Annotated in this window: 47 protein-coding genes and 1 other RNA gene; 23 read left to right on the top strand and 25 right to left on the bottom strand. The window is 70.8% G+C overall.

Translation table 11 applies throughout. From position 1 onward, the window contains the following. Positions 1–461: 461 nt before the first annotated feature. From LHA35_RS03310 to LHA35_RS03325, 4 genes are all read right to left on the bottom strand, one after another. Positions 462–1,817, bottom strand: coding sequence for a tyrosine-type recombinase/integrase (locus LHA35_RS03310; RefSeq protein ID WP_226604420.1), 1,356 nt, complete (start codon positions 1,815–1,817; stop codon positions 462–464). 415 nt (positions 1,818–2,232) lie between these two features. Next, a complete protein-coding gene (gene arsJ / locus LHA35_RS03315; RefSeq protein WP_226604422.1) occupies positions 2,233–3,468 on the bottom strand; it encodes an organoarsenical effux MFS transporter ArsJ in 1,236 nt (411 codons plus the stop codon). Positions 3,469–3,472: 4 nt separating this feature from the next. Then, positions 3,473–4,519 (bottom strand): ArsJ-associated glyceraldehyde-3-phosphate dehydrogenase, encoded by a 1,047-nt coding sequence (locus LHA35_RS03320; RefSeq protein ID WP_226604425.1) that lies wholly within the window; start codon positions 4,517–4,519, stop codon positions 3,473–3,475. Position 4,520: 1 nt separating this feature from the next. Beyond that, a complete protein-coding gene (locus LHA35_RS03325; RefSeq protein WP_226604428.1) occupies positions 4,521–5,381 on the bottom strand; it encodes a metalloregulator ArsR/SmtB family transcription factor in 861 nt (286 codons plus the stop codon). 586 nt (positions 5,382–5,967) lie between these two features. On the opposite strand from LHA35_RS03325, the gene LHA35_RS03330 reads away from it, so the two are divergent. Next, a complete protein-coding gene (locus tag LHA35_RS03330) occupies positions 5,968–7,029 on the top strand; it encodes an acyltransferase family protein (protein ID WP_226604432.1) in 1,062 nt (353 codons plus the stop codon). A 332-nt stretch (positions 7,030–7,361) separates the two neighbouring features. Here the strand turns inward: LHA35_RS03330 and LHA35_RS03335 are convergent, their stop codons facing one another. Continuing rightward, positions 7,362–8,369: a glycosyltransferase family 2 protein gene (locus tag LHA35_RS03335; RefSeq protein WP_226604435.1), complete on the bottom strand. Its 1,008-nt coding sequence runs from the start codon at positions 8,367–8,369 to the stop codon at positions 7,362–7,364. 174 nt (positions 8,370–8,543) lie between these two features. Here LHA35_RS03335 and rfbF point away from each other — a divergent pair, with 174 nt between their 5' ends. The 4 genes from rfbF to LHA35_RS03355 are packed head-to-tail and all read left to right on the top strand — an operon-like array spanning position 8,544 to position 12,922. Next, a complete protein-coding gene (gene rfbF, locus LHA35_RS03340) occupies positions 8,544–9,392 on the top strand; it encodes a glucose-1-phosphate cytidylyltransferase (RefSeq protein ID WP_226604437.1) in 849 nt (282 codons plus the stop codon). Further along, positions 9,380–10,435, top strand: coding sequence for an NAD-dependent epimerase/dehydratase family protein (locus tag LHA35_RS03345; protein ID WP_226604440.1), 1,056 nt, complete (start codon positions 9,380–9,382; stop codon positions 10,433–10,435). Before rfbF ends, LHA35_RS03345 begins: the two co-directional genes overlap by 13 nt. Continuing rightward, the gene (locus LHA35_RS03350; protein WP_226604443.1) at positions 10,432–11,673 is read left to right on the top strand and encodes a class I SAM-dependent methyltransferase; all 1,242 of its coding nucleotides are present in this window, start codon (positions 10,432–10,434) and stop codon (positions 11,671–11,673) included. The genes LHA35_RS03345 and LHA35_RS03350 overlap by 4 nt, the downstream gene beginning before the upstream one ends. 16 nt (positions 11,674–11,689) lie before the next feature. Next, a complete protein-coding gene (locus LHA35_RS03355) occupies positions 11,690–12,922 on the top strand; it encodes a class I SAM-dependent methyltransferase (protein ID WP_226604445.1) in 1,233 nt (410 codons plus the stop codon). 71 nt (positions 12,923–12,993) lie between these two features. Here the strand turns inward: LHA35_RS03355 and LHA35_RS03360 are convergent, their stop codons facing one another. Then, positions 12,994–14,244, bottom strand: a complete 1,251-nt coding sequence (locus LHA35_RS03360) for a hypothetical protein (RefSeq protein WP_226604448.1) — start codon at positions 14,242–14,244, stop codon at positions 12,994–12,996. Between the two features lie 319 nt (positions 14,245–14,563). Then, the gene (locus tag LHA35_RS03365; RefSeq protein ID WP_226604452.1) at positions 14,564–16,306 is read right to left on the bottom strand and encodes a hypothetical protein; all 1,743 of its coding nucleotides are present in this window, start codon (positions 16,304–16,306) and stop codon (positions 14,564–14,566) included. Positions 16,307–16,491: 185 nt separating this feature from the next. Here LHA35_RS03365 and LHA35_RS03370 point away from each other — a divergent pair, with 185 nt between their 5' ends. Both LHA35_RS03370 and LHA35_RS03375 read left to right on the top strand, forming a co-directional pair. Next, positions 16,492–17,652: a phytanoyl-CoA dioxygenase family protein gene (locus LHA35_RS03370; protein WP_226604454.1), complete on the top strand. Its 1,161-nt coding sequence runs from the start codon at positions 16,492–16,494 to the stop codon at positions 17,650–17,652. Positions 17,653–18,308: 656 nt separating this feature from the next. After that, the gene (locus tag LHA35_RS03375) at positions 18,309–18,971 is read left to right on the top strand and encodes a response regulator (protein ID WP_226604457.1); all 663 of its coding nucleotides are present in this window, start codon (positions 18,309–18,311) and stop codon (positions 18,969–18,971) included. 109 nt (positions 18,972–19,080) lie between these two features. Here LHA35_RS03375 and LHA35_RS03380 read toward each other — a convergent pair whose 3' ends face one another. Then, positions 19,081–20,568, bottom strand: coding sequence for a NahK/ErcS family hybrid sensor histidine kinase/response regulator (locus tag LHA35_RS03380; protein WP_226604459.1), 1,488 nt, complete (start codon positions 20,566–20,568; stop codon positions 19,081–19,083). Continuing rightward, positions 20,568–21,662, bottom strand: coding sequence for an FIST N-terminal domain-containing protein (locus LHA35_RS03385; protein WP_226604462.1), 1,095 nt, complete (start codon positions 21,660–21,662; stop codon positions 20,568–20,570). The genes LHA35_RS03380 and LHA35_RS03385 overlap by 1 nt, the downstream gene beginning before the upstream one ends. 527 nt (positions 21,663–22,189) lie before the next feature. Here LHA35_RS03385 and LHA35_RS03390 point away from each other — a divergent pair. After that, positions 22,190–22,444, top strand: a complete 255-nt coding sequence (locus tag LHA35_RS03390) for a DUF3297 family protein (protein ID WP_226604465.1) — start codon at positions 22,190–22,192, stop codon at positions 22,442–22,444. Between the two features lie 238 nt (positions 22,445–22,682). Here the strand turns inward: LHA35_RS03390 and LHA35_RS03395 are convergent, their stop codons facing one another. The 5 genes from LHA35_RS03395 to LHA35_RS03415 are packed head-to-tail and all read right to left on the bottom strand — an operon-like array spanning position 22,683 to position 28,140. Further along, positions 22,683–23,657: a Bug family tripartite tricarboxylate transporter substrate binding protein gene (locus tag LHA35_RS03395; protein ID WP_226604467.1), complete on the bottom strand. Its 975-nt coding sequence runs from the start codon at positions 23,655–23,657 to the stop codon at positions 22,683–22,685. A gap of 53 nt (positions 23,658–23,710) precedes the next feature. Then, positions 23,711–24,427, bottom strand: a complete 717-nt coding sequence (locus LHA35_RS03400) for a ribonuclease activity regulator RraA (protein ID WP_226604470.1) — start codon at positions 24,425–24,427, stop codon at positions 23,711–23,713. A 13-nt stretch (positions 24,428–24,440) separates the two neighbouring features. Beyond that, on the bottom strand, positions 24,441–26,186 hold the full coding sequence (araD, locus tag LHA35_RS03405; RefSeq protein WP_226604472.1) for an L-arabinonate dehydratase: 1,746 nt from the start codon (positions 26,184–26,186) through the stop codon (positions 24,441–24,443). A gap of 12 nt (positions 26,187–26,198) precedes the next feature. Next, positions 26,199–27,167, bottom strand: a complete 969-nt coding sequence (locus LHA35_RS03410; RefSeq protein WP_226604475.1) for a 2-hydroxyacid dehydrogenase — start codon at positions 27,165–27,167, stop codon at positions 26,199–26,201. Between the two features lie 4 nt (positions 27,168–27,171). After that, positions 27,172–28,140 (bottom strand): Bug family tripartite tricarboxylate transporter substrate binding protein, encoded by a 969-nt coding sequence (locus LHA35_RS03415; RefSeq protein ID WP_226604478.1) that lies wholly within the window; start codon positions 28,138–28,140, stop codon positions 27,172–27,174. A gap of 104 nt (positions 28,141–28,244) precedes the next feature. Here LHA35_RS03415 and LHA35_RS03420 point away from each other — a divergent pair, with 104 nt between their 5' ends. The 3 genes from LHA35_RS03420 to LHA35_RS03430 all read left to right on the top strand — a co-directional run bounded on the left by LHA35_RS03420 (position 28,245) and on the right by LHA35_RS03430 (position 31,543). After that, positions 28,245–28,967: a GntR family transcriptional regulator gene (locus LHA35_RS03420; RefSeq protein ID WP_226604480.1), complete on the top strand. Its 723-nt coding sequence runs from the start codon at positions 28,245–28,247 to the stop codon at positions 28,965–28,967. A 229-nt stretch (positions 28,968–29,196) separates the two neighbouring features. Next, complete coding sequence (gene rpe, locus LHA35_RS03425) at positions 29,197–29,871, top strand: ribulose-phosphate 3-epimerase (protein ID WP_226604651.1); 675 nt, start codon at positions 29,197–29,199, stop codon at positions 29,869–29,871. 22 nt (positions 29,872–29,893) lie between these two features. Then, positions 29,894–31,543, top strand: a complete 1,650-nt coding sequence (locus tag LHA35_RS03430; RefSeq protein WP_226604483.1) for a heparinase II/III family protein — start codon at positions 29,894–29,896, stop codon at positions 31,541–31,543. Positions 31,544–31,686: 143 nt separating this feature from the next. Here the strand turns inward: LHA35_RS03430 and LHA35_RS03435 are convergent, their stop codons facing one another. Then, a complete protein-coding gene (locus LHA35_RS03435) occupies positions 31,687–32,811 on the bottom strand; it encodes a glycosyltransferase family 4 protein (protein WP_226604487.1) in 1,125 nt (374 codons plus the stop codon). Between the two features lie 310 nt (positions 32,812–33,121). Further along, positions 33,122–34,264: a hypothetical protein gene (locus LHA35_RS03440; RefSeq protein ID WP_226604490.1), complete on the bottom strand. Its 1,143-nt coding sequence runs from the start codon at positions 34,262–34,264 to the stop codon at positions 33,122–33,124. Positions 34,265–34,833: 569 nt separating this feature from the next. Between LHA35_RS03440 and purH the strand changes: the two genes are divergently transcribed. Beyond that, complete coding sequence (gene purH, locus LHA35_RS03445) at positions 34,834–36,411, top strand: bifunctional phosphoribosylaminoimidazolecarboxamide formyltransferase/IMP cyclohydrolase (RefSeq protein WP_226604494.1); 1,578 nt, start codon at positions 34,834–34,836, stop codon at positions 36,409–36,411. Between the two features lie 103 nt (positions 36,412–36,514). After that, the gene (locus LHA35_RS03450) at positions 36,515–36,907 is read left to right on the top strand and encodes a hypothetical protein (protein WP_226604499.1); all 393 of its coding nucleotides are present in this window, start codon (positions 36,515–36,517) and stop codon (positions 36,905–36,907) included. Between the two features lie 148 nt (positions 36,908–37,055). Here the strand turns inward: LHA35_RS03450 and LHA35_RS03455 are convergent, their stop codons facing one another. Next, positions 37,056–38,297 (bottom strand): aminotransferase-like domain-containing protein, encoded by a 1,242-nt coding sequence (locus tag LHA35_RS03455; protein WP_226604502.1) that lies wholly within the window; start codon positions 38,295–38,297, stop codon positions 37,056–37,058. A gap of 345 nt (positions 38,298–38,642) precedes the next feature. Between LHA35_RS03455 and LHA35_RS03460 the strand changes: the two genes are divergently transcribed. The 4 genes from LHA35_RS03460 to LHA35_RS03475 all read left to right on the top strand — a co-directional run bounded on the left by LHA35_RS03460 (position 38,643) and on the right by LHA35_RS03475 (position 42,401). Next, a complete protein-coding gene (locus LHA35_RS03460; protein WP_226604505.1) occupies positions 38,643–39,257 on the top strand; it encodes a carbonic anhydrase in 615 nt (204 codons plus the stop codon). 93 nt (positions 39,258–39,350) lie between these two features. After that, positions 39,351–40,373, top strand: a complete 1,023-nt coding sequence (locus LHA35_RS03465; protein WP_226604509.1) for a DNA recombination protein RmuC — start codon at positions 39,351–39,353, stop codon at positions 40,371–40,373. A gap of 46 nt (positions 40,374–40,419) precedes the next feature. Then, positions 40,420–41,667, top strand: a complete 1,248-nt coding sequence (locus LHA35_RS03470; RefSeq protein ID WP_226604514.1) for a NupC/NupG family nucleoside CNT transporter — start codon at positions 40,420–40,422, stop codon at positions 41,665–41,667. Between the two features lie 17 nt (positions 41,668–41,684). Further along, a complete protein-coding gene (locus tag LHA35_RS03475) occupies positions 41,685–42,401 on the top strand; it encodes a DUF4336 domain-containing protein (RefSeq protein WP_226604517.1) in 717 nt (238 codons plus the stop codon). 111 nt (positions 42,402–42,512) lie between these two features. Here the strand turns inward: LHA35_RS03475 and LHA35_RS03480 are convergent, their stop codons facing one another. Further along, on the bottom strand, positions 42,513–42,908 hold the full coding sequence (locus tag LHA35_RS03480; protein ID WP_226604519.1) for a cupin domain-containing protein: 396 nt from the start codon (positions 42,906–42,908) through the stop codon (positions 42,513–42,515). 124 nt (positions 42,909–43,032) lie between these two features. Between LHA35_RS03480 and LHA35_RS03485 the strand changes: the two genes are divergently transcribed. From LHA35_RS03485 to LHA35_RS03495, 3 genes are all read left to right on the top strand, one after another. After that, on the top strand, positions 43,033–44,367 hold the full coding sequence (locus LHA35_RS03485; protein ID WP_226604520.1) for an aspartate aminotransferase family protein: 1,335 nt from the start codon (positions 43,033–43,035) through the stop codon (positions 44,365–44,367). Positions 44,368–44,661: 294 nt separating this feature from the next. Continuing rightward, positions 44,662–44,853 (top strand): CsbD family protein, encoded by a 192-nt coding sequence (locus tag LHA35_RS03490; RefSeq protein ID WP_226604522.1) that lies wholly within the window; start codon positions 44,662–44,664, stop codon positions 44,851–44,853. Between the two features lie 410 nt (positions 44,854–45,263). Beyond that, a complete protein-coding gene (locus LHA35_RS03495; RefSeq protein ID WP_226604524.1) occupies positions 45,264–46,418 on the top strand; it encodes a methyltransferase domain-containing protein in 1,155 nt (384 codons plus the stop codon). A gap of 579 nt (positions 46,419–46,997) precedes the next feature. Here the strand turns inward: LHA35_RS03495 and recR are convergent. The 5 genes from recR to LHA35_RS03520 all read right to left on the bottom strand — a co-directional run bounded on the left by recR (position 46,998) and on the right by LHA35_RS03520 (position 50,708). Then, entirely contained in the window at positions 46,998–47,600 is a 603-nt protein-coding gene (recR, locus tag LHA35_RS03500) for a recombination mediator RecR (RefSeq protein WP_226604525.1), read from the bottom strand. A gap of 88 nt (positions 47,601–47,688) precedes the next feature. Next, positions 47,689–48,024, bottom strand: a complete 336-nt coding sequence (locus LHA35_RS03505) for a YbaB/EbfC family nucleoid-associated protein (RefSeq protein WP_226604527.1) — start codon at positions 48,022–48,024, stop codon at positions 47,689–47,691. 9 nt (positions 48,025–48,033) lie between these two features. Then, positions 48,034–49,998, bottom strand: coding sequence for a DNA polymerase III subunit gamma/tau (locus LHA35_RS03510; protein ID WP_226604530.1), 1,965 nt, complete (start codon positions 49,996–49,998; stop codon positions 48,034–48,036). 73 nt (positions 49,999–50,071) lie between these two features. Continuing rightward, positions 50,072–50,170: signal recognition particle sRNA small type (gene ffs, locus LHA35_RS03515), an RNA gene on the bottom strand. A gap of 70 nt (positions 50,171–50,240) precedes the next feature. Next, on the bottom strand, positions 50,241–50,708 hold the full coding sequence (locus tag LHA35_RS03520; protein WP_226604533.1) for a DUF29 domain-containing protein: 468 nt from the start codon (positions 50,706–50,708) through the stop codon (positions 50,241–50,243). 103 nt (positions 50,709–50,811) lie between these two features. Here LHA35_RS03520 and nudC point away from each other — a divergent pair, with 103 nt between their 5' ends. Beyond that, positions 50,812–51,738, top strand: a complete 927-nt coding sequence (gene nudC, locus LHA35_RS03525) for an NAD(+) diphosphatase (RefSeq protein ID WP_226604536.1) — start codon at positions 50,812–50,814, stop codon at positions 51,736–51,738. After that, positions 51,735–52,031, top strand: a complete 297-nt coding sequence (locus LHA35_RS03530; RefSeq protein WP_226604539.1) for a phosphoribosylamine--glycine ligase — start codon at positions 51,735–51,737, stop codon at positions 52,029–52,031. The genes nudC and LHA35_RS03530 overlap by 4 nt, the downstream gene beginning before the upstream one ends. Before the next feature lie 224 nt (positions 52,032–52,255). Here LHA35_RS03530 and polA read toward each other — a convergent pair whose 3' ends face one another. Both polA and LHA35_RS03540 read right to left on the bottom strand, forming a co-directional pair. Then, positions 52,256–55,171, bottom strand: coding sequence for a DNA polymerase I (gene polA / locus LHA35_RS03535; RefSeq protein WP_226604543.1), 2,916 nt, complete (start codon positions 55,169–55,171; stop codon positions 52,256–52,258). Beyond that, positions 55,155–55,391 carry a zinc-finger domain-containing protein gene (locus LHA35_RS03540; RefSeq protein WP_226604546.1) on the bottom strand — a complete coding sequence of 79 codons (237 nt, stop codon included), beginning with the start codon at positions 55,389–55,391 and terminating at the stop codon, positions 55,155–55,157. The genes polA and LHA35_RS03540 overlap by 17 nt, the downstream gene beginning before the upstream one ends. Positions 55,392–55,589: 198 nt before the next feature. On the opposite strand from LHA35_RS03540, the gene LHA35_RS03545 reads away from it, so the two are divergent. Then, the gene (locus LHA35_RS03545; RefSeq protein WP_226604548.1) at positions 55,590–56,648 is read left to right on the top strand and encodes an alpha/beta fold hydrolase; all 1,059 of its coding nucleotides are present in this window, start codon (positions 55,590–55,592) and stop codon (positions 56,646–56,648) included. Positions 56,649–56,742: the final 94 nt, after the last annotated feature.

The raw sequence follows: 56,742 nt of genomic DNA on the forward strand, positions 1-56,742 counted from the left end.
TATGGTCAGCCTGTGGCATTGGGGCTCCGTCCCGTTCTGCGGGTCAGGCGTGCGCTGGGGCTCCATCCCGGCGCGCGCCGCCTTTGATGCCGGGGAACCGCCTCGGCGCGGATCACGTCACTAGCGCGGCGACACTGCCCGGCCAGGCTTCAGGCGCAGTACGCGCGGGTGTGAGGACATGAGAGCGCCGGAAAGGCCGCCCTCAGAAAAGGGCCATTGGGGTGGCGATATCCCTGCGAACAGGCGGGACCAGGCCGGCCACGCGCGAGGCCCACGGGCGCCTCCGCTGAGATGTGTGTGCGTCCCGGCCAGCGCCGGGCGGCACATCGTGGCGCCGCTCGGCGGGTTTTGGGGATTCGGGGGATTTCGGGGAGCCACCCCAGAGCCACACAAACTGTCCCGGCGCAGGGGTTTTGGGCTTTGTGGGGATTTTGGGGAGAGGACGGAAAGCGCGAAGCGCATCACGCGCTCGCCTCGCGCTTCCGCAGCCTCACCACCTTGCCGGCACCGGCCGCAGCAGGGCGGGCGCAGTAGGCCGCCCATGCCTCCATCATCTTCCGCCGCTTCGCCAGCTTGTCGCCGCGTTCATAGGCCGCCTGTGCCTTGTCGCGGATCGTGTGCGCCAGCGCCGCCTCTGCGATCTCAAGGGGAAAGGATGCTTCCTCCCCCACCCAATCCCGGCAGGTGCTGCGGAAGCCGTGCGCCGTGATAGGGCGGCCGGCGGCATCCACCCATTGCGGACCGCTCTCGCCCTCATTCATCCGGCGCAGCAGCATGAGCATGGACATTTGCGAGAGCGCGCCGCCGGCCCCGCTCTTGAAGATCCAGTCCTCGGGATCGGCCTCGCCATTCTCGGGCAGCAGCCCTTGCAGGATCGCCATGGCGGCAGGCGAGAGCGGAATGCGGTGCTCCCGCCCGGCCTTCATGCGTGCCGCCGGGACGATCCACATGGCTTCGTCCATGTCGATTTCCCGCCAACGCGCGCCCAATACCTCGCCAGTCCTGGCCGCGGTCAGAATAGCGAAGCGCAGCGCCAGGGCGGTTGTCGCCGGCCGCTCCGCCAGCGCCGCCATGAAGGCGCCGATCCGCTTGTACGGCAGCGCCGGATGGTGCCCGTCCTCTCCCGTCGTCTCGCGCAGCCGGGCCTTCAGTTTGTTCGGGCTGCCCAGCAGGGGTTTCAGGTTCCCGCGCCAGGCAGCAGGATTGAACCCCCGCGGCCGGAAGCCCAGCGCGGCGGCATAGTCGAACACCGCCTCCATCCGGCCGCGCAGGCGGCTCGCCGTCTCGGGCTTGCTCGCCCAGATGGGGCGCAGCACGGCCAGCACGTCATCCGTGCCGATCTCGGCAATCGGCGTCTCGCCAAGGCTTGGGTAGGCGTAGGTTTCCAGGGTGCTGCGCCATTGCGCCCGGTGGATCGGGTTCTTCCACTCCGCCTCACGGGCCGCGATGCAGGCTTCAGCCAAGGACCGGAAGGTATGGGCGAGAGCCTTGCGGGCCGCTGCGGCGGCCTGGCGCTGCGCTTCCCGGCGGGCGTCAACGGGATCGGCGCCGGTCCGCGCCAGCGCCCGCAGCTCGGCCGCCTTCTCGCGCGCCGCTGCCAGCGTCACCCCCTCGGGCGGATCGCCATAGGAGCCAAGGCCGGCCTCACGGGTGCGCCCGGCCAGCGTGTAGCGCAACAGCCATGACTTGCTGCCGCCGGGCGTGATCTGGAGGAACAGGCCATCGCCGTCCGGGAACGTGACGGGCCGGGGCTTGGTGCCGGGCCTAGCTCCCGGATGCTTCGCTGCCGCAACTTCCCGCGCCGTGAGCTTGCCCATGGTCCCGCCTTGCCCGCCTCGGCCGAAGGGCAGGGCTACCGCCTACCCCATTGGCTACCCCATTCTTGGCATGGGCAAACCTGAACCGTCTAGATACGGAATGAGACAGATTGTCCGCTAAGCTATTGAGATTCAGAGAATATTGCGATGGGCTGAGACAGCGTGATGTGGGGGTACTAAGGACACCCTCTCCGCCAGTCCGCCTTTGGCCGCTTGCCAGAGACCCCCCCCGGCCGGGCGGCGCAGCCGTCCCGGGAAGCGGTCGTCAGATGGCCCATCCTCCGGACGCACTGCGTCCAGCCTGCGACCCGCTTTCTTCATCCAGGCCGGCCGAATTGGGTTGGCCGGCACGCCGTCGAGCGCGCAGGCCAACAGCATCGGATTCCACAGGTGGCGGCCGGCCACCCGATGGCCATCACTGGCGAGACGGCAGAAGCAGGGTTACCGCCCAACAGCAGGCGAGCATGACCGTGGCGCCCGCGAGGCAGGCGGGAAGGCCACCCGACCCATAGAGCAGACCGGACAGGAGAATGCCCGTGAAGCGTCCCACGGCATTTGCGGCGTAGTAGAAGCCGACATCCTCGGCCGCCTTTTCCGTCCCTGCATAGGCGAGGACCAGGTAGGAATGGACCGAGGAGTTCACCGCGAAGACGAATCCGAAGACGGTGAGACCAACTGCCACAAGGAGGTCCGGCTGCATGAGGCCGGCCACCAGCGCCAGTGTCAGGGCTGCCGTAATGGCGACCAGCGCCAGGGACCAGAGCCGGACGGCCGGAACCTCGGTGCGCAGCCCATCCTCGCTCCGCCGCACCAGCGCCGGCGCCGCCGCCTGGACGAAGCCGTAGCCGATGGTCCAGGCGGCCAGGAATCCGCCCACCATGGTGAAGGTCCAGCCAGAGGCGTAGAGGAAGACCGGCAGCCCGACCACGAACCAGATGTCGCGCGCGCCGAAGAGAAAGACCCGCGCCGCGGCCAGCAGGTTCACGCCCCGGCTCCTCGCGAAGAACTCCCTGGCCGAGGTCGAGGCCTTGGCCTTTCCCATCAGAGGTGGCAGGGAGAGCATGACACCCGCCAGCACCAGCGCCAGGGCCGTCGCCATGGCCCAGAGCGCCCCGCGGAAGCCGAGCACCTCCAGCAGCAGGCCGCCCAGGAAGAAACCGGCGCCCTTCATCGCGTTCTTGCTGCCGGTGAAGAACGCCACCCAGCGGAACAGCCGGCCGCTCGCCTCCCCGGCCGTCAGCTTGATGGCCGATTTGCTCGCCGTCTTGGTGAGGTCCTTGGCCATGCCGCAGACGCCCTGGGCGGCCACCACCCAGGCGACCGAGAGCGCCGGCGCCCAGCCCGGCGACACCGCCGAGAGCATGAGGAAGCCGCCGATCTGCGTCGCCAGGCCCGCCGCCAGCATGCGGGTGATGCCGAAGCGTGTCGCCAGCCAGCCGCCGATCAGGTTCGCCCCGATCCCCGCGGCCTCATAGAGCAGGAAGAGAAAGGCGAGGGTGAAGGGCGAATAGCCCAGCCGGAAGAAGTGCAGCAGCACCAGCATCCGCAGCGCGCCATCGGTCAGGGTGAAGCCCCAATAGGCCGCGGTGACGATGGCATAGTTGCGCGCCGCGGCGATGCCAGGCGCGGGCGCGGCGGCGGCGGTGCTCATCGGCTCAGATCCCGGCCTCGGCCATGTGGCAGGCCAGGTCCACCATGCGGCAGGCATAGCCCATCTCGTTGTCATACCAGGCATAGAGCTTCAGCAGCGTGCCGTCGGTGACCATGGTGCTGGGTGCGTCCAGGATGCTGCTGCGGGTGTCGCGGGCATAATCGGCCGAGACCAGAGGCCGCTCCTCGTAGCCCAGGATGCCGGCCAGCGGCCCCTCCGCCGCAGCGCGGAACAGGGCGTTGACCTCCTCCGGCGTCGTCTCCCGCCGCAACTCGAAGACGCAGTCCGTCAGGCTGGCATTGAGCACCGGCGCGCGCACCGCATGGCCGTTCAGCCTGCCCTTCAGCTCCGGATAGATCAGGCCGATGGCCGTGGCGCTGCCCGTGGTCGTCGGCTGCAGGCTGAGCATGGCGCTGCGGGCCCGCCGCAGGTCCCTGTGCGGCGCGTCCTGCACCAGGTTCGTGTTGGTCGGGTCGTGGATGGTGGTGATCTGGCCGTGGCGGATGCCGATCGCCTCCTGCACCACCTTCACCAGCGGCGCGAGGCAGTTGGTGGTGCAGGAGGCGGCGGTGACGATGCTGTGCCGCGCCGGGTCATAGAGCTGGTGGTTCACCCCGACCACGACATTCAGCACGCTGTCGGACCTGACGGGCGCCGCGACGATCACGCGCTTCGCCCCGCGCCGCAGGTGCCCCTCCAGCATCTCGGGTGAGAGGAATTTGCCGGTGCATTCCAGCACCAGATCCACGCCCAGCTCGCCCCAGGGGATCTCGGCCGGATGGGTATGGGCGGAGAAGGTCAGTCGCCGCTCACCGATACGGATGGCCTCTTCGCCCTCCACCGCGAAGCGCGGCCCGCGCCAGCGGCCCTGGACGCTGTCGAACTCGAGCAGATGCGCGGTCGCAGTCGCCCCACCCTTGATTTCATTGAGATGCGCCACCTCCAGACGGTTGCCGCGACGCGGGTCCTCCTCCGGTCGCTCCGCCGCGCCCAGGGCCGCCCGCAGCGCCAGGCGGCCGATGCGGCCCATGCCGCTGATCCCGACCCGCATCTCAGCGCGCCATCATCGCGTGCGGGTCGGCCAGCTCGTCCAACCGCGCCTTCAGCGCCAAGCGGTCCAGCGAGGCAAAGGGCAGGCTGGTGAAGATCTCGATCCGCCGCCGCAATCCGGCATGCAACTCGTTCAGCAGCGTCGCCCGCTCCGCCGTGCTGCCGGTGAACTTGGCCGGGTCCGGCAGCGGCCAGGCGGCGGTGATGGTGGTGTCGCCGAAATCCGGGCAGACCTGCCCGGCGATGCTGTCGCAGAGGGTGATCACGAAATCCATGCGCGGCGCGCCCGGCCCGCAGAACTCGGCCCAGGACTTGGAGCGCAGGCGGGAGACGTCGTGGCCCAGCGCCTTGAGTTGCGCCAGTACTTCCGGCAGCGGGCCCTCGCGTGAGGGCTCGGATCCCGCGGAGTAGGCGGCGAAACGCCCGGGCGCGGCCTTGGCCAGGATGGCCTCGGCCATGATCGAGCGGGCCGAATTGCGGGTGCAGAGGAACAGCACGTGGAAGGCCGGGGGTTGCATGGCGTCTCTCTCCCAGGAGGCGGCATCCATCAGGCGGCCGAGATCGCCACAGCGGCCGGGCTCGTCGCCGCAACAGGCCTCGGCCAGGAAGGCGAGCAGGCCGCGCAGACGGGCGACCTGAGCCGCGTAGATCAGGCTGCGGCCCTGGCGCGTGGCGGCGATCAGACCCGCCTGGTCCAGGGCGCGGAGATGAAAGGACAGGGTGGAGGGCGGGACGCCGAGACGCGCCGCGGCCTCGCCGGCCGCCAGCCCGCTCGGCCCTGCCCCGAGCAGGATGCGCAACAGGTCGAGCCGGGTGGGCTGCCCCAGCGCCGCGAAGGCGAAGGCTGCATCGTCGGTTTCCATGCTTCCACAATAATCGAAGGATGAGGCGGCGGCACGTGACCATTCGATGACGCCTTGCCGTCAGCCCAGGGGCGCCGCGGCCCCTTCCTCCGCCCCGCCTGATACGTCGCCATGGCCCTTGATGATCCGCGGCCCGTGGGCATGGCACAGCCTTCTGTGCCCAGGGAGAGGAGCGGCACTGTCCCGCGCAGGAGGGAACGAGGCCGGCTGCCGGCGCCAGGGCGGGGAAGCCTCAGCCCGGTAGCTGGGCCTCCAGGGACGCAGCCAGTCGCGTCGGGGGCCAGACGATGAACGCCGTTCCGCGAACGGGATCGGTTGCGCATGAAGTCGGATGCGACAGGATGCCGCCCGGGGCGATGCCAGGGAGGCTCCCTCTCCGCCAGGCAACTGGCTGCGCCGGCCCTTCGGGGCTGCCGGGCATCCCGCTCGAACCATCGCGCCTTCTGGTGACACATCTCTGATTTGTCTCGCCCGCGCGTCGTGTGGGACGACCCGATGGCATGAACACTTCCCGGTTGCGGACGCTCGGACGTCCGGTTCTGTCCTGCCTCCTATGCCGCGCCGCGGCGCGTCGCCGGGGCTGACCATGCCGGACGGAACCGCCGCCCGGGAGGAACGCCGGGTACAGGGCCCCGCCCGGCCGGGCCGGGAACGCCGGTACGATATCGACCGGGCGAAGGGTCTCGCCATCCTGCTGGTCGTGGCCGGCCACCTGGTGGCGAACACAACCCCGCCGGGCGGCGAGTGGTATGAGCCGATGCGCTACGTGCTCTACCGCTTCCACATGCCCTTCTTCCTCTATCTGAGCGGGACCGTGGCGGTGCTGAGCGGCGTGCTGACGACGGCGCCGCCGGACTGGCCGCGGCAGATCCGGCGGCGGGCCGCACGGCTGCTGCCGCCCTTCTTCGCCATCGGCCTGTTCATTCTCGCCGCCAAGCTGGTCGCGATGCGGTTCGTGGTGGTCGACAACGCGCCGGCCGGGCTGCTGACTGGCCTGCAGAACCTGTTCTGGGAAACCGAGCGCAGCCCGGCCACCTCGGTCTGGTACCTGCTGGTTCTCTTCCTCTGCACCGTTTTCGCCATGCTGCTGATTCGCCGGATCGGCAGCACCGGTCTCGTTCTGGTCGGCCTTGTCCTGCAACTGCCGGCAATTCCCGAGATCGCCTATCTCGACCGTTTCGCGCATTTCTTCCTGTTCTTCGCCGCCGGAGTCTGGGTTGCGGAGCGGCAGGACCGGCTGCTGCCCTTGATGGAGCGCTGGCAGCCGCTCTGGTGGGCGCTTTTCCTCCTCTCGCTTGCGGTCGCGATGACGGTCTGGGTCGGTGTCGTCATTCTTGACGACTGGTGGTCCCTGGTGGTCTGCGGCCTGCTCTGCATCCCCGCCCTGCACGGGCTGATCCGGCGGCCGCCGATTGCGCGGCTGCAATGGCCGATCACGCTCGGCCGCTATGCCATGGTGATCTATTTGTTCAACACGCTCGCCATTGGTGCGACCAAGGCACTGCTGATCCTGTTCGGCGTGGCCTACACGGCGGAGAATTTCCCGCTGCATCTGGCGGCGGCGATGGCCACCGGCGTACTGGTCCCGATCCTGCTGAAGGTGCTGGTATTCCGACGCGTTCCCGTGCTGGACCGCATGACGGACTGATCGCACCGGGCGGCGCCGAGACGCCGCGGCGCGGTGTGGGCCTGAGCCCGGCGCAGTCCGACGGTTCCCGATCGCCCGGGGCGCAGGACCGTGGCGGGGCCCCAAGGCTGTGGCCTGTCCAGGTCAACAGCAGGACGTGCGTGGCGCAGGCAGGCTGAGCGCCGCCGGTATCGGCGCAGAAACGTCTGGAATGCCTGGCCGCGCAATCCATCGCGGCAATACGTGGCCAGGCTGCCGGTCGGAGGTACTCCCGCACACGCAAAGCCGCTTCCCGGGCAGGGGCGCTGCCGCCCTTGGCGTGCTGCTGGCCCGAAGGGCGATGGGGCGCGTTGCTATTTGAGCTCGGGCAGGCTGCCTGGCCGCGTTCCGGATGCGCCGACGAGGCGGAGCTTGAGCGCGCGGACCCGCGCCTCGAGCGCCGGGTAGCGTTTCAGGGCGTCGCGCAGCAGGTCGATCGCATGCTCGTCGGTGAACCACCAGCGGAGCAGTTCGCCATAGCAGCCGAGGCGCGTCATCGTATCGCGCACATTCTTCGGCACCAGGCGGAGATATTCGCGATAGACCATGGAGTAGAAAAGCGGGCTGGTCCGCTGCACCGGCTGGCTCGGATCCTGCCAGAGCGCGGCGGCGCGGTCGTCCTTCAGCAGGATGGCGCGGGTGTAGCGGTTCTCATGCTCGCGGTGGATGAAGAGCGGGTCGGCCACGCTGACCCAGGGGCCGCGCAGCGCCATCTCCGCCAGCAGGACGCGGTCGGATCCGCTATAGGCGCCGTGCAGTTCGGAGCCCACCAGCGCGGCGCGGCGGAACAGGCCGAAGAAATCCTCGCACTGGTGGCGGGTGTGGATGGCGGCAGCGAAGCGGCGGGTCGGGCTGGCGGAATCTATGCCGGGAAAATGATTGGCGTAGGTGCGCAGCGGCCGGTCGACGCCGTCGATCTCGGTGATCCCGACCGTGCAGAGCACCGCATCCGGCGCCGCCTCCAGTGCGGCCACGGCCTTGGCGAGGTACTCCGGCGCCATGCGATCGTCATGTGCCGTCCATTTGAAGTAAGTACCCCGCGCCTGTTCGAAGCAAAGATTGTAATTGGCGGCGGCGCCGAGATTGCGCGGGTTGCGGAAATACCGGACTCGTGCGTCCTGCGCGGCGAAGCTGCGGCAGATCTGCTCGGTCCCGTCGGTCGATGCGTTGTCGTGAATGATCAACTCAAGGCAGGGATAGGTCTGTTGCAGGACGGACTCGATCGCCTGTCCCACATAGGCTTCGCCATTGAAGACGGGCAGGCCAATACTTACGAGCGGTGAAGAATTGGCAGTGCCGTCATTTCCAACGCAATTGATCACGCATACCTCTCCCGCCGCTGAATAGCGGTGTACACGGAAACTATGTCGCTCCCGCGTGGTAACGTCACTCGTTTTGGGAAAGTCTCTACTTCACGATGGCGTGCCAACGTTACGCGTGAAGTGCGGAAGCAGCGAAAGCCGCGCATGTTCGGATAGATACAGGAGATTGGGGCCATGAAAGTTGCAATATTGGCAGGGGGGCTAGGCTCACGTCTGGCGGAGGAGACAGAAGCGCGACCTAAACCAATGGTTGAAATCGGGGGTATCCCGATCCTCTGGCATATCATGCGCTATTATGCCGGCTTTGGCCACCGGGACTTTGTCGTCGCCCTTGGCTACAAGGGGAACTATATTCGTCGCTATGCGACGGATTTCGCGGCTCTCTCACCGGGCAATCTGCGCATCGACTATTCCCGCCGCCAGGTCGACTACGACACCCAGCTCGGCAACGAGAGTGGCGAGTGGTCGATGGATGGCTGGAAGCTGGAACTGGTCGATACCGGCCTGGAAACGAACACCGGCGGCCGCATCAAGCGCCTCAAGCAGGTGATCGGCAATGAGCGCTTCTTCCTCACCTGGGGTGACGGCGTCTCGACCGTCGATCTGGATGCGCTGCTCGCCTTCCATCGTTCGCACGGCAAGCTCTGCACCCTGACCGCGGTACGGCCGCCGGCACGCTTCGGTCATCTGGAGATCGATGGCGACCAGATCACCGAGTTCAACGAGAAGCCGCAGACCGGCGAGGGCTGGATCAACGGCGCCTTCTTTGTCTGCGAGCCCGGCGTCTTCGACTATATCGAGGGCGACGCCACGCAGTTCGAGAAGCAGCCGCTACAGGCCCTGGCGCGGGATGGCCAGCTGATGGCCTTCAAGCATTACGGCTTCTGGCAATGCATGGACACGATCCGGGACAAGGTCCTGCTCGAGAACCTCTGGGCCAGTGGCGAGGCGCCCTGGCGGATCTGGGATGACCGGCGGCCCCGCGCCGCCAATGATGCCGGGAGTGCCGCATGCGCGTCCTGATGACTGGCCATCTTGGCTATATCGGCACCGTCGCCGTCCCCTTCTTCCAGGAAGGCGGGCATGAGGTGGTCGGCTGCGACACCGATCTCTACCGCGCCTGCACCTTCGGGCCGGATGTCGGGGCGGCGGGGCGGATCCGCAATCTCGGCCTCGACATCCGCGACCTGACGCCTGACCATCTCAGCGGCTTCGACGTGGTGGTGCATTACGGCGGCATCCCGAACGATCCGCTCGGCGACCTTGATCCCGAGGTCACGATGCAGATCAACACGGAAGCAACCGTCAGCCTGGCGAAGGCGGCGAAGCAGGCCGGGGTGCCGCGCTTCATCTTCTCCTCCTCCTGCAGCAACTACGGCGCGGCGGGCGACACCTTCCTGGACGAGGACGGCGCCTTCAACCCGGTGACGGCCTATGGCCGCTCCAAGGTGGCGGCGGAGCAGGGGCTGGCGCCGCTGGCGGATGCGCGCTTCTCGCCGGTCTTCATGCGCAGCGCGACGGCCTTCGGCGTCTCCCCGCGGTTGCGCTTCGACCTCGTCATCAACAACCTCACGGCCTGGGCAGTCGCCACCGGCGACATCCTGCTGAAGAGCGACGGGACGCCCTGGCGCGCCGTGGTGCATATCGAGGACATCGCGCGCGCCTTCCGCGCCGTGGCGGAGGCACCGCGGGACTTGGTGCACCTGCAGGCCTTCAATGTCGGCGCGACCAGCGAGAACTACCAGATCCTCGAACTCGCCCGGATGGTCGAGGAGGTGGTGCCCGGGACCAAGGTGCGCTTCGCCGAGGGCGCCGGGCCGGACCTGCGCTGCTATCGCGTCAATTGCGACAAGCTGGCCCGTACCTTCCCGCATGCGAAGCCGCGCTGGACGGCGCGGATGGGCGTCGAACAGCTCTACGAGGCCTTCCGCAACCATGGTGTGAGCAAGGAGGAGTTCGAGGGGCCGCGCTTCCAGCGCAAGGCGCATGTGCTGGGCAACATCGCCTCCGGCACCCTGACCTCCGAACTCCGCTGGGCGCCGCAGCAGGAGGCCAAGGTCGCATGAAGGCGGAAGCCTGCACGCCGATCCGCACCTGCCGCTGCTGCGGCGGCGGAGACCTGGTCAGCGTCTTCGATATGGGCCAGATGCCGCCCTCGGATGCGCTCTCGCCCTCCGCGACCGAGCCGGATCCGGCCTATCCGCTGGAAGTCATCATGTGCCGCAGCTGCGGGCTCGCGCAGTTGCGGCACACGGTGGCGCCGGAAGTTCTCTTCTCCAGCGCCTACAAGTATTTCTCCTCCTACACCCAGACCGTGGTGGACAACGCCAGGGATGCCGTGGCGACGGCGATCGCGCGCGTGCAGCCGGCGCCCGGCGCGCTGGTCGTCGAACTCGCCAGCAATGACGGCTACCTGCTGAAGCACGCCAAGGCGGCGGGCCTCAGCGTCCTCGGCATAGATCCGGCGCCGGCGCCGGTGGCCGCGGCGCGGGAGGCAGGCATCGAGACCATCCAGGCCTTCTTCTCGGAGGAGCTGGCTGCGACGCTGAAGGCCGAGGGCCGCCAGGCCATGCTGGTCTTCGGCAACAACGTGCTGGCGCATGTCGCCGACACCGCCGGCTTCGTGCGCGGCATCCGGGAGATCCTGCACCCCGACGGGACGGCGAGCATCGAGGTGCCCTATCTGCGTGACCTGATCGACCACGTCGAATTCGACACGATCTATCACGAGCATCTCTGCTACTTCTCGGTCTCCGCCTTGTCCGAACTGTTCCGGCGGCAGGGCCTGCACCTGAACGACCTGCAGCGCATCCCGATCCATGGCGGCTCGCTCCGCCTCTTCGTCCAGCACAAGGCGGCGCCCTCGGACCGGCTGAAGGCGCTGCTGGAGGAGGAGAAGGAGCAGGGCCTCGACCGGCCCGAGACCTTCCGCGCCTTCGCCGCGCGGGTGGATGGCGTCGGCCAGGCGCTGCGGGACATGCTGGACGGGCTGAAGCGGGAGGGCAAGAGGATCGCCGCCTATGGCGCCGCCGCCAAGGGCACGATCCTGCTCAACCACTTCCGCATCGGGCCGGAGACGCTGATCTGGGTGGCGGACAAGAACCCGCATAAGCACGGCCTCTACATGCCGGGCAGCAAGCTGCCGATCGTCGATACGGCGCGGATCGAGCAGGACAGGCCGGACTGCCTGCTGATCCTGCCCTGGAACCACCGGGAGGAAATCATGCGGCAGCAGGCGGAATTCGCCCGCCGCGGCGGCCGCTTCATCATCCCGATCCCACATCCGCATCTGCAAGGGGGCTGAGCTTTTGCCCGACATCATGGACATGCAGGCCGCGCATCCCGCCAACCCCCTGGTCCTGCGGCCCGGGGAGAGGGGGCATTGCCCGGCCTGCGGCGGCCGGGCCCTGCAGCCCGTGCTGCGGTTGGCCGCGGTGCCGACCAACAGTTGCCTGATGCTCGACACGCCGGAGGAGGCACGCGCCTTCCCGCGCGGCGAGATCGACCTGGTCTTCTGCGAGGACTGCTGCTTCGTCTTCAACCGCGCCCTCGACCCGAAGCTGACCGAATATTCCGAGCGCTATGAGCCGACCCAGGCCTATAGCGGCACCTTCCGCCGCTTCCACCAGGCGCTGGCGGAGCGGCTGGTGGCCGAGACCGGCCTCAAGGGCGGCACGGTGGTCGAGGTCGGCTGCGGCCAGGGCGAGTTCCTGCACCTGCTCTGCCGGCTCGCCGGCGCGCGCGGCATCGGCTTCGATCCCTGCCTGAGCGCCGCCCGCGCCGATGTGGTGCAGGACCGCGCCGCGGATGTCACGCTGCGCGGCGAGTTCTTCTCGGACGCCTCGGCCGAGGGGCTGCAGGCCGAGCTGCTCGTCTGCAAGATGACGCTGGAACACATCCCGGCCGCCGGCCGCTTCGCCGCGCTGGCCGCCCAGGTCGCGCGCCAATCCGCGCCGGGCATGCAGCTCTTCATACAGGTGCCGGAATGCGAGCGCATCTTCGCGCATGGCGCCTTCGAGGATGTCTACTACGAGCACTGCAACTACTTCACCGAAGCCTCGCTGACCGGCCTCTTCGCCCGGCATGGCTTCGCCATCGAGGGTGTCAGCCGGGAATATGCCGACCAGTACCTGGCGATCCGGGCGCGCTACACCGGCAGTCCCGGCGCCGGGCCGGGGCCGGAGGAAAGGGCGCGGCTGCGGGACATGCTGATCCATTTCCGGGAGACCTGCGCCAGGAGCATCGCGGACTGGCGGGCGCTGGTCGCCAAGCGGCAAGCGGAGGGGAAGCCGGTGGTGGTCTGGGGCTCCGGCTCCAAGGGCGTCGCCTTCCTCGGCGCGATCGGTGGCGGCGAGGGGATCTCGCATGTGGTGGACATCAACCCGCACCGCCAGGGGCATTTCATGGTGGGCACCGGCCACCCGATCATCGGTCCGGCCGCCCTCACCGAGATCCGCCCGGCGACGGTCATTCTGATGAACCCCGTCTACCGGGAGGAGGTGGCGGCCGACCTGCGCGCCCGCGGGCTGGCGCCGGAACTGCTGACTCTCTGAACGAGGCCGCCGCGGCGTGGCGGTCGGGCGTGGCGCGTCCGACCGGTGCGTTTCGTGGGGGCCGTTCGGCCTCAGCGTTCCGCCCCGGCGGCCACCTGCAACGCTTCCGGCCGCACCCGGTACAGCGTCCAGCCCGGGAACTGCCGCTCGCGGGCCACCAGCGGCGAGGCATCCAGGCCGGCGACGAATTCCGGCGCGCGGACCAGGACGAAACGGATGTCCCGCTGCCGGAAGGCCTGCGCGTCCCCGCCCGCCGCCAGCGAGAACTGATCGGTCAGGTAGCGGGCGATCATCTGCTCGTCCTGCCGCTCCCGGTACAGACCTGCCATCGGCAGATAGAGCGCGACCTCCAGCGGCGGGGCATCGGCGCTCAGCACCACGCGCTCCGGCACGGAGGTCCCCGTCAGCACGTCGAGGAAATCGAGGCTCGCCTGGCTGTCCACCAGCACATGCCCTTCGCCGAGGCGCTGCAACTCCGCGCGGAGATGGAGGCCGATCTCCCGCTCCACCCGCGGCTCGCCGGTCTGCCAGTTGATCATGCCACCCCGGATGATCCGCGCGTCGCGCGCCAGGGATGGCCCCAGGGCCAGGACCACCAGCGCCGGCACGGCCCAGCGCCGCCAGCGGAAGCGCCGCAGCCAGGCGGCGATGGAGACCAGCGCCTGCGCCTGGAAGGGGAGCAGCAGCAGGACCCAGAGGCTGGCCTGCCGCCAGCTCGCCGCCTGGGTGATGCTCAGGGTGGCGAAGGTGACGGCGCTGATCAGCGGCAGCGGCAGCCAGAGCATCCAGGCCCAGCGCCGCAGCGGCGCATCGGCGATGGCGAGCCGGAGCATGAGCCCGAGCCCGAGCAGCAGCAGCGGATTGAAGGCGAGGCTGCGGAGGAACTGCACCAGCGGCAGGTCGCGGAAGGCGCGCGCGTAATCATGGCCGTAGACCGCGACATATTGCTGACCGGTGATGCCGAGATTCTCCAGTGAGCCGTACCAGAGCCAGGAATTGATCACCCACAGGACCGGGAAGGCGCCCAGGATCGCGCCGGCCGCCAGATAGGTGCCGAGGGTGAGGCGGCGCTCCACCAGCAGCATCCAGGTGAGGACCCCGCCGATGACGAGGCCGAAGAACACCGCCTCGTACCGCACCGTCTGGGCGACGAGGATCAGCAGGCAGCCGAGCAGCAGCGGCGCACGCCCTTCGGTCCGGACCCAGCGCAGCAGGCAGAGCGCCGCCCCGGCCATGGCCAGGAAGTAGTAGATATCCGAGAGCGGGACGGTGCCGAAGATCAGCCGGTCCGGCAGCAGCACCGCCAGCGCCGCCGTCGCCACGGCTGCGGAACAGCGCCTCGGAGAGCGCGACCAGCACCACCACTAGGCCGGTGCCGGCCAGCACGGCCAGGATGCGCGGCCCCAGGAAGACGTCGTCATAGAGCCGGAGGAACAGCCCGACCACGATCTTGTAGAAGGGCGGCCAGATCCAGGGCTCCAGCGCATTCGCCCAGGAGAGTTCCCAGGCCATCAGCGCCCGCGCGCTCTCATCCGCCTCTGTCCGGTGGAAGCCGAGGAGGTGGAGGCCGAGTTGCAGCAGCAATCCGCCGCCGAGGATGATGGCAATGACCTGATGGTGCTTCTGCAGGGGCATGCGGACTCACGGCTGCTGCGGAGAAGGGGAGGCAGGATCGCGGGGCCGCCGCGCCAGCAGCAGGAGCAACAGCCAGAACAGGAGGATGGTTGCGCTCACGGCCCAGCCGATCCTCTCGGCCTCCGTGGTGGTGCGGAACACGGCCAGATCGACGGCCCCGGCGGGCAGGTCGAGGCGCAGGAGGCCGCTGCCGGGATCCGTCGCCAGCGCGGTCCCGGGCGGGGCACCCGCCAGGGACCAGCCGGGAAAGGCGAATTGCGGCAGCAGGACGCCGGAGGGGGCGGCAAGCCTGCCGGTGACGCGCAGCCTGCCGCCGGGTTGGGTGCTGATGCGCAGATCCGGCGCCGTCGCCCGCGAGCGGGCCAGGCGGTCCTGCAGGATGGCGTCGGTCGTCGGGACCTCCGCCCGCCAGCCTGCCAGGGCGGCCGCACGCGGCGCGTATTCCGGCGGGTTCACCAGGGGCCGCGGCCGCGGCCCGGGCGGCGGGATCTGCAGCCGGGTCCAATCATGGCGTGCGAAGGCGGGCAGTCTGGCCGTCACTGCGCTGTAGGGAATCCACAGCGCCAGCCCGGCAAGCAGCAGGGCGGCGAGCGCGGCGATACGGGCGCCGCTCCAACGATCGGGCACGGCGGGCTGGTCGAGCCGCCGCGCAACCAGGGCCGTCCAGACCGCGACGGCGAAGGGCATCAACCGCCAGGGAAACTGCACCCTTTGCAATAGCGGCACCAGTGCCCAGACGGGCGAGGACAGCCGCGTCATCAACAGGCAGAGCAGGCCGAAGAGGACAGCACCGGCGGCGAAGCGCCGGTCACGCCGGGCCATGCCCCGCGCCAGTGCCAGGGCCGAGCCGATCATGATCAGCAGGCCGGCATTCATCAGCCAGAACTGCACCGGCGCCTTGGGGGGCTGGACCGGCTCCAGCAGGAAATGGCCGGACCAGGTGGTCAGCCCGCCCGTGTCCCAGCCGGCCTGGTTGATCTCCGGCAGCAGCAGCAGCGCCGGCAGCAGATAGGCCCCGGCGATCCCGGCGCCGAGCAGGCAGCCCGCAAGGGTGATCGCGGCCCGGCGCAGCGCCGCGCGCCCCGCCCCGGCGGCCACGAAGGCCCAGGCCGGCAGCACGCCCCCGGCGAGTTCCGCCATGGGCAGGTGGGTCAGCACCAGGGCGGCGAAGGCCGGCGGCACCCAGAGCAGCGGCCGCCGCGTGCCCGTGGCGATCAGCGCCAGCAGCAGCGCGCAGGTGCCGGCCATTTCCGAAAAGGCGAAGCGCACCAGCGGGTTGACCAGCATGTTGTAGGTCTGCAGCGCGAAAAGCGCGGCGCCGGCCAGGGCCGCGCCGTGCGTCGCCTGCTGCCGCAGCCAGGCATAGGCCAGGGCGCAGGCGGCCAGCCGCCAGAGCAGCGCCGTCGCGACCAGCGCCTGCCCCGTGTCGAGGCCGAGCGTCGCCTGCACCGCGCTGCCGATCCAGTAGGCGCCCGGCGGGTAGAAGAAGAAGGCTGGGCTGCCAAAGCCGCGGTTTCCATCGGCCAGCCAATGCGGCCAGACCTCCCCGCGGCCGAGGCTCTCCGCCATGCCGTGCAGCCAGAGCATCGCCGCGCCGACATCCTGCCCGCTGCTGGCGAAACTGCCCGGCAGCCCGGCCACGAGCAAGGGCCCCAGCGCCGCGGCAAGCGCGACGACGAGCCAGGCCGGGATGGCCCCGATCGCCTGCCCGGACTGTCGGGCCTGTATGCCGGGATGGGGAGCGGACACTGTAACGCCGTGCTGAAATGGTGCAGTGCATCCTAGTCGCCGCCCCGTGATCTCCCGAGTCACAAGGCGCGGCAGCGCCTCGCGCGGCGGTGAGGCGCCGTGGCCTTGGTCGGTCGATTGTCATTCGGTGGCGGCCGGGCCTATCGTCCCATGCGTGCGCCGCACGAGGCAGGGGAGGGTGCGCCATGAACAAGCCCATCACGACGCTCGGCGTCGATTACGGTCCGGAAGAGGCCGCCATGCAGGCCTATCTGCACGAGGGCGAGGCACGGGCCCATGCACTCGGCAATCGCGGCCCGATCCGCTTCGACGCCGATGGCAGGATCCATCCCGAGATCCTGGAAGCCTATTGGCGCTGCGGCTTCTATGTCTTCGAGGGCGTGCTGCCGCCCGAGGAACTCGCCGATATCGAGGCCGACATCCACGACATCCTCGACCGACTGCCGAGCGAGCGCGGCTCGCCGGTGGATGCCAAGGGCCGGCCGGCGCTGGCCGCCGATTGCAAGGCGCCGACGCTCTTCTGGTCCAGGCCGCTCGGCGACCCGATGGGCGGCACCAGCGCCGCCAATGGCCGCCATCCCGTCAAGATGTTCGAGCCGAAGGCCTCGACCGACGCGCCGAAGGAGATCGTCTATCTCATCCTCGGCTCGCTGCAATTCTCCGAGGCGCATCTCCGCGTCTATGGCCATCCCGGCCTGCTTGCCATGGCCGCCGCGGTGAACGGCGATGACTTCGTGCCCTTCAACGAGGCGCTGTTCATCAAGGAGCCGGGCCGCGGCGCCTCCGTCGCCTGGCACCAGGATGGCGTGACCCACTGGAACAGCCCGGACTGGGACCAGGGCACGCATGGCTTCAACTTCATGGCGCAGCTCTATGGCTGCACGCCGGCCAATGGCGTCTGGGTGGTGCCGGGCTCGCACAAGCTCGGCAAGGTGGACATCAAGGCGCGGGTCGCCGCGGCCGGGACGGAGCGGCTGCCGGATGCCGTGCCGATTGTCTGCAAGCCGGGCGATGTCGCCATCACCAACCGACAGACCGTGCATGGCTCCTTCGCCAATACCAGCCCGGACTGGCGCGTGACGCTGAATTTCGGCTTCCACCGGCGCCGCTCCGTCCTCGGTGTCGAGGCCGGCGGGGTGCACAATGCCCGCGCGGTCTATGACGAGACGCGCATCCGCGAGCGCGCCCGGGTCATCGGCTATGCGATCGATGCCCGCCGCCAGCGCTTCCCGGCGGAGACGCCCTTCCTCTACCGGCCGCATGCCGAGAGCGGCGAGTCCTGGCGCTGGGATGCCGCGGCGAAGGCCGGCATGAAGGACTACAACCTGCTCGACCTCAGCATCTGAGGGGAGCGCGCCGGGTAGGGGGGGGGGAGCGGCGCGCCGCCGGCGCTGTCGGGCGGGCTCGCCGGCCTGGCTGGTCTCGGCACCCCCGGCGCCAGATGCGGCATGCAGCCGCTCCCCCGTCCGGACCACCATCCGCGCCATCTTCGCCCGCCGACGCGGTCGGCCACCTTCCGGCGCGGCTCGTGCCGCGCTTGGGTGGCAGCGCACCGCCGGACGCGCTTGCCCGCTTCCGGAGGGGCCGGGATCGAGCCTCGGCCGCCGGCACACCGTGGCGAGGCACGGCTTGGCGCCACCGGCCGGCGCGGAGGGTAGGGCGGATGCCCTACTATTTGGCTATGCTCGACCCCGGCCGCCTTCGGTAGGGTCCTCCGGATGCCAGGACCTGCGCAGGGAATGCCGGAGCGACCGGAACGGTCCATCCGGGCTGCGCGGCGTGGTGACCAGGGTCGTCGCGCGACGCAGCCTGCGGGAGGGGGGATGGCGATTCGAAGCACCCTTCGGGTGGCACCATGGTGAGCCAGACCCTACATCGCCCCACAGGATCCCGCGCCGTCCTTCCATCCCGCCTGGAGGAGGCGGGGTGGTCACAGGCCACGGGGTCCGTTCCGCCAGGCCCCGGCATCGCATCCGCCCTGCCGGAGACGGGTTCCGCCGCCGTGGTTCAGATCCTGATCGTCGATGACCATCCCCTGTTCCGGGAGGCGCTGCGCGGCGCCGTCTCCGCCGTCCTGGACGGCGCCGAGGTGGAGGAGGCGGATGGCATCGAGGCCGCCTGCCGCGTGCTGGAGCGGCAGCGCAACCTGGATCTCGCGCTGCTTGATCTGGGCATGCCAGGCGTCTCGGGCTTCGAGGGGCTGGTCGCGCTGCGCAACCGCTTCCCACGGGTGCCGGTGGTGATCGTCTCCGCCCTCGACGACCCGCGGGTCATGGAGGAGGCGATCCGGCTCGGCGCGGCCGGCTTCGTGCCGAAGACCATCGACCGGCCGCTGCTGGCCCAGGCGCTGCAGACGGTGCTGCATGGCGAGGTCTACCTGCCCGCGGCCGGCCCGCGCGCCGGCACCGCGAGGGAGGACGGCCTTGCGGCCCGGCTGGCCGAGCTGACGCCGCAGCAGCTGCGCGTCCTGCAGATGATCCGCCAGGGCCTGCTGAACAAGCAGATCGCGCATGAGCTGAAGATCGGCGAGACCACGGTGAAGGCGCATGTCTCCGAGGTGCTGCGCAAGCTGAAGGTTGTCAGCCGCACCCAGGCGGTGATCGAGACGGCGAAGCTGGACCTCCCGGCGCTGATGGCGCGCGGACCGAAGGCGGAGGGCGGGTAGGCCGCCGGTCCGGGGGCGGACCAGGATCGCCCGGCGCGCGCCGTGATGCGCGCCCGAGGGTCCGGATGCGTGACCGCATCCGGACCCTCGGTAACAGGTGGGGGCGGCTCTACAGCGGATCGCGTCCAGACCTGAATGCCAGCCCGTTGCAGGCCATTGCTTGTCCAGCGGAGTCCCGCAGCCCGACGTTCACGCCCGTCCGCGATCTGCTCCAGGCGAGGGTCCCGTTCATGGCCGAAGCGGCCAGCAGGTGCACCATCAGCGCGCGCAGCGCCGCCGGGCGCACCGGCTTGCGCAGCATCTCGCAGCCGGCCGCGCGCACCGCGGTCGCCACATCCTCCGAATGGTCGGCGCTGACGACCACGGCGGGCAGCGCGGCGCCGAAACTCCGGCGCAGCCCGGCGATCAGCGACAGCCCATCCATGCCGTCATCCAGATGGTAGTCGGTGATGACCAGGTCCGGCCGCCGCTCCAATTGCGGGGCGAGGCGCTGCAGCTCCGCCTGGTTACGCACCGGCAGCACATGGCAGTGCCAGCGGTCGAGCAGTTGCGTCATGGCGGTGAGCGTCGCCTCGTCATTCTCGATCAGGATGACCAGCGTGCCGGCGATGCCGCTGAGCGTGCCGCCGCCCTGCGCGCCCGGGCCGGCCTCCGGCGCCCCGGGCAGGCCGGCGGCGAGCGGCAGGCGCAGGCGGAAGACCGAGCCGACGCCGACCCGCGAGCGGAATTCCAGCCGGTGGTCCAGCGCGCGGAGCTGGCGCCGGACGATGGCGAGGCCGAGGCCGAGCGCGACATCCTCTTCCTCGGTCAGCGCGCCCCGGTGGAACTCCTCGAAGATCAGCTCGTGTTCCCGCTCCGGGATGCCGATCCCGGTATCGGCGACCTGGATGACGCAGTCCTGGCCGTGTCGGCGGGCACCCAGCAGGATGCCGCCGCGCCGCGTGTAGCGCACGGCGTTGGACAGCAGGTTCTGCAGGATGCGTTGCAGCATCACCGGGTCGCTGCGCACCGTCGCGGCCGTGGCGCGCACCTTCAGCCGCAGCCCCTTCCGCTCGGCCAGCGGGCGGAAGGTGGAATCGAGGGCGCTGAAGCAGCCATCCAGCGGGCAGTCCTGCAGGCTCGGCCGCACCAGCCCGGCATCCAGCTTGGAGATGTCGAGCAGGGCACGGATCAGGTCCTCGATGGTCTGCAGGGAGCGCTCGACGCGTATCGCGACCCGCCGCGCCTCCGCCTCCGCCTGCAGCTCGACCAGGGTCGACATGAACAGTCGTGCCGCGTTCAGCGGCTGCAGCAGGTCATGGCTGGCGGCGGCGAGGAAGCGCGTCTTGCTGAGATTGGCGCGCTCCGCCTCCTCCTTCGCGGCCGCCAGCGCGGCATTGGTGCGCTCCAGGCTGCGCAGCGCCTCGGTCAGCTCCTGCGTGCGGGTGCGGACCTGGGTCTCCAGGCCGATGGCGGTCTGGAACAGGGAGAAGGCACTGCCCTGGCGGTCGATCGAGCGCTCCACCCGCTCGATCAGCACGGCGTTGATGCGCTCGAGCTTCTCGATGCGCTGCTCCAGCGCCCGCCGGCTTTCCCGCGGCCTGCCGCTGCCGTCCATCAGGTGGTCCTGGGACGGCCAATGGCGACGCCGGAGAAGGTCTGGTTCAGGTGCATCCCGCCGAACTGCTCGCCATAGGTGAAGAAGCCAACCACGTTGTGGCGGCGGTAGAGCTCCTCGACCCGCGGGCGGATGCGGCGCCTCGTGGCGTCCAGCCGGCGCAGCACGCAGTCGAAGCCGATGACGAGATCGAGCCCGCCCAGCGCCTGGTCGAGCCGCGCCAGCTCCGCCTCCGCCGAGCGGACCAGGTCGCGCGGCCGCGCCACGGTCAGCACCACGCCATCATCGATGGCGCAGAAGAAGGAGAGCGAGCCGTCCGGATTCACGCGCTGGATGGAACGGCAATAATAGTTGCCGCCGATGCGGACCACGACGGGATGCGCGGCGAAGCGCATCGGCGTCAGCTCGCGCGGCCCGACGCCGACCGCGGCGGCATAGGCCTGCGCCGCCGGCTCCGCATTCAGCTCATGCACGATCCGCCGTTCCGGATCGCAGCGCGTCACGACCAGCTTGTGGTCGGTGGGCGAGAAATTGTCGGTGCGGAACACCTCGACCGGGTGGTTGGTCTCGACCAGCACCAGGATGGCGGCGTTGCTGTAGGCGTGCCCGTCATGCAATTGCGTGGTCGCGCCGAAGCGGAGCCCGTCCCCGGCCGAGCCGCCGACGATCGGGATGCCGTCCAGCGCCATGGCGACGGCGGAGACGCACATTTCCTCCCGGTAGGACATGCCGTCGATGAGGATGAGGCCGAAGCGGTGGCCGCTTCCCTCCGCCCGGTTCCCGCAGATCCGTTCCAGCGCCGCGCGCAGCCGCCGCGCGGCCGAGGCGCCGCTCTCGACCGTCATGGCGCGGATGTCGGGGATGATGTCGGTCACCACGCGGAAGCTGCCGCGCGGCATGGCCATGGCGACGACGGTGTCGGTGGCGATGCCGTCCGGCGTGATCTCGCCGGCCGTGCTGCAACCGGCGACCGCCAGGCCCGGAAAGGCGAGGCCGAGTTCCCGCGCCAGTTCCTCCGCATCGATCGAGGGGGCGAAGAAGACCAGCAGCTGGGAATAGAGGGCGGGGTCGATATGGGTGACAAGATCCGCCACCGCTGCCCGGGCCGATCCGGCCGAACTCCAGGCGCTCAACACGCCGGAAGCGTGCATCCTGGCCTTGGACCGGGCATCCGGGCGAAATCTGCGCAAAGCCGTTTCCCTGCCGGTTGTCTTTTCCGGTTTGGCTCCCACAGCATTATGCTGGCATGCCCTGCCCGCCGCAACGGATGTGGGCGCCTGGGTCGAATATCGACCAAAAGCTGCCGCCGCGGCATCCGATGCCCCGGTTGCGGAGGAGGGGGACTCCCCGCTCTCCTGCAAGGCTGCTCCGGCCTTTCCGGCCGAAGCCCTTGCCGGGAACGGGTGGCGGCCCCGCGGAACCGGATGGCGCCAGAATCCGTCCTCCCGCCGGGGCGGCGCTGGCCGGCCAGCTTGCCAGCCCCCTGGTCCAAGCGCTTTCGCCGATGCCGGGCTGGCCCGGGCCGCTTATGGATTGGCAGCCCTCGCCGGTCTGGCTACCACGCTGCATTCCGCGGCCAGGGGCGATCCCCTGGCCCGCCCCCGAACTGCGAGCACAGACGATGAGCGACACCCCGCCCGACCGCCTCTCCACCGATCCGGCCAGCCCCTATTTCAATGAGGAGCTGCTGCAACGCGGCGTCGGCATCCGCTTCAAGGGGGTCGAGAAGACCAATGTCGAGGAGTACTGCGTCAGCGAGGGCTGGGTGCGCGTCTCGGTCGGCAAGACGCTGGACCGCCGCGGCAAGCCGATGACCATGAAGCTGCAGGGGACGGTCGAGCCCTATTTCCGCGACGCCGCGCCGCCCGCGGCCTGAGCGGGAGCGCACGGCCAATCCTGGCACAGCAGGTCCCGGCCCTGTCTGGCCCGAGCCGGCCGGGGATCGTCGCCGCCGCCCCTTCTACTCTCGCATCGTCTCCGCCCAGGAGCGGGAGCGGGCGGCTGCGGCGACCCTTCGCGCCGGGCCGCTGCCGGTCCTGAACGGCGCGGAGACGGTGATGTCCCGCTGAGGCGCGGATGCCCCGGGCGGCATCGCCCGGGACAGGATGGCCGGCTCAGTCCGGGGTGATGTTGCCGTCCTTCACCACCCGCGACCAGCGCGCGATCTCCCGCTGCTGGAAGGCGGCGAATTCCTCGGGGCTGTTCGCCACCACCTCGAAGCCGATCTCCGCGAGCCGGGTGCTGACCTGCGGGTCCCGCAGCGCGCCGGAGACGGCGGCGTGGATGCGGCGCAGCAGCGGCTCCGGCAGGCCGGCCGGGCCGCCGAAGCCCTGCCAGGAATAGACCACGAAGTCGCGCAGCCCCGCTTCGGCCGCCGTCGGCAGGTTCGGCAGCAGCGGATGCCGGGCCTCCGAGGTGATGAGGATCGGCCGCACCCGCCCTTCCTGGATGTGCGCGATGATGGAGCCCAGATTCTGGAAGGACATCTGGGTATTGCCGGCGATCAGGCTGGTCGTCGCCGGCGCGCCGCCCTGGTAGGGGATGTGGGTGATGTCCGTCCCCGTCGCCAGCTTGAACATCTCGGCGGTCAGGTGGTCGGAGGAGCCGACGCCGCTGGTGGAGTAGGCCGCCTTGCCGCCCTGCTGCTTCAACCAGGCGATCAGGCCGTTCAGGTCGGTCGCCGGCACCTGCTGCGGATGCACGACGAGGACGTTCGGCGTGCGCACGGTCTGGGTGATGCGGGCAAGCTGCGTCACCGGATCGTAGCCGAGAGTCGGCCGCAGCGCGACATTGATGGCCCAGGTGCTGATCGGCGCATGCATCAGCATGGTGCCATCGGCCGGGGAGCGGATGACCTGCCGCGCCCCGACCTCGCCGGTGGCGCCCGGGCGGTTCTCGACGACGAAGGGCTTGCCGGTCTTCTGCTGCAGCGTCTGCGCGATGGCACGCGCGATGATGTCGGAGGAACTGCCGGAGGCGAAGGGCACGAGGATGGTGACGGGGCGGCTTGGCCACTCCTCCTGCGCCCGGGCGAGGGAGGCCGGCAGGGCGAGCAGGGTCGAGGCCCCGAGCAGGGCGCGGCGATGCATTCTTGTCTGTCTCCTCAAGGGGCCCGGCGCGTCATTCGCGCCGGGTAGCAGGCTCAGCGGCCCTTGGCCTTCCGCCACGCCGCGAACTCGTCGAGGCTCTTCGGATCGGTCGCGGGATAGAGGCCACGGATGCTGCGGCCCTCCGCCACCTTCTCCGCCACGAAATCCTCATAGGCGGTCATCTCCGTCGCCTCGGCCGCGATCTCCTCGGCCAGATGCGCGGGGATGACGATGACGCCGTCGCAATCGCCGACCAGCACATCGCCCGGGAAGACCGGCGCGTCGCCGCAGGCGATCGGCTCGTTGATGCCGATCGCCTGGTTCAGCGTCAGGTTGGTGGGCGCGGAGGGACGCTGGTGGAAGGCGGGGATGCCGAGCGCGGCGATCTCCGCCGAATCCCGGAAGCCGCCATCCGTCACCACGCCCGCAACGCCGCGGGCCTTGAGGCGCCCGACCAGGATGGCGCCGGCCGAGGCGGCACGGGCATCCTTGCGGCTGTCGAAGACCAGCACGGCGCCTGCCGGGCACTCCTCGATCGCCTTGCGCTGCGGGTGCTCCGGGTTGCGGAAGACCTCGAGGCCGTTCAGGTCCTCCCGCGCCGGGATGTAGCGGACGGTGAAGGCCTCGCCCACCATGCTCTCCTTCGGCGTGTGCAGTGGCAGCACGCCCTGGACCATCTGGTTGCGCAGGCCGCGCTTGTAGAGCGCGGTGGCCAGCGTCGCGGTGCTGACCCGCCTCAGCCTGTCTCGGGTCTCGTTGCTCAGGGCCATCTGCCTGGCCTCCTCAGTAGATTGCGGGTTCGGAGACGGGCGCGCCGAAATCGGTGCGCAGGAAGTCGAAGTCGCAGCCCTCATTCGCCTGCTGGATGTGCTTGGTGAACATCCAGCCATAGCCGCGCTCGTAGCGCACCGGCGGCGGGGTCCATTCGGCCCGGCGGCGTGCCAGCTCCTCCTCGGGGACCTCCATGTTGATGGTCCGGGCATCGACATCGATGCTGACGATGTCGCCGGTCCGCAGCAGCGCCAGCGGGCCGCCGATATAGCTCTCGGGCGCGACATGCAGCACGCAGGCGCCGTAGGAGGTGCCGGACATGCGGGCATCCGACAGGCGCAGCATGTCGCGCAGGCCCATCTTCAGCAGCTTCTTCGGCATCGGCAGCATGCCCCATTCCGGCATGCCCGGGCCGCCCTGGGGACCCGCATTGCGCAGCACCAGCACGCTGTCCGGGGTGAAGGGGAAGCTCTCGTCCTCCACCGCCTTCTTCATGCTGGGATAGTCGTCGAAGACGAAGGCCGGGCCGGAATGCTTGAGGAATTTCTGGTCCATCGCCGCCGGCTTGATGACGCAGCCATCCGGCGCCAGGTTGCCCTTCAGCACCGCCAGCGACCCCTCTCCATAGATCGGGTTGTCCACGGTGCGGATGACGTCGTTGTTGTAGACGCGGGCGCCGGCGATGTTCTCGCGCAGGGTCTTCCCGGTGCAGGTGACGCAATCCAGGTGCAGGAAGGGCTCGATCCGCCCCATCAGCGCCCGGATGCCGCCGGCATAGAAGAAGTCCTCCATCAGATATTTGTCGCCGCTCGGGCGGACATTGCCGATGACCGGGACCTTGCGGCTGTAGCGCTCGAAGTCATCGAGGCCGATATCCTGGCCGGCGCGGCGCGCCATGGCGATCAGGTGGATGATGGCGTTGGTGGAGCAGCCCATGGCCATGGCGACGGCGATGGCGTTCTCGAAGGCCTCGCGCGTCTGGATGCGCTGCGGCGTCAGGTCCTCCCAGACCATCTCGACGATCCGCCTGCCGCTCTCGGAACACAGCCGGATATGGCCGGCATCGGCGGCGGGGACCGAGGAGCCGCCGGGCAGCACCATGCCCACGGCTTCCGCGATGGCCGTCATGGTGCTCGCCGTACCCATGGTCATGCAGGTGCCGTGGCTGCGGGCGATGCCGGCCTCGACGCCGAGCCAGTCCTGCTCGGTGATCTTCCCGGCGCGCAGCTCGTCCCAGTATTTCCAGGAGTCAGACCCGGACCCCAGCACCTTGCCCTGCCAGTTGCCGCGCAGCATGGGGCCGGCGGGGACGAAGATCGCCGGGATGTTCATGCTGGTGGCACCCAGCAGCAGGCCCGGCGTGGTCTTGTCGCAGCCGCCCATCAGCACCGCGCCGTCGATGGGGTGGGAGCGCAGCAGCTCCTCCGTCTCCATCGCCAGCATGTTTCGGTACATCATCGTGGTCGGCTTGACATAGCTCTCGGAGACCGAGATCGCCGGCAGTTCCACCGGGAAGCCGCCCGCCATCAGGATGCCGCGCTTCACGTCCTCGGCGCGCTGGCGCAGATGGGTGTGGCAGGGGTTGATGTCGGACCAGGTGTTGACGATGGCGATGACGGGCTTGCCGGTCCATTCCTCCGGCGCGTAGCCCATCTGCATGGCGCGGCTGCGATGGCCGAAGCTGCGCAGATCGGCGGGGCCGAACCAGCGGGCGGAGCGCAGGTCGGAAGCCTGCTTGCGTGGGGGCATCTGGGTCATGGACGGTCCCTGTTATGCGGTCACGGGGGTCAGCGCTGGCCTTCCGGCCAGCACCGCGGCGATGTTGTCTAGCGCGAGCATGCCCATGGCGTCGCGGGTCTCGACGGTGGCGCTGGCGACATGCGGGGTCAGGAAGACGTTCGGCAGCGCGGCCAGGCGCAGGTCGAATTCCGGCTCCTTCCGGTAGACATCGAGGCCGGCGGCGAAGAGGTGGCCGGATTGCAGCGCCTCGATCAGCGCTTCCTCATCCACCAGGCTGCCGCGGGCGGTGTTCACGAAGACCGCGCCGGGCTTCATCCGGGCGAAGGCGGCGCGGTCCATCATGCCGTCGGCGCCGGCGCCGCCCGGGAGATGCAGGGAGAGGATGTCGCAGCGCGGCAGCAGCGCCTCCAGGCTCCCGACATGCTCCGCCCCCGCTTCCAGCGCTGGCGGCAGCCGGTTCCGGTTGTGGTAGAGCACGCGCATGTCAAAGCCCTGCGCCCGCTTCGCCACGGCCCGGCCGATCCGGCCCATGCCGACGATCCCGAGCACGCGGCCGCTCGGGCGCAGCCCCAGCAGGTCCGGCATGCCATAGGGCTTGCGCCAGCCCTCCCGCATGATCCGCTCGTATTCCGCGGCCCGGCGGCAGGCGGCGAGGATCAGCAGGAAGGCGAGGTCCGCCGTGCAGTCGGTCAGCACGTCGGGGGCGTTGGTGACCACCAGCCCATGCGCCACCGCGGCGCGTACATCCATGTGGTCCGTGCCGGCGCTCGGATTGGCGATGATCCGCAGGCTCGCCGGCAGGTCGGGCAGGTGGGCCGCGCTCAGCCTCACCTTCGGCCCGCTCAGGATGCCCTGGACGGCGTGCTGCCGCGCCGCCCGCACCGTCTCGGCGGCGTCCATGTCGTGCTCCGCCAGCACCGCGTCGAATTCGCGGGCGGCGCGGGCGGCCACCGCCGCGGGCACGCGGCGGGCCACCAGCAGCTTCGGCCTGGTCGTCACCCGCTCAGTCCAGCCTGATATTGGCGCGGCGGGCGACCTCGCCCCAGCGCTCCCCCTCGCTGGCGACGAAGGTGCGGAACTGCTCCGGCGTGTTGCCGACGGGGGTGATGCCCAGCTCCTGGAAACGCTGCGCCACCATCGGGCTGGCCAGGGCCGCCGTGGCTTCCGCATGCAGCCGGGCGATGATCGCGGGCGGCACCTTCGCGGGCGCGAAGAAGCCGTGCCAGGACAGGCTCTCGAAGCCCGGCACCGTCTCGGCCACGGTCGGGATCTCCGGCGCCGCCTGGCTGCGCCCGGCGGAGGTGACGGCCAGGATGCGCAGCTTGCCGTCGCGCGCGAAGGGCAGGACGGAGGAGAGGTTGTCGAAGGCCATCGGCAGCTCGCCGGTCAGCAGGGCGGTCGTGACCTGGCCGCTGCCGCGATAGGGCACGTGCTCGATCTCGGTGCCCGTCATCTGCATGAAGAGCGCGCCGGCCAGATGCACCGAGGTGCCGACGCCCGAGGTGCCGAAGGGCGTCTGCCCCGGCTTGCGCTTCAGCTCCGCGATCAGCGCCGCGACATTCTGCGCCGGGAAGTCATTGCGCACCGCCAGCGCGTTCGGCTGGGCGGCGAGCTGGGTGATCGGCGCGAAGTCGCGCTGCACGTCATAGGGCAGCTTCGGGGTGATCGCCGGGTTGATGGCATGGCTGCTGATGGTGCCGAGGCAGAAGGTATAGCCGTCCGGCGTGGCCCGGGCGCAGGCCTCGGAGCCGATATTGCCGCCGGCACCGGCGCGGTTCTCAACGACGATCGGCTGGCCGAGCGCCTTGCTCATCTCCGCACCGACGAGCCGCGCGATGGTGTCGGAGGTCCCGGCGGCGAAGGGGACGATCAGCCGGATCGGCTGGGTCGGCCAGGCGGTCTGGGCGAGGGCCGGGGCGGCGGCGAGCGAGAAGAGGGCCGCGGCGGCGAGGCGGCGCGTCAGGCGGGGCATTTCCTTGGTTCCTCCTGGGGCTGTCTGGAATCCCATATATCAGATCTGGGACGCCAGCCAAGATATTGGTTCGGGCATCTGGCTCTGCTATTCCTCCTCGTTCCATGACCGCTCGCCTGACCGACCTCGATCTGGATGCCGAAGCGGGCCTGACCGGCCTGACGCCGCTCGGGCCGCGCCGCTCCGCCGCCGAGATCGCCTATGACCAGCTTCGGCAGGCGGTGATTACCCTCGCCCTGCCGCCTGGCACCGTTCTCTCCCGCGCTGCGCTCGCCGCCCGCCTCGGCGTCAGCCAGACCCCGGTGCGGGAGGCGCTGATCCGCCTGCAGGAGGAAGGGCTGATCGAGGTCGTGCCGCATTCCGCGACACGCGTGGCGAAGATCGACCTCGACAGCGCGCGGGAAGCGAATTTCCTGCGCCTCTCCATCGAGGTGGAGATTGTCCGCCGCCTGGCGGCGGCGCCCGCCCCGGCGCTGGCGGCAACGCTGCGCGCGGAGATCGCCCGGCTGCGGGAACTGCATGCGCAGGGCGACCAGGAAGGTTTCGCCGCGGCGGACGAGGCCTTCCACGGCCTGCTCTATGCCGCCGCCGGCGTGCCCGGGCTGCGCGAGCTGATCCGCAGCCGCAGCGGCCATCTGGACCGGCTGCGCCGCCTGCACCTGCCAAGCCCCGGCAAGGCCGAGCAGATCATCGCCGACCATGCGGCGGTGGCCGAGGCGATCATCGCCCGCGCACCGGAAGAGGCGGAGCGCCACCTGCGCCACCACCTCTCCGACACCTTCGCCCAGATCGACCGCATCCGGACGGAGTCGCCCGGCTATTTCTGACGGAGCCCGGCCCATCCCGGGCCAGAAGGCCGCGTGCGGGACGGGGCGGGAGGGCGGACGCTTCATCTATTGAAGAGTTAAGATGCCGCCGAGGCTCACCAATTGAGGGTAGAGGCCCGTGGGATTGCGGGACACATCCGTTGCTCACGGCTTCGGCATCGCTGCTGCGCCCAGCGCCCGGTCGCGGCGCCTTGCCGCCCCTCCGGCCACGCCGCTAGAAGCCTTCGTGATGTCTCTCCGCCCGATCCGAGTCGCCCCCTCGCTCCTCGCCGCCGATTTCGCGCGCCTTGGCGAGGAGGTGCGCGCCGTCACCGCGGCCGGCGCCGACTGGCTGCATCTCGACATCATGGACGGGCATTTCGTCCCGAACATCAGCTACGGCCCGGTGGTGGTGAAGGCGCTGCGGAAGCACACCGACATCCCCTTCGACGTCCATCTGATGATCGCGCCGGCCGATCCGTATCTGGAGGCCTTCGCCGCCGCCGGCGCCGACCTCATCAGCGTCCATCCGGAAGCCGGGCCGCATCTGCACCGCACGCTGCAGACCATCCGGGGCCTCGGCAGGAAGGCCGGCGTGGTGCTGAACCCGGCGACGCCGGTCTCCGCGGTGGAAAATGTCCTCGAGCTCTGCGACCTGATCCTGGTGATGTCGGTCAATCCCGGCTTCGGCGGCCAGTCCTTCCTGGAGGGCCAGCTCGGCAAGATCGCCATCCTGCGCCAGATGATCGACAGCCATGTGGCCCAGGGCGGCCAGGAGATCGACCTGCAAGTGGATGGCGGCGTGACCGCGCAGACCGCGCCGCGCTGCATCGAGGCAGGGGCGGATGTGCTGGTGGCCGGCACCGCCGTCTTCGGCGCGCCGGACTATGCGCGGGCGATCGCGACCATCAAGGGCAAGTCCTGATGCGGCCGGCGGGGGCGGGTCGATGCGGCACCTGATCCGCGGCACCCGCCGCTTCATCGCCGGCCTCAAGCCGGTGAAGGTGCCGGATGCGCCGGCCCGTTCCTTCCGGGACCTCTGGCCCGGCGATGCCGGTCGCGGCGCCCGCCTGCTGCGCGGCGAGTTCGAGGTGCAGGGCACGACCCGCCCGCTGGAGCCGACCGGCGATGGCTGGGAGGAAGGCGCCGGCCCCGTCACCTGGCGCGCCGCCGCACATGGCTTTGCCTGGCTCCGGGACCTCCGCGCCCTCGGCACCGACACCGCGCGGCTGCGCGCCCGCGACCTGACAGAGGACTGGCTGGTCCGCGGCGCGGCGGAGGACCTGGCGCAGGCGCCGGAAATCGCGGCCGCGCGCGTCTCCGCCTGGCTCGGCCACTGGGACTTCCTGGCCGCGACGGCGGAGGACAATTTCCGCAGGAAGCTGCTGGTCCGCCTGGCGCAGGATTCCCGCGGCGTGGTCGGCAGCCTGCCGGCCGAGGCCATGCATCGCGGCGCGCTCGTCACGCTGAAGGGCGCCATCGCCGCGGCCGTGGCGCTGGAGGAGGAGGCCTGGATGACCCGGGCCCTCCGCTTCCTGCCCGGCGAGCTGGAGCGGCAATTCCACCCCGATGGCGGGCATGTCGAGCGATCCCCGGCGCAGCTCCTGCTCGCCCTGCAGGACCTGATCGAGATCCGCAACCTGCTGCACGGCGCCGGCATCAACCCGCCGCCCATCCTGGCGACGGTGCTGGAGCGGGCCGGCCAGGCGCTGCGGCTCTTCCGCCACGGCGATGGCGGCCTCGCCCAGTTCAACGGCACGCGGGAGGACGGGGCGGGCCTTGTGGACCTCGTCCTCACCCAGGGCCAGGCGCGCGGCCGCGCGCCGCTGCTGCTGGAGGAGAGCGGCTTCCACCGCCTGCAGGCCGGCCGCACCCTCGTCATCGCCGATGCCGGCGCGCCGCCACCGCAGCGCGCCAGGGAAGCCGCCACCGGCCTGCCGCGCGGCGCCGACCGCTTCGCCCATGCCGGGACGCTCTCCTTCGAGATGTCGGTCGGCCGCGACCGGCTGATCATCAACTGCGGCGCCGCCCCGGCCGCCGAGGCGGATTGGCGCGACGCCCTGCGGGCGACGGCGGCGCATTCCACCCTGGTGCTGGCCGATACCAACAGCAGCGAGCTGCGCGAGGAAGGCCTCGGCCGCCGGCCGGAGCGGGTGGAGGCCGACCGGCAGGAGGCCGATGGCGCGCAATGGCTGGACGCCACCCATGACGGCTGGCGCAAGTCCTTCGGCGCGACGCATCGCCGCCGCCTCTACCTCGACCAGAATGGCGAGGACCTGCGGGGCGAGGACATGATCGAGATGGCCGAGTCCGGCGCGCCGGTGCCCGGCTTCGTGGTGCGCTTCCACCTGCATCCGGCCGTGACCGCCACGCCGCAGACCGAGGAGCAGGCCGTGCTGCTGCGCCTGCCCTCCAACCAGGTCTGGCGGCTGCGCAGCAAATTCGCCAGGGTCGCGGTGGAGGAGAGCGTCTATCTCGGCGGCAGCGAGCCGCGCCGGACCAGCCAGATCGTCCTGACGGCGGAGCCGGAGACCAGCACCATCCAGTGGGCGATCGGCCGCGTGCCGGCGGCCGGGGGCGAGCCGCCGGCGGTTTGAGGGCGGCGGCTGCCGGCGGCACTGACCGGTCCGCCTGCCGGGCTACGGCGGATGGCGTTCAGAACCGCGCACCGCGCCACCCCAGGTGATTGGGTGTCGGGCAGGGTCTCGCTCGCGGGCGTTCGCCGCCATCCGCGGTCCGCTCAAAGGCCCAGCAGGTCCAGCGTCCGCCCCACCACCCTGGCCTCGTCGTAGCGCTCCAGCGCCCGCATCCGCCCGGCCGCCCCCATGCGCGCCCGGCCGGCCGGGTCCTGCGCCAGCGCCCGCAGGGCGGCCGCCAGCGGCCCGATGGCCGCGGGCGGCACCAGCAGGCCGGTCTCGCCCGCGAGCACCATCTCGCGCGGGCCGCGGATATCGGTGGCGATGACCGGCAGGCCGCAGAGCATCGCCTCGATCACCGACATCGGCAGCCCCTCGAAATGCGAGGGCAGGGCGAAGACATCCGCCGCCGCCAGCAACCGCGGCACGTCGCTGCGGTAGCCGAGGCGGCGGAAGCGCGGGCCGAGCTCCGCCGCGGCGCGGGCGAGCAGCGGCTCCATCTCCTCGCCATGGTCGCTCGGCAGCCGCTCCCCCACCACCCAGAGCACGCAGTTCTCCGGCGTGTCGCGCATGGCGGCGAGCAGTTCCGGATAGCCCTTGTGCCGCACCAGCCGGGAGACCGCGATCACCACGCAATCGCCCGGCCGGGCATCCAACTCCGCCCGCACCGCGGCGCGCGCCGCCGGGTCGGGGTGGAACAGCGCGGGGTCGCGGCCATTCCCGATGGCGACCGGGTCCGGGTGGATATGAAGGCGCCTGGCATCCGCCGCCTCCTCCGCGCTGACGGTCAGGTAGGTGTCGGTGATCCGGCCGGCGGCGAATTCCAGCCCGAGGGACAGGCCCCGCCGCCAGAAGGGGCCGGGCTGGTTGAACAGGAAGCCATGGCAGGTATAGGCGATGCGCGGCGCCGTGCCGCCCCCGCGCGCCACCCGCGCCGCGGCGCGGGCCAGCAGGCCGCTGATCGGCATATGGCCATGCACCAGGTCGAAGCGCTCGGCCCGGATGATCTCCAGCAGGGCGCGGAAGGCGCGGAGCTGCGCGGCGGGATTGAGCGAGCGCGCCATCGGCACCGGGATGATGCGGAAGCCCTCGGCCCGCGGCAGGTCGAGCAAGGGCCCCTCGGCGCAGAGGCCGACCACCTCATGCCCACGCGCGCGGGCCCCGCGCATCAGCGGCAACAGGAAATGCCGCAGCGCGAAATCGACATTGATGACCTGGGCGACCTTCATCCCGATGCCTTCTGTCCCAGCATCACGCCATGATCTCCTTGACGCGGCCGGCATAGGGCATGGCCTTCTCCGCGTCGAACAGGCCCGGCATGCCGGTGCGGACGGACGCACCGCCCGCCGGCGCACTCCCCCATCGCAAGCCTGGTCCGAAGCCTGATCATCGGTGCGGCTGGCCGGTGCCCTGCCTCGGGGTCATGCCGGTGCCGTCTCCGACGGCCGGCATGCATCCCCGGTTCGGCGCGAGGCAGGTCCAGCCGCTGGCCTCGAAGGACCCGGTGCGGCCAAGGCGGTTCTGCCGGGCGAACCGGGTTCAGCCGCCCATCTCGGCTCTCAGCGGTTCGGCCCGCGCGTCCATGATGCCGAGATGCTCCTCGATGACCGGCACCGGGCAGGGGGCGTTGGCGGGGACAAGGGCGCGCCACGCCTCCGTTCCGGGCAGCCGGCCGGGGTTGCGGCGGAGAAGCTCCGTCTTGAAGAAGGGAAAAGCCAGGCAGCGGAGCTGCGCGCGCCAGAAATGATGCGTCGGGTTCAGCGGCTGGGACAGCAGCAGCGCCTCCCGCGCCGCGGGGGCCAGCGCCTCCAGCCCGGCCAGCGCGGGGTGGGAGCGGGCGAGTTGCGCGCGCTCCGCCGGATCGGCCAGCGTCGCCGCGACCAGGCGGCGATAGCCGAACAGCGCCGCGACCCGGTGGCCGCGCCCGCGCATCCAGCGGGCCAGGCGCAGCTCCCCGCGCTGCACCACCAGCCATTTGGAATGGCTCAGGCGCATGGCGGCGAGGAAGCGGTGCAGGTCGTCCACCGCGGCGCGGCCGCGCGCCAGCAGGAAGTAGCTCTGCAGATGCGGCCCGCCCTGCAGGCTCTCAGTCAGGCCGAACAGCCCCTCGCCGCCGCCGCGCAGCGCGGCCAGCAGCGGCGGGAAGGGCAGGACGGGGCCGAGCACGCTGTCATTGGCCAGCAGCAGCTCCTCCGCCCCCGGCCAGCGCCGGCGCGCTTCGGCGGCCAAGTCCTGCCAGGCGCCGAAGTCGCGGGCGAAGTTGCGGCGCTGCGTGACCAGGGCGCAATGCCGGCGGGCGGCCTGCCAGTCCGGCTCCGGCACCGCCTCGGCCATGGTGATGAAGAGGATGGCGAAGCCCGCCCCGGCCAGCAGGGCGAGCTGGCGGCGGACCATCTCCGAGATCCGGCCGGAGGGGCTGTAATGCACATAGAGCGCGACCGCGTGGGCACCGGGGCGGGGATCGAGGCCCGGCTCCAGCCGCAGCAGCGGCGGTGCGCCGCCGGAGAGCGCCCGCAGCGCGTCGCGCGGCAGGGCGCCGGCGACCTCCAGCCCGAGCTCGCCGGCGCGCCAAGCCAGCCGGCGCCAGGTGCCGGCGGTGCTGTAGCCATGCACGGCACGGCGCAGGCCCGGCATTTCCGGCGTGAGATCGGTGAGGCGGTAGGGGGCAGGGGGAGGGGTCACGGACGTCGCTTCGAGATGGGCCGCGGCCCGCATGTGTCAGCCGGAGCGATGCCCCCGTGACCTGGGCAAGTCAATCTCGGGTCGGGCGCGCAGCCGGCACGGCGGGGCCCGCGCTCCTGCCCCCACGCCGTCGCGGCCGGCCGGGAGGATGGCGTCTGGCCTCCCGGCCAATGCGCCGGAGGCCAGGGCGAGCCACCCCGGCCTTTCCTTCTTCCCGACGGATGACGGCGCCGCCGCAGGGCCCGGCATCGGTGGAGCAGGGCCTCCCGGCCGTGGTCGCGACCAGCCGGCTCCCGCTCGCCGTCCCGGCCGGTCCCGACCTGGGGATTGCGGCGACGCTGCGCGCCGCGATGGAGGTGCCGGGGGGCCGACGGCGGCGCGGGAAGGGTTGGGGACCGCCGGCATCGTCCCGCGCGGCACCCCGAAGCCGGCCGGGACCGGCATCTTCCTCGCCCGGGAGGTGGGGCGGCGGGGCCGGATGCTGCGGAGGGCGGGGATCGGGCCGGCCCGATGGTTGCCACGGGGGCAGGGGGGGCGGTATGCCGCCGCCCTTCCCGGAGTGCCCCCCGATGACCGATCCCGTTCCCGTCCGCCGCGCCCTGCTCTCGGTTTCCGACAAGACCGGCCTGATCGATTTCGCGCGCTTCCTGGCGGGGCAGGGCGCGGAGATCCTCTCGACCGGCGGCACGGCGAAGGCGCTGCGCGAGGCCGGCATCCCGGTGAAGGACGTCTCCGAGCACACGGGCTTCCCGGAGATCCTGGACGGACGGGTGAAGACCCTGGTGCCGCAGGTGCATGGCGGGCTGCTCGGCCGGCGCGACCTGGAGGAGCACCGGGCGCAGATGGAGGAGCACGCCATCGCCCCGATCGACCTCGTCGCCGTCAATCTCTACCCCTTCGAGGCGACGGTGGCGAAGGGCGCCGAGTTCGAGGACTGCATCGAGAACATCGACATCGGCGGCCCGGCGATGATCCGCTCGGCGGCCAAGAACCACGCCCATGTCGTGGTGCTGACCGAGCCGGCGCAATTCGCCGAGGTGCAGGCCGAGATCGCGGCGCAGGGCGGCACGACGCTCGCCACCCGCAAGAAGCTCGCCGCCGCGGCCTACGCCCGCACCGCGGCCTATGACGCCGCCATCAGCGGCTGGTTCGCCGGGCAGCTCGGCGAGGAATTCCCGCCGCGCCTGGCCTTCGCCGGCATCCTCAAGCAGACGCTGCGCTATGGCGAGAACCCGCACCAGGATGCCGGCTTCTACCTGGACGGCAGCGACCGCCCGGGGATCGCCACCGCGACCCAGGTGCAGGGCAAGGAGCTGTCCTACAACAACCTGAACGACACCGACGCCGCCTTCGAATGCGTCGCCGAATTCGATCGCCCGGCCATCGTCATCGTCAAGCACGCCAATCCCTGCGGCGTGGCGGTGGCCGATGACCTGGCCGCGGCCTGGGACGCGGCGCTGCTCTGCGACCCGGTCTCCGCCTTCGGCGGCATCGTCGCCGCCAACCGCACCCTCGACGCCGCGGCGGCGGAGAAGATCGCGGCCATCTTCACCGAGGTGGTGGTCGCCCCCGACGCCGACGAGGGCGCCAGGGCGGTCTTCGCCCGCAAGAAGAACCTCCGCCTGCTGCTGACGGGTAAGGTGCCCGACCCGGCCGCGCCGGGCCTGACCTTCAAGAGCGTGGCGGGCGGCTTCCTGGCGCAGTCGCGCGATGCCGGCCGCGTCACGGCCGAGGGGCTGAAGGTCGTGACCCAGCGCGCGCCGACGGCGAAGGAGCTGGAGGACCTGCTCTTCGCCTTCCGCGTCTGCAAGCACGTCAAGTCCAACGCCATCGTCTATGCCAAGGGGCTGGCGACGGTCGGCATCGGTGCGGGGCAGATGAACCGGGTGGAGAGCAGCCGCATCGCCGCCTGGAAGAGCGAGGCCGCGGCGAAGGCCGCAGGCCTGCCGGAGCCGCTGGCCAAGGGATCGGTCGTCGCCTCCGACGCCTTCTTCCCCTTCGCAGACGGGCTGGAGACGGCCGCGGCGGCCGGCGTCACGGCGGTGATCCAGCCGGGCGGCTCGATCCGGGATGCCGAGGTGATCGCTGCCGCTGACAAGGCCGGGCTCGCCATGGTCTTCACCGGCATGCGGCATTTCCGGCACTGACCGGCCGGGCGCATCGGCGGGACCTCGACAAGGCAGGGCCGGGCATGCCGATCCTGCCGCACCCGGCCCCGGTCGGTGGCCGAATATCCGGAGACGCCGTTGCATGCGCCTGAACCATGTCGCCAACCGGCTCGACCCGCGGCATTTCGAGACCGTGGTGGAGATGCTGCAGGGCCAACTCGGTTTCGTTGTGTTGCGCCGGACCGAGCGCTCGATCTGGCTGCGCCAGCCCGGCAGCAACGTGGACCTGCAGTTCAGCCGGAGCGAGACGGCCAACCGTGATGCCGACAAGCACCGCTCGCAGGTCTCCTTCCTGAGCGAGACGCCGCAGGCGGCGCTGGAGGCGCTGGCGGATTGGGCGCGGGCGCGCGGGCTGGAGGCGGTGGTCGGGGCCTATTCCGACCGGGAGTTCTACCTCGATCTGCCCGCCGCCTTCGTCGATTTCGTGATCGAGGCCATGACGCCGGACCTCGCCGATTACGGCATCGAGGCCTGATGGCTGGCGCAGGACATGCTGACGCCTGTCCTGCCTCGAACGCCGGCGGTCCTCCGGGCCTTGGCTTGGCAACATCTGCCGCGGCGCGCAGGCCGGGACGCGATACGCCGGGCATGACGCCAGCGCCCGACCCTGCCGCGCCGGGCGGTCAGCCCGCGGCGTGGCGGATGTTGCCGCTCTGCGCCGGGATGCCGGTCTGCTCGAAGCAGACGCGGGCGAAGGCGGCGACGCCCTCGCGGATCTCCTCCTTGGATGGCAGGGCGAAGCAGAGGCGGAGCTGCGATGTCGCCGTCTCCGGCTCCACCGCCCATTCCGGCCCGGGGTTGAAGGCGATGCCGGCATCGGCGGCCGGCTTGACCAGCTTGCGCACATCCACCTCGGGCGGTAGCCGGACCCAGAGGAAGATGCCGCCCTTCGGCACAAAGCATTCGGCGGCGCTGCCGAACTCGCGCGCCACCGCCTCCACCATCACGTCCAGCTTCTCCTTCAGCACGCTGGAGAGCCGTTCGACATGGCTGTCGAAATTCTTCGAGAAGTACTCGGCGACCAGCATCTGCTCGACCGAGGCGCTGCCGGCATCGGTCTTCAGCGCGACCAGCCGCGACAGCACCGGCCATGGCGCGACGGCATAGGCCGAGCGCAGGGCGGGGGCGAGCGTCTTGGAGAAGCTGCCGATATGGATCACCTGCGCCGGGGCCATGGCATAGAGCGCCGGCGGCGCCGCCATCCCGGCCCAGACCAGGTCGGCATAGCACTCGTCCTCGAAGACCGGCACGCCATGGGCGCGGGCCAGCTTCAGCAATTGCTCCCGCCGCTCCAGCGGCAGGATGGAGCCGGTCGGGTTCTGGATGGTCGGGATGGTGTAGAGGTATTTCGGCGTGACGCCCTTCGCCTTCAGCGCATCCAGCGCGTCGGAGAGGGCGTCGATCCGGATGCCCTCGGCATCCAGCGGCATGGGGACGATGTTGACGCCGAGCGTCCGCAGGCGGGAGATGGAGCCGCCATAGGACAACTCCTCCACCAGCACGGTGTCGCCGCGCTCCAGCAGCAGGCTGTTCACCAGGTCGAGCCCCTGGAGCGAGCCGGAGGTGAGCAGCACCTCCTCCCGTGTCACCGTGACGCCGCGGTGGCGCTTCAGCTTGTCCACCACCAGGTCGCGCAGGCCGCGATGGCCGAGCGGCCCGTGGCCGAGATTGTAGAGGGCCAGCAGCGATCCCTCGCGCCGCAGCGCGGCCGCGGCGCAGTCCGCCAGCGCCTCGACCGGGATGCGGGTCGGGTCATTGTGGCCGCCGATGAAGTTGTATTTGGGAAAGCCGGTGAAGCGCGGCGCGGCATCGGGCACGCCCTTGCGGAAAAGGCGCGCGTAATCCGGTCCGGATGGGGTGCTCATGACGGTGCTGTTCTTCCCTGGACGTTCCGGCGCGGCGGGCGCGGTGGCGGGCCCCGCCGGCTGCTGGCGGCACTCTGCCGGCCCATGGCGCGGACGTCCATCCCGCCCGCCTGGGGCGGCCGCCTCGCGCCGCTGTCGGGGCGCCCATGCCGGAATGGCGCGTGCCGCCCGGCGGCCAGGGCTATAGTGCAGGGCGCAACGGCCCCCGCCCGCCGGATGGGCGAGGGCAGATCGCGGGAAGGCGTGCACGCCCGGGAAGGTGACGCCACGCGAAAATCAGGGGGCTGCAGCGGACCGGCCTTCAGTCTTGCGCGCTATCCGCTGTCGCCCGGAGAAGGAATTGCCTTGGAACGCCTGATCGACGGCTATCGCCGCTTCCGTGCCGAGACCTGGCCGCGCGAGCGCCAGCGCTTCGAGGAACTGGCCGCGCAGGGCCAGCGGCCGCGCACCATGGTCATCGCCTGCTCGGACAGCCGGGTCGATCCGCAGATGATCTTCTCGGCCGGGCCGGGCGAACTCTTCATCGTCCGCAACGTGGCGAATCTGGTGCCGCCCTACATGCCGGACGCCGCCTTCCACGGCACCAGCGCGGCGGTGGAATTCGGCGTGCGGGTGCTCGGCGTGCGCGACCTGGTGGTGATGGGCCACGCCCTGTGCGGCGGCGTCCGGGCGGTGCTGGAGGGCACGCCGCCGGAAGCCGGGGATTTCGTCGCGGGCTGGATCAGCATCGCGGCGCGGGCGCGGGAGGCGGCGCTGCGCTGCGACACGCCCGAGGCCCGGCAGGAAGCCGGGGAGCATGAGGCGGTGCGCATCTCGCTCCGGAACCTGATGACCTTCCCCTGGGTGGCGGAGGCGGTGGCGGCGGGCCGCCTGAGGCTGCGCGGCGCGCATTTCGGCGTGGCGACGGGCCGGCTGGTGCTGTTGCAGCCGGATGGCAGCTTCGCGCCGCCGGCGGGGTAGCCCGCAGGCTGGCCGCGTGGGGCTGGCGGGCGGCCTTCCCGCAATGCGAGAGTGCAGGGCCGCGACTCGGGGGATGTCGCAGGGGAGGGGCCCTTGCCCGACTGGCTGCTGCCGTTGCTGGTGCCGCTGGCCGCCGCGCTCGCCGGCGCGCTGCTGGCCGGCGCCCTCGTGCTCGTCTTCCGCCCGCGCGGGGCCGGGGAGGCGGCGGCGCTGCTCGCCGACCGGGTGGAGGCGCTTGCCGCCCGGATGGATGCCGCGGTCGCGGCGCAGAACGAAAGGCTGGGCCGGGCGCTGGCCGACAGCGCCGACCGCACCCAGGAGAGCGCCCGGCGGATCCATGAGCGGCTGGCGGTGATCGATGCCGCGCGGGCGAATATCGAGGCGCTGGGCGGGCAGGTCACGACCCTCGCCGGCATCCTCGGCAACAAGCAGGCGCGCGGCGCCTTCGGCGAGGTGCAACTCCGCGACATGCTGGCGGACCGCCTGCCGGCCGAGGGCTGGGGCTGGCAGGTGACGCTCGCCAATGGAACGCGCTGCGACGCGCTGATCCGGCTGCCCTTCCCGCCGGGGCCGATCGCGGTGGACAGCAAATTCCCGCTGGAGGGCTGGCAGGCGCTCCGCCGCGCTCCGGACGAGGCCGCCCGCGCCGCGGCCAAGCGGCGCCTTTCCGCCGATATCCGCCGCCATGTGGACGATGTCGCGCGCAAATACATCTGCCCCGGCGAGACCGCCGAGGGCGCGCTGATCTTCTTGCCCTCCGAGGCGCTGCATGCCGACCTCCACGCGCTCTTCGGCAGCCTGGTCGCGGAGGCCGCGCGCCGGGGCGTCTACCTGGTCTCGCCCGGCACGCTCTGGGCGGTGCTCGGCGCCATGCGGGCCCTGATGCGCGACGTGCGGCTGCGGGCGGAGGCGCAGCACCTGCGGCGGGAGGTGGCGCGGCTGGCCGAGGAGACGGAGCGGCTGGACCGCCGCGTCGCCAACCTGAAGCGGCATTTCGCGGACATGCAGGTGGACGTGCAGCAGATCGAGATCACCGCGCAGAAGATCACCGCCGCCGGCGCGCGGATCGAGGCGGTGGAGATGGACCCCGCCCCGCCCGCACGGGCGGCGGAATGACGCCGGGGGCCTGCGCCGGCGCGCCGCATCCCGTGGGCGAGCGGGCATGAGCCTCCTGCAATTCCAGGCCGCCATCGGCCTCGCGCTCCTCTGCCTGCTCGCCTGGGCCTGCGGCGGGTTCCGGCGTGGCGTCAGGCCGCGCGTCCTCGCCGCGGGGCTGCTCGGGCAGCTCCTGCTCGCCGGCGCCCTGCTGCACATCCCGCCCCTGCGGGCCGGCTTCGCCCTGCTAGGCGATACGGTTGAGGCGCTGGCGCGCGCGACGCGGGCCGGCACCTCCCTGGTCTTCGGCTATCTCGGCGGCGCGCCATTGCCCTTCGCCGAAACGACGCCCGGCGCCAGCTTCATCCTGTTCTTCCAGGCCCTGCCGCTGGTGCTGGTGGTCGGTGCGCTCTCCGCCGTGCTCTATCACTGGCGCCTGCTGCCGCTGGTGGTGGATGGGCTGGCCGCCGGCCTCCGGCGCCTCTTCGGCCTCTCCGGTGCCTGCACCCTCTCGGTCGCGGCCAATGTCTTCGTCGGGATGGTGGAGGCGCCGCTGCTCATCCGCCCCTGGCTCGCCGGGCTGTCGCGCGCCGAGCTCTTCACCACCATGGTCGCCGGCCTCGCCACCATCTCCGGCAACATGCTGGTGGTCTATGCCAGCATGATCGCGCCGGTGGTGCCGGATGCCGCGGGCCAGCTGCTGACGGCCAGCCTGGTCTCCGCGCCGGCCGCCATCCTGGCGGCGCTGCTGATGATCCCGGAGGAGCGGGCACCCGCCGCGGCGGCCGTGGAGGGCCCGATGCCGCGCCTGCATGACAGCACCATGGATGCGCTGGTGCGCGGCACGGCGGATGGGCTGCAATTGCTGCTGGGCATCATGGCCTCCCTCATCGTCTTCGTCGCACTGGTCGCGCTGGCGAATGGCGTGCTGGAGCCGCTGATCGGCCTCACCCTGCAGGGGATCGCGGGCGTGGTCTTCTGGCCGCTCGCCTGGGCCATGGGCGTACCGGTGGAGGACTGCGCGGCGGTTGCCCGCAGCCTCGGCATCAAGGTGGTGGTGAACGAGTTCGTCAGCTACCTCGACCTCGCCTCCGGCGGCGGCGCGGGGCTTGCGGAACGCTCCCGCCTGATCCTGACTTATGCGCTGTGCGGCTTCACCAATTTCGCCTCGGTCGGGATCATGGTGACGGGCATGGCGGCGCTCTGCCCGGAACGGCGGGCGGAGATCTCCGCCCTCGGCCTGCCGAGCCTAGTGGCCGCCAGCATCGCCTGCTGCATGGCAGGTGCCACCGTCGGGGTGCTGACCCCGCCCTGAACCGGGAGAGAACGGCCATGTACCCACCGCTCGACGTGCCGAAGCCGGTCGCGGAGGGCGTCTGGGTGGTGGACGGCGCGCAGCGCTTCCTCGGGATGCCCATCCCGGTGCGGATGACGGTGATCCGGCTGGAGGACGGCGGGCTCTGGCTGCACTCCCCGGTGCATCACTCGCCGGGGCTGGCGGCGGCGTTGCAGGCGCTGGGTCCGGTGCGGCATCTGGTCTCCCCCGGCACGGCGCATTGGACGCATCTCCAGGGCTGGCAGGCGGCCTTCCCCGAGGCCCGGCTCTGGGCGCCGCATGGCGTGGTGGAGCGGGCGCGGGACCAGGGCACCCCGCTGCGCGCCCATGGCGTGCTGGGGCCGGAGCCGCCGGCGGACTGGGCCGGGCAGATCGGGCAGGACACGCTGCAGGGGGCGAATTTTGTCGAGATCACCTTCTTCCACGCGGCCTCGCGCACCCTGGTGCTGTGCGACACGGTGCAGGCGATGGAGCCCGGCCGGCTGCCCTGGGGCATGGGGCTGCTGGTCCGGGCGGTGGGGGCCGCCGCGCCGGAAGGCGGCACGCCCGCCCATGTCCGCCTCGTGCTCAGCCGTCACCGCGACCACAACCGGCAGGCGGTCCGGCGCCTGCTGGCCCTTGATCCGGCCCGCGTCGTCTTCGCCCATGGCGCCTGGTTCGAGGCCGATGGCGCCACCCGGCTGCGGCGCGCCTTCCGCTGGCTGCTGGGATAGGGCAGATCGCGGACCGGCGTGAAGACCCGGGAGCGTGAACCTGGCCTGCAATCAATGACCTGCAGCGGATGGGCGTTCAGTTCTGGACGCAATCCGCTGTAGCGCCCGGCCTCAGTGGACCCGGTCGAGGAAGGGCGTGCCCGGCTCCGCCACATAGACGATCACCACCCGCAGCGGGCCCTCGGCGCGGTTGTAGCCGGTCATCCGCACGCCCGGCGGCTCGACCATCGCCTCCCCGGCGCGCAGCACGACCGGGTCGCGCCCTTCCATCTCCAGCGTGAAGGCGCCTTCCAGCACATAGACCGTCACGGGATGGCGATGGGTGTGGAAGACCGTGCGGTCGCCCGGGCGGAAGCTGGCGGTCAGCACGGTCACCTCCTGCCGCTCCCCGCGCGGCATGCCGGTCACCACCTCCTTCAGCAGCAGGTCCGGGCGGGCGAGGCCGGGTTCTTCCGCCGCGGCGGGCAGGGCGGCGAGAAGCAGGGCAAGGGCGATGGGTGCGCGCATCACAGTCCTCCCGATCCCGGTCTCCTTGGAATGCCACTCGCCGTCGCCGGGTCCGCGCCGGGGAAAGGGGCGTGACGCGGCGCCGCGGATCGGGAAATCTGCCCCGAAACGCGCCGGAGGCCCCATGAGCCATCTCGTCCACCGCAGCCTGCGCCAGGACCCGCCCCTCGCCATCCGGGGGGAGGGGATCCACCTCTACGACCAGGATGGCCGCGCCATCATCGACGGCTCCGGCGGCGCGGCGGTCGCCTGCCTCGGCCATGGCCATCCGAAGGTGATCGCCGCCATCAAGGCGCAACTCGACCAGCTCGCCTATGCCCATACCGCCCTGTTCTCCTGCGAGAGCGCGGAGCGGCTGGCCGATGTGCTGGTGGAGCATGCGCCGGGCGGGCTGACCCATGCCTATTTCTGCTCCTCCGGCTCCGAGGGCAACGAGGCCGCGCTGAAGATGGCGCGGCAGTATTTCCTGGAGATCGGCCAGCCACAGCGCACGCGCTTCATCGCGCGCCGGCAGAGCTACCACGGCAATACCCTCGGCGCGCTTTCCGCCGGCGGCAATGCCATGCGCCGCGCGCCCTACCAGCCGCTGCTCTCGCCCGCCTTCAGCCATGTCTCGCCCTGCTACCCCTATCGCGACCGGCGCGACGAGGAGAGCGAGGCGCAATATGTCGCCCGACTGCTCGAGGAGCTGGAGGCGGAGTTCGAGCGCCTCGGCCCCGAGACCGTCATCGGCTTCGTCGCCGAGACCGTGGTGGGCGCCACGCTCGGCTGCGCGACCGCGCTGCCCGGCTATTTCGAGGGGGTGCGCGCCATCTGCGACCGGCACGGCGCGCTGCTGATCCTCGATGAGGTGATGAGCGGCATGGGCCGCTGCGGCACGCTCCATGCCTGGGAGCAGGAGGGGATCGGCCCCGACATCCAGATCATCGCCAAGGGCCTGGGCGGCGGCTACCAGCCCATCGGCGGCATCCTGGTGCATGGACGGGTGATCGAGGGCCTGGCCGCCGGCAGCGGCGCCTTCATGCACGGCCATACCTACCAGGCGCATCCCGTGGCCTGCGCCGCGGCCCTGGCGGTGCAGGAGGTGATCGCGGAGGAGCGGCTGCTGGACAATGTCCGGGCCATGGGCGCGCTTCTGGAGCAGCGGCTGACCGAGCGCTTCGGCAACCACCGCCATATCGGCGACATCCGCGGCCGCGGGTTGTTCTGGGCGGTGGAGTTCGTCCGGGACCGCGCGACGAAGCAGGTCTTCGATCCCGCGCTGAAGCTGAACGAGCGGGTGAAGCAGGAGGCCTATCGGCGCGGCCTGGCCTGCTACCCCATGGGCGGGACGATCGACGGCCGGCAGGGCGACCATGCGATCCTGGCGCCGCCCTATATCGTCACCGCCGCGCAGGTGGACACCATCATCGACCGCTTCGGCGAGGCCGTGGAGGCGGCGCTGGCGAGTTGCGGCTGAGCGGGAAGCGCGGCCCCCCCCGTTCTGCCGGCAACCTTCGCGCCTGCCCGCAGGTGCGCGGGGTGGCGGTTCGGCCCCGGCGGCATCCGCGGCACCGCGGGGCCGGTCGCCCGGACCCGTCACGGCGGCCGGGCCAGCCGGCCGGCCCCGCGATCGCCATGGCCCCCGGGCCCCGGGGCGGGTCGGGGGAGGTGATCCCCCGGCGGTTACCTGCCACCGCAACCTTCCGGGGCGCAGGGGCGTTACGACCGAGGAGGCTGCCGCAGCAGCGCGGCGGCATTTGGAGGACAGGCCATGGACAAGGACCGGATCGAGGGTGCCGCCAAGCAGGCGAAGGGCGCCGTGAAGGATATGGCGGGCAAGGTCACCGGCGACACCAAGATGCAGGCCGAAGGCAAGGCCGACAAGGCCGAGGGCAAGGTGCAGAATGCCGCCGGCGGCGCGAAGGACGCGGCCCGGGACGCGGTGGACCCGGACCGGAGCTGAGGCCCGGCACGATACCACGCCGACCCGCCCCCATCCGGGGGCGGGGCCAGCCTTGAACGGATTGTTGCGCGCCGGTTCCGGAATGGCCCGGCGTTTTTGCCAAGCGGTCTCAGCAAGTGTATGGCGTGAAAGGATTTTTTGCGGGTGATCTTTTTCTGGCAAAACCGGGATTTATTGTGAGCTTATTTCATATACCTTCTGGCGTTGGTGAAATTCATTAGTATTTCTGATCTGAATGTTCAAGTTTTAAAATTTCCGCATAAGTCACTTCTGTATCGTTGCACAGAAGCATTTCCCCCCCCCATCCATGCCGAATTCGCCCTCTGAGGGCATTAAGGGCCTTGCGTTTGCGTGATCGGTTGTGGGATGACCGGCGGGAGCAAAGTTGATGCGGACCGCAAGGGGCGATTATGACCGTTCAGGCGCAGCGCGACTACTACAACCTGTCGTCGGCAGCCCGAGTATTGCAGGACCGCTTAACTGCCTTGCGGAATACGATTCCGATGGGCTCAACGCTCATTGACATTGGCTGCAACGATGGCACGATTTCGAATGCACTGATCGAGTCCGGTCATGCAGTGCGCTCCTACTGCTATGATTTGGAAGACATTCTGACGCACCGGCGACCGGAAATAGCGTTTCAGCCGATGAACTTGGCTGTGGACGATCTCAGTCGGTTGCCCCCGGCAGACGGCGTACTTCTTCTCAACATCATGCATCATATCGTCGGGCGCTCTGTGGAAAGGGCGCGCGAAGTCATCTCTACGCTACTCGACAGGTATCGTTTCATCATTCTCGATATGGGTTCTTTCAGTGAGCAGGGGGATTGGGGCTGGCGGCGTGCCTTCAGCAAGCACTGGTCATCTGATGCAGAGTTGTGGAACGACTTGTTCAAGGACGCCGAATGGCGTTTCAAACTCTTGCGGTATCCGACCCAGGGGGGCGGTTCCAGGGTATTGTGGAAGCTCTATAGGCGAAGCTACAGCCCGATGTGCCTGGAGGTCGTCGAGACTTACCGCCGGACGCCGGGTGCTTGGCCCAAGGACAAGCGGCTTTTCGCTCTGGGAGAGGAAGCTCCTGACGGCAAGGAATTCGTTCCATACGTCACATTCGAGAAGGTCATCAGCGAGCACAAAGACCTATTTTGGATTAAGCGTTTCACTGCGGGCGACACGAGCACGTTGCGCGCAACGCTGGAGTTTGAGTTTGCTAGGCAGGCAGCCAATGTCGTTGCAATCGAGCATCGCCGGTTCGAGGGTATTCGGGTCTGCCAGCCGGTTGCAATGAGGACCGCATCGGACCTCATGTATCTCTACGAACCCGATCTCGCCGCGGCCGATGTTGTTCATTTCCAGGACTGGGCAAAGTTCTTCTCGCTCGACGAAATCAGCAAACTGTCTCGCTTCGGTGCGCGGTGGATCGATTGCCGCAAGCTCGGGATGGTACAGATCCTGAACTGCTCCGATTTCCAGGCGGCCCAAAGCTGGGACGGAATCACGTTGCTTGACTTCGAGGCAAATCCTTGGCTGCTTAAGGTGACTGAACTTCTGTCAGGCGGCCACTGAGCACGCAGAAAAATTAACACTGTCCCGCGTAGGTGCTGACACATCTATGCAGCCTTACAAGCCGCCGTCGGCCGCTTGGTTACTCGCTGCTTGGAGGGGGCCGCTTTCGCCGCCTTAGCCATCTGCCGTAAGTGCGAGCCATATAGGCCCGCATTCATGGTGGCCGATATGGCTTATTTTTTGGCGCGCAGCCGTCACTCCAACCCTGCGCGCGACACCGACTGACAGACGTCAAGACTCCTGCCAGTCGCTATATCACCGTTGAGCCTACAGCGGATTGCGTTTATTTCTGAACGCTCATCCGCTGTAGCTCCTTGTTTTACGAGCCGATTCACGCTTCCGGACGTTCACGCCCGTCCGCGATCTGCTTTAGAATATAACCTTGCCGCCTGCGCAACAGGCTGAGCGCTCGGATGGACGCCGTCGCAGATACAGCAAAAAACTGAAGGATTAGCTCATCATCGCGCCTTAGCAGCAATGGAGCCAATGTGCAGGGCGAACCGTGACCAGTCTGCATCGGCCCGAGTACATCGATCAGTGATGGTTGGGAGGAGTTCATCCGCGCCGGCTCCGTACGGGCTACACCACCCGTCTCGCCTTCAGCGCCGCCGCCAGCGTCCCCTCGTCCAGCACGTCCAGCGCCCCGCCGATCGGCACGCCCTGCGCCAGCCGCGTCACCTGCACGCCCGTCGGGCGCAGCCGGTCCGTCAGGTAATGCGCCGTGGTCGCGCCATCGACGGTGGCCGGCAGGGCCAGGATCACCTCCCGCACCGGCTCCGCCGCCCCCTCGATCCGCGCCAGCAGCGGCTGCACCGCCAGGTCCTCCGGCCCCACGCCGCCCAGCGCCGAAAGGGTGCCGCCCAGCACGTGGTAGAGGCCACGATGGGCATGCGCCCGCTCCAGCGCCCAGAGTTCGGAAACCCCCTCCACCACGCAGATCAGGCCGTGGTCGCGCTGCGGGTCGCGGCAGATGCCGCAGGGGTTCACGGCATCCAGGTTGCCGCAGATGCGGCAGGGCTGCACCGCCGCCGCAGCCTCCTGCAAGGCGGCGGCCAGCGGCAGCATGGCCTGTTCCGGCTGCATCAGCATCTTCAGCACGGCGCGGCGCGCGCTGCGCCGGCCGAAGCCGGGCAGCCTGGCCAGCAAGCCGATCAGATGCTCGATGGGGTTCTGCTCAGGCATCGGGCCCCGCCGGCGGGCCATGAATGGCCCGCCGCCATGCGTGCGCGTGGTATGGCATCGGGGCGGCGCGGCCGCCCCGTCCCCGGGCTCAGAAGGGCAGCTTGAGGCCGCCGGGCAGGCCGCCCGGGATGTTCAGGCCGGCGGTCGCCTTCTGCATCTCCTCGGCCATCTGCGCCTCCACCTTCTGCTTGGCATCGGCATGCGCCGCCACCAGCAGGTCCTCCAGCACCTCCCGGTCGTCGGCGCTCATCAGGCTCGGGTCGATCGAGACGCGCTTCAGGTCGCCCTTGCCGGAGAGCTGCACCTTCACCATGCCGGCGCCGGCCTGGCCCTCGACCACGGCGGCCTCCAGCTTGGCCTGCATCTCCTGCATGCGCGTCTGCATCTGCTGCGCCTGCTTCAGCATGTTGCCCAGGTTCTTCATGGGGTCGGCCTACCGTTCTTCATCAGGGGGTGGAACATCGTCATAGCCGGCGGGTTCTGCCATCTCGGTCGGCGGGATGTCGCCCGGCTCCGCCTCGGGCTCGTCCTCGGCCCGGGCCGGCAGTACCATCGCCCCGCCGAGGCCATAGGCATCGGCATTGGCGTCCCGCACCGCCTCGATGCTGGCGCCGGGGAAGGCGGCCAGGACGGACTGCACCAGCGGGTGGCTCCGGGCCAGCGCCAGCCGCTCCGCCTCCGCGGCGCGGCCCTGATCGGCCAGCGTCGGCTCGCCCTCGGCATTGCTGAGGGTGATGGTCCAGCGCTCGCCGGTCACCTCCTGCAGCAGGGCGCCCAACTGCCCCGCCAGGTCGCGCGGGGCGGCGGGCAGGGGGCGGATCTCGATCCGGCCCGGCTGGACCCGCACGGGATGCACGCTGTGCACGAGATGCGCGTGCAGCATCGGCTTCCGGCCGGAGGCGAGGGCGACGACCTCCCGCCAGCTCTGCGGGGCGGCGGCGGCCGGCGCGGCTATGGCATCGGCCAGCACCGCGCCGCCACCGCCCATGGCGCGCAGCCCGCCGCCATTGCCGTTCGGGGCGGGGCGTGGGCCACCGGCGGGGACGGCGCCCGAGCCGTCGGTCAGCCGCTTCACCAGGTCACCCGGCGTCGGCAGGTCCGCGACATGCGCCAGGCGGATCAGCACCATCTCACAGGCCGCGCGCCGGTCCGGCGCCTCGTTCACCTCGGACAGGCCCTTGAGCACCATCTGCCAGGCACGGCCGAGCACGGGGATGGAGAGCTTCTCCGCCAGCGCCGCGCCGCGGGTCCGCTCGCCCTCGGTCAGGCTGGGGTCGTTCCTCAGGCCAGGGACGCTCTTCAGCCGGGTCAGGGTATGCGTCAGCTCCAGCAGGTCCTGCAGGACAACGGCCGGGTCGGCACCGCGCTCATGCGCGCGGTCCATCAGGGTGAGCGCCGCCGGCGTGTCGCCGGCCATCACCGCCTCCATCAGGTCCAGCACCAGGGCGCGGTCGGCAAGGCCGAGCATGTCCCGCACCGCCTCGGCGGTCACGCTGCCCTCCGGTCCGCCGAGGGCGATCGCCTGGTCGAGCAGCGACAGCCCGTCGCGGACCGAGCCATCGGCGGCGCGGGCCAGCATGGCCAGCGCCTCCTCCTCGATGCCGACCTGCTCCTTCCCGGCGATCCGGGCGAAATGCGCCCGCAACTCGGCCTGCGGCACCCGCTTCAGGTGGAAGGTCTGGCAGCGTGAGAGGATGGTGGCCGGCACCTTCCGCAACTCGGTGGTCGCCAGCATGAACTTCACCTGGGCCGGCGGCTCCTCCAGCGTCTTCAGCAGCGCGTTGAACGCCGCCGTGGACAGCATGTGGACCTCATCCAGGATGATGACCTTGAAGCGGCCCTGGGCCGGGCGGTAGCGCAGGCGCTCCCGCAACTCCCGCACATCGTCGATGCCGTTGTTGGAGGCGGCGTCGAGCTCCTGCACATCCGGATGGCGGTCGGCGAGGATCGCCTTGCATTCCGGGCAGACCCCGCAGGGCTCCGGCGTCGGGCCGCCCTGGCCGTCCGGCCCGACGCAGTTCAGCGCGCGGGCGATGATGCGGGCGGTGGTGGTCTTGCCGACGCCGCGCACGCCCGTGAGCATGAAGGCATGCGCCACCCGGTTCTGCCCGAAGGCGTTCCGCAGGGTGCGGACCAGCGCGTCCTGGCCGATCAGTTCGGTGAAATTGGTCGGGCGGTACTTCCGCGCCAGCACCCGGTAGGGGGTGGCGGCCGGCTCGGCCGCGGCGGGCGCCGGGGCAGGGATGAGCACCGGCTGCGCCTCCGCCTCTGCGGCCGGTGCCGGGCCGAAGGCATCGCCGAACAGGCCGGGACCCTCGGGCGGCGGCGGCTCGGGCAGGCCCTGTTCCGGATCCTGGCCCACGGGCGCATCCGGCGTGCCGAAGAGGGTGGAGGACATCGCTGCGGCGGGATCCTGTCAGGCGGTGGCCCGCCGGGCCGAGGGGCATCCGCGGGGCAGGGCGCCCCGCCGGGGTGGAAGGCCGACAAGCGACCCGGGCAAGAACCCGTTACGGCTGCTTCCTTCCGGACCTGACCGGGTTGGCGAGGAGCCCGTCCACCGCCGACCTTCCGAGGGCACCATATCATGCCCCGGGGCCTTCTGCACAATGGGTGGGGGCGGAATGGCCGACGGCGGCGGATTCAGCGGGGTTTCAGGCGGGCGATCAGGGCATCGGCGCCGAGCGACTCGTCGAGGAGGCCCGCCAGGGTGAGGTCGATGGCCTCCGGCAGGGGCTGCGGCGGGCGGCGCATGTCGAGGTCCAGAACCAGCCGCCGGGCGCGCCGATGCATGGCGGCGAGGTCGAGGACCTGCGCCATGCCGGGCGAATAGCGGGATCGTGCCTGGTCGAGGAACAGCCCGATCTCGTTCCGCCACTTGCGTGACGCCGCGTGGTCCGGCCAGGCGGCGACCTTCAAGGCATGAACCAGGGCCTGGGTGAGCAGGGAATCGACCGACCGCGCCTCGCTCCGCCCCACCGACTCGATCTCCTCGATCACATTCTCCCAGTCGATGTCGTTCACCCGCTCCCCCGCCGCCACGCGGCGCAGGCGCTCCGCCTGGGCGATGGACCAGGCCAGGATGTCGCGGTGGTAGAGATCGTCCGGCATGGCAGCCTCCGTCCGGAACAATAGGGTGGCGGCGCGGCGGTTTCCACGCTCCCGGCCAGCCCCGGTTGCCGGACGACCGACCGCATGGCACGGTCCCCCTCCCATGCTCTCGATCCCCGCCAGCCGCCCCAACGCCTATACCGGCAGCCCCCTCGACCGTGCCGCGCTGCGGCGCGAGGACGCCGACTGGATCGCGGCCGCGCTCGCCGATCCGGACACCCTCTTCGTCCCGGTCTGGCGCAGCCGCAGCCTGATGAAGGGCGTGCCGGAGGGCGCGCCGGAAGCCGTGCTGCTGACCGGCGCCGCCGCCGAGGCGGTGCGCATGGCCGGCGGGCCCTGGGCCTTCCTCGGCCTCTGGGAGGGGCGGCCGGCCTTCGCCGTGGATTGCTCGCAGGCCGAGGACCCGCTGCCGCTGCTGCCGGAGGGGATGGGGGCCTTCACCGATCTCCGCGCCGTCGCCGGGCTGCTGCCGGCGGGCGAGGCCAGCGTCCTCGCCCATGCCCGCGGCCTGATGCACTGGCGGACCAAGCACCGCTTCTGCGGCGTCTGCGGCCATGGCTGCGAGCCGCGCTCGGCCGGCCATGTCATGGTCTGCACCAACTGCAACGCGCAGCATTTCCCGCGCACCGACCCGGCCGTCATCATGCTGGTGGTGCGCGGCGACCGCTGCCTGCTCGGCCATTCCCAGCGCTTCCCGAACACCACCATGTACTCGACCCTGGCCGGCTTCGTGGAGCCGGGCGAGAGCCTGGAGGAGGCGGTGCGGCGGGAGGTGATGGAGGAGGCCGGCATCGCGGTCGGCCTCGTGCGCTACCACTCCTCCCAGCCCTGGCCCTTCCCCTCCTCCATCATGCTCGGCTTCCATGCCGAGGGGCTGACCGAGGCGATCACCATCGACCGGGAGGAATTGCGCGACGCCCGCTGGTTCAGCCGGGCCGAGATCCGCGACCCGGCGGCGCATGGCTTCGCCCTGCCGCGGGCGGATTCCATCGCCCGCCGGCTGATCGAGGACTGGCTGGCGCACGGATGAGATTCATGCTTCCGCTCGCGGCGCTGCTGCTCGGCGCCTGCAGCCTGGCCCGCGACGTCACCCCGGCCATGCCGGCGGGGCCGGATACGCCGGAGCACCGCGCCTGCTGGCTCGAATCCCGCAACGCGCCGGAGGTGCGGGCGCTGAACCGGGAGATGAACCCCAACAACACCTTCAACCAGACGCGCCTGGAGGGCGAGGTGCGCCAAGCCCAGAACCGCGCCTATCGCGAATGCCTGCGGGCGCACGGCCTGGCGCCGCCGGGCGGGGTGGAAGCGGTCCGGCCGCGGTAGCGCGGATCGCGGCCGGGCGGCATGCCCCGGTCCAGGGCGGGCCTGGGCTGCCAGGCCATGTCGTGCTGGACCGGCACCCGGCCAGGACGTGATCCGCCATGCCCCCGCCAGGGCGAGGCGCCATGCCTGCAGCGTGGGCGACGGCCCGTGCCGGGGCAGCTTCCGCCGCCCGCCGCAGCTGCGCCGCTCCTGCCCGGATGCGTGCTAGCATCCGGGCCATTCGATCAGTGCGCCTCGGCCCAGCTCCGCCCGGTGCCGACCTCGACCGCGAGCGGCACGCGCAGCGTGACCACCCCCTCCATCACCTCGCGCATCAGCGCGGCGGTTTGCTCCACCTCCGCCTCCGGCACCTCGAAGACCAGCTCGTCATGCACCTGCAGGAGCATCCGGGCCGAGAGGCCGGCGGCCTTCAGCGCCCCCGGCACCCGGACCATGGCGCGCTTGATGATCTCGGCCGCGCCGCCCTGGAAGGGGGCGTTGATGGCGGCGCGCTCCGCCCCGGCGCGGCGGACCATGTCCTTGGCGCCGATATCGGGGATCCAGAGCTTCCGGCCGAAGGAGGTGGAGACATAGCCCTGCAGCCGCGCCTCCTCCTTCAGCCGCTCCATGGCGTCGCGGATGCCGGGATACTGGCCGAAATAGGCATCGATGATGCCGCGCCCCTCGGCCGGCGAGATGCCGAGGCGCCCCGCCAGGCCGAAGGCCGACATGCCGTAGATGATGCCGAAATTGATGGTCTTGGCGCGCCGCCGGGCTTCCTTGTCCACCGCGTCCGGCGGCAGGCCGAAGATGTCCGCCGCCGTCCGGGCGTGGATGTCCTGGCCCTTCTCGAAGGCTTCCCGCAGCGCCGGGACGTCCGCGAGATGCGCCAGCAGCCGCAGCTCGATCTGGCTGTAGTCGGCCGACATCAGCACATGCCCCGGCTCGGCGACGAAGGCGCGGCGGATGCGCTGGCCTTCCTCGGTCCGCACCGGGATGTTCTGCAGGTTCGGCTCGGTGGAGGAGAGCCGCCCCGTGCTGGTGATGGCCATGGAGAAATCGGTATGGACGCGGCCATCGCGCGGGTCGATCGCCGCGGCCAGCCCGTCCACATAGGTGGATTTCAGCTTCGAGAGCTGCCGCCAGTCCAGCACCTTGCGCGGCAGCGGGGTGCCCTGCGCGGCCAGCTCCTCGAGCACGCTCGCATCCGTGCCCCAGGCTCCGGTCGCCTTGCTGCGCTTGCCGCCCGGCAGCTTCATCTCGTCGAACAGGATTTCGCCGAGCTGCTTAGGCGAGCCCACATTGAAGGGACGGCCCGCGAGCTCGTGGATCTCCTGCTCCAGCGCCGCCATGCGCTGCGAGAAATCCTCCCCGATGCGGGCGAGCTCGGCGCCATCCACCTTGATGCCGGCGAGTTCCATGTCGCGCAGCACCGCGACCATGCGGCGCTCCACCTGCTCATAGAGGGCGAGCGCGCCGTCCTCTCTGAGCCGCGGCCGCAGGATGTGCCAGAGCCGCAGGGTGACGTCGGCATCCTCCGCCGCATAGGCGGTGGCCTTGTCGAGCGGCACCTTGTCGAAGGTGACGCGGGCGCGGCCGGTGCCGCAGACCTCCTCGAAGGGGATCGGCTTGTGGCCGAGATGGAGCACCGAGAGCTCGTCCATCCCATGCCCGTGCCGCCCCGCCTCCATGGCGTAGGAGATCATCATGGTGTCGTCGATCGGCGCGACCGCGATGCCGCCATTCTCCGCCCGGCAGAGCACCTCCAGGTCGTATTTGGCGTTCTGCAGCACCTTCAGCACGCTGCGGTCGGTCAGCAGCGGCCGCAGCGCCTCGATCGCCTGATCGAAGGGGATCTGCGGCGGCGCCGCTTCCGGCGCGGCCAGCATGTCGCCCTGGCCGCCGCCCGCCGCGACATGGCGCAGCGGGATGTAGCAGGCGCGGCCGGGCGCGGTGGCGAGGCAGAGGCCGACCAGCCTGGCGCGCAGTGCATTGAGGCTGTCCGTCTCGGTGTCCAGCCCGACCACGCCGGCGGCCATCGCCTCGGCGATCCAGGCCTGCAGCGCCTCGAGGGTCGTGACCGTCTCGTAGGGGCCATAGGGCGCGCTGCCCGGCTCGGGCGCCGATGGCAGGGCGGCGGCCGCGGCATGGGCGGCGATCGCGCCGTTGCGCGCCCGCGTGCCGGCATCGCCGGCGGCCTCGCCGAGGCCCATGCGGGCGAGCACGCTGCGGAACCCCTGTTCCTGCAGGAATTTCGCCAGCTTCGCCGGCTCCGGCGGCTTCACCGCCAGCGCCTCGACCGGCGCGGTCAGCGGCGCGTTCTCGTCCAGCGTGACCAGCTTCTTGGAGATGCGGGCCTGCTCGGCATTCCCGACCAGCGCCTCGCGCCGCTTCGGCTGCTTGATCTTCGGCGCATTGGCCAGCAGCGACTCCAGGTCGCCATATTCGGTGATGAGCTGCGCCGCGGTCTTGATGCCGATACCCGGCACGCCCGGGACATTGTCCGTGGGATCGCCGGCCAGGGCCTGGACATCGGCCACCTTCTCCGGCGGCACCCCGAATTTCTCGGCGACCTCGGCCTCCCGGATAGGCTTCTGCTTGATCGGGTCCAGCATCTGCACGCCGGGGCGCACGAGCTGCATCAGGTCCTTGTCGGAGGAGACGATCGTCACCTCCCCGCCATCCGCCGCGAAGGCCCGGGCATAGGCGGCGATCATGTCGTCCGCCTCGAAGCCCGGCTGCTCGATGCAGGCGACGCCGAAGGCGTCCGTCGCCTCCCGGATCAGGGCGAATTGCGGCACGAGTTCGGGCGGCGGGTCCGGCCGGTGCGCCTTGTACTCGGCATAGATGTCGTTGCGGAAGGTGACGCGGCTGGCGTCGAACACCACGGCGATATGGCTGCCGCGATGGTCCATCAGGAAGCGGCTCAGCATCTGGGTGAAGCCGAAGACGGCGTTCACCGGCGTGCCGTCCGGCCGCGTCATCGGCGGCAGGGCGTGGAAGGCCCGGAAGATGTAGCCGGAGCCGTCCACCAGCACGAGATGCCGGGCGCCGGGCGGCGTCACCGGCACCGCCTCGGCCGAGGCCGCGGCGCCGGCGAGCGCATTGCCGCGCGGGCGCTCGGCCTCCGGGGCGGCGCTGTCCTCAGTGATGGCCGTCATCCCCCGCGCCGGGCTTCAAAACATAGGTGATGGAGCAGTAGGGGCAGGTCACCTGGTCGTAGCCGGCGGCGATGCGCAGCCAGACGCGGGGATGGCCGAGGCCGCCCACGCCGACCTCGCCGTCGCAGGGCACGCTGCGGGTCTCGACCTCGATCCGCTGGTCGGGGGTGACGCCCGGCACGGGCTTGGGCGCATAGCCGGTCTGGTTGCCGTCGCGCATCGGGGGTCCTCTGTGGTCTGGGCGGGATCGGCCGCACCATAATCGGTGCCGCGCGCAGGGGCCAGACCGGGCGGCCCGGCCCGGCCGGAAGCCCGTCATGCTGACCACGAAGCGTTAAGCTCCCTATATTCGGTATGGTGCGCGCAGGCCCGCACCCCCGGCGCCCTGCGCCAGCCCACAGGACCGGATAGCCCACGCGTGAACCCTCGCCACCCCGTCGCCCGCCGCCTTGGCACCGCGCTCCGTGCCGGGGCGCTGCTGGCCGGCCTGCTGGCTGCCGCCTGCACGCCGGTGGTGATGCCCGCCGGGCCGGCGGTGACGGCGCCGGCGGTCGCCGGGGATGTGCTGGTCATGCCGGATGGCGCCCGGCTGCCGCTGCGGCGCTGGCTGCCGGAGGGGCCGCCGCGCGCCGTCATCCTCGGCCTGCATGGCTTCAACGACGCGGCGCGGAACTTCATGGAGGATGCGGCGCCCGCCTTCACCGCCGAGGGCGTCGCCGTCTATGCCTATGACCAGCGCGGCTTCGGCGCGGCGCCGCATCCCGGCATCTGGGCTGGGACGGAGACGCTGGCGGCCGATGCCGCCGCCGCCGCCCGGCTGATCCGCGCCCGCCACCCCGGCGTGCCGCTGGTCATGCTGGGGGAGAGCATGGGGGCGGCCGTCGCGGTGCTGGCCGCGACCGGGCCGACGCCCCCGCCGGCCGAGGGCTATGTGCTGATGGCGCCGGCTTTCTGGGGCAGGGAGGACATGCCGGCGGTGATGCGCTGGGGGCTCTGGCTTGCCTCCCGCACCATGCCGCTGGTCGGCTTCCCCGGCACGGCGGGCGGAATCGTCGCCACCGACAACGAGGAGGCGCTGCGCCGCTGGTCGCGCGACCCGCTGACCCTGAAGATCACCCGCGTCGATGCCGCGCATGGGCTGGTGGACCTGATGGATGCGGCGATCGCGGCGCTGCCGGCCTGCTGCCGCACCGCGCTGCGGCCAGGCGCAGCGCCGGTGCTGATCCTGCTCGGCGCCAGGGACAGGATCATCCCGCCGCGGGCGGCCCGCCGGGTGGTGCGCGGCATGCGGGACGACCAGCTGGAGCGCATCGCCTATTACGAGCAGGGCTGGCACCTGCTGCTGCGCGACCTGCAGCGGGAGGTGGTGGCACGCGATATCCTGGCCTGGCTGGCGGCGCCGGCGGCCCCCTTGCCCTCGGGGGCCGACTTCGCGGCGCGGGCCTGGCTGGCGAAGGAGGAGGCGAGGCAGCCCTGAGAGGCTGCCGGAGGGAGCAGGCGGCTTGCCATGGTCCTGGCGCAGCGGATGCCGGCGCCGGGGGTGGCGGGGTGCCGCCGGGGGCGGGGCGCGG

The organism is Roseicella aerolata, from assembly GCF_020523605.1.
GTDB lineage: Bacteria > Pseudomonadota > Alphaproteobacteria > Acetobacterales > Acetobacteraceae > Paracraurococcus > Paracraurococcus aerolatus.

Bases quoted from the DNA above. Each gene is read 5' to 3' on its own strand.
- purH (WP_226604494.1), top strand. From the start codon at position 34,834: ATGACCGATCCCGTTCCCGTCCGCCGCGCCCTGCTCTCGGTTTCCGAC.
- LHA35_RS03470 (WP_226604514.1), top strand. From the start codon at position 40,420: ATGAGCCTCCTGCAATTCCAGGCCGCCATCGGCCTCGCGCTCCTCTGC.
- LHA35_RS03540 (WP_226604546.1), bottom strand. From the start codon at position 55,391: ATGCGCGACGGCAACCAGACCGGCTATGCGCCCAAGCCCGTGCCGGGC.
- LHA35_RS03415 (WP_226604478.1), bottom strand. From the start codon at position 28,140: ATGCCCCGCCTGACGCGCCGCCTCGCCGCCGCGGCCCTCTTCTCGCTC.
- LHA35_RS03505 (WP_226604527.1), bottom strand. From the start codon at position 48,024: ATGAAGAACCTGGGCAACATGCTGAAGCAGGCGCAGCAGATGCAGACG.
- LHA35_RS03490 (WP_226604522.1), top strand. From the start codon at position 44,662: ATGGACAAGGACCGGATCGAGGGTGCCGCCAAGCAGGCGAAGGGCGCC.
- rpe (WP_226604651.1), top strand. From the start codon at position 29,197: ATGTCTCTCCGCCCGATCCGAGTCGCCCCCTCGCTCCTCGCCGCCGAT.
- LHA35_RS03325 (WP_226604428.1), bottom strand. From the start codon at position 5,381: ATGGAAACCGACGATGCAGCCTTCGCCTTCGCGGCGCTGGGGCAGCCC.
- LHA35_RS03480 (WP_226604519.1), bottom strand. From the start codon at position 42,908: ATGCGCGCACCCATCGCCCTTGCCCTGCTTCTCGCCGCCCTGCCCGCC.
- LHA35_RS03370 (WP_226604454.1), top strand. From the start codon at position 16,492: ATGAACAAGCCCATCACGACGCTCGGCGTCGATTACGGTCCGGAAGAG.
- LHA35_RS03320 (WP_226604425.1), bottom strand. From the start codon at position 4,519: ATGCGGGTCGGGATCAGCGGCATGGGCCGCATCGGCCGCCTGGCGCTG.
- LHA35_RS03510 (WP_226604530.1), bottom strand. From the start codon at position 49,998: ATGTCCTCCACCCTCTTCGGCACGCCGGATGCGCCCGTGGGCCAGGAT.
- LHA35_RS03530 (WP_226604539.1), top strand. From the start codon at position 51,735: ATGAGATTCATGCTTCCGCTCGCGGCGCTGCTGCTCGGCGCCTGCAGC.
- LHA35_RS03450 (WP_226604499.1), top strand. From the start codon at position 36,515: ATGCGCCTGAACCATGTCGCCAACCGGCTCGACCCGCGGCATTTCGAG.
- LHA35_RS03350 (WP_226604443.1), top strand. From the start codon at position 10,432: ATGAAGGCGGAAGCCTGCACGCCGATCCGCACCTGCCGCTGCTGCGGC.
- LHA35_RS03390 (WP_226604465.1), top strand. From the start codon at position 22,190: ATGAGCGACACCCCGCCCGACCGCCTCTCCACCGATCCGGCCAGCCCC.
- LHA35_RS03330 (WP_226604432.1), top strand. From the start codon at position 5,968: ATGCCGGACGGAACCGCCGCCCGGGAGGAACGCCGGGTACAGGGCCCC.
- LHA35_RS03310 (WP_226604420.1), bottom strand. From the start codon at position 1,817: ATGGGCAAGCTCACGGCGCGGGAAGTTGCGGCAGCGAAGCATCCGGGA.
- LHA35_RS03395 (WP_226604467.1), bottom strand. From the start codon at position 23,657: ATGCATCGCCGCGCCCTGCTCGGGGCCTCGACCCTGCTCGCCCTGCCG.
- LHA35_RS03380 (WP_226604459.1), bottom strand. From the start codon at position 20,568: ATGGACGGCAGCGGCAGGCCGCGGGAAAGCCGGCGGGCGCTGGAGCAG.
- LHA35_RS03400 (WP_226604470.1), bottom strand. From the start codon at position 24,427: ATGGCCCTGAGCAACGAGACCCGAGACAGGCTGAGGCGGGTCAGCACC.
- polA (WP_226604543.1), bottom strand. From the start codon at position 55,171: ATGACGGCCATCACTGAGGACAGCGCCGCCCCGGAGGCCGAGCGCCCG.
- LHA35_RS03485 (WP_226604520.1), top strand. From the start codon at position 43,033: ATGAGCCATCTCGTCCACCGCAGCCTGCGCCAGGACCCGCCCCTCGCC.
- LHA35_RS03420 (WP_226604480.1), top strand. From the start codon at position 28,245: ATGACCGCTCGCCTGACCGACCTCGATCTGGATGCCGAAGCGGGCCTG.
- LHA35_RS03520 (WP_226604533.1), bottom strand. From the start codon at position 50,708: ATGCCGGACGATCTCTACCACCGCGACATCCTGGCCTGGTCCATCGCC.
- recR (WP_226604525.1), bottom strand. From the start codon at position 47,600: ATGCCTGAGCAGAACCCCATCGAGCATCTGATCGGCTTGCTGGCCAGG.
- LHA35_RS03345 (WP_226604440.1), top strand. From the start codon at position 9,380: ATGCGCGTCCTGATGACTGGCCATCTTGGCTATATCGGCACCGTCGCC.
- LHA35_RS03435 (WP_226604487.1), bottom strand. From the start codon at position 32,811: ATGAAGGTCGCCCAGGTCATCAATGTCGATTTCGCGCTGCGGCATTTC.
- araD (WP_226604472.1), bottom strand. From the start codon at position 26,186: ATGACCCAGATGCCCCCACGCAAGCAGGCTTCCGACCTGCGCTCCGCC.
- rfbF (WP_226604437.1), top strand. From the start codon at position 8,544: ATGAAAGTTGCAATATTGGCAGGGGGGCTAGGCTCACGTCTGGCGGAG.
- nudC (WP_226604536.1), top strand. From the start codon at position 50,812: ATGCTCTCGATCCCCGCCAGCCGCCCCAACGCCTATACCGGCAGCCCC.
- LHA35_RS03455 (WP_226604502.1), bottom strand. From the start codon at position 38,297: ATGAGCACCCCATCCGGACCGGATTACGCGCGCCTTTTCCGCAAGGGC.
- LHA35_RS03475 (WP_226604517.1), top strand. From the start codon at position 41,685: ATGTACCCACCGCTCGACGTGCCGAAGCCGGTCGCGGAGGGCGTCTGG.
- LHA35_RS03355 (WP_226604445.1), top strand. From the start codon at position 11,690: ATGGACATGCAGGCCGCGCATCCCGCCAACCCCCTGGTCCTGCGGCCC.
- LHA35_RS03495 (WP_226604524.1), top strand. From the start codon at position 45,264: ATGACCGTTCAGGCGCAGCGCGACTACTACAACCTGTCGTCGGCAGCC.
- LHA35_RS03430 (WP_226604483.1), top strand. From the start codon at position 29,894: ATGCGGCACCTGATCCGCGGCACCCGCCGCTTCATCGCCGGCCTCAAG.
- arsJ (WP_226604422.1), bottom strand. From the start codon at position 3,468: ATGAGCACCGCCGCCGCCGCGCCCGCGCCTGGCATCGCCGCGGCGCGC.